Origin of the sequence: Blattabacterium cuenoti, assembly GCF_014252035.1 — a bacterium.
GTDB classification, from domain to species: Bacteria; Bacteroidota; Bacteroidia; order Flavobacteriales; family Blattabacteriaceae; genus Blattabacterium; species Blattabacterium cuenoti_Z.
Genome location: NZ_CP059207.1, coordinates 514,920 through 572,590 on the forward strand (window position 1 = coordinate 514,920; position 57,671 = coordinate 572,590).

51 protein-coding genes, 2 tRNA genes and 1 pseudogene (2 of these 54 cut by a window edge) are annotated in these 57,671 nt (G+C 23.9%); 25 read left to right on the top strand and 29 right to left on the bottom strand.

The window, feature by feature from the left end:
* Positions 1-165, bottom strand: partial view of a magnesium transporter gene (gene mgtE / locus H0H49_RS02505; RefSeq protein WP_185864383.1) — the 5' end (the start) only. The gene continues 1,167 nt to the left of window position 1, outside the view; 165 of the gene's 1,332 nt are visible here — the first part of the coding sequence; its start codon is at positions 163-165; the stop codon falls past the left edge of the window.
* 99 nt (positions 166-264) lie between these two features.
* On the opposite strand from mgtE, the gene H0H49_RS02510 reads away from it, so the two are divergent.
* The 6 genes from H0H49_RS02510 (at position 265) to rpoN (ending at position 8,852) form a co-directional block, all read left to right on the top strand.
* The gene (locus H0H49_RS02510; RefSeq protein ID WP_185864384.1) at positions 265-3,063 is read left to right on the top strand and encodes a class I tRNA ligase family protein; all 2,799 of its coding nucleotides are present in this window, start codon (positions 265-267) and stop codon (positions 3,061-3,063) included.
* Between the two features lie 93 nt (positions 3,064-3,156).
* On the top strand, positions 3,157-4,596 hold the full coding sequence (locus H0H49_RS02515) for a Glu/Leu/Phe/Val family dehydrogenase (protein ID WP_185864385.1): 1,440 nt from the start codon (positions 3,157-3,159) through the stop codon (positions 4,594-4,596).
* 45 nt (positions 4,597-4,641) lie between these two features.
* Positions 4,642-5,361, top strand: coding sequence for a UMP kinase (gene pyrH / locus H0H49_RS02520; protein WP_185864386.1), 720 nt, complete (start codon positions 4,642-4,644; stop codon positions 5,359-5,361).
* Positions 5,362-5,364: 3 nt separating this feature from the next.
* On the top strand, positions 5,365-5,919 hold the full coding sequence (locus H0H49_RS02525) for a ribosome-recycling factor (protein WP_185864387.1): 555 nt from the start codon (positions 5,365-5,367) through the stop codon (positions 5,917-5,919).
* Between the two features lie 2 nt (positions 5,920-5,921).
* The gene (gene asnS, locus H0H49_RS02530) at positions 5,922-7,334 is read left to right on the top strand and encodes an asparagine--tRNA ligase (protein ID WP_185864764.1); all 1,413 of its coding nucleotides are present in this window, start codon (positions 5,922-5,924) and stop codon (positions 7,332-7,334) included.
* A 3-nt stretch (positions 7,335-7,337) separates the two neighbouring features.
* Positions 7,338-8,852: an RNA polymerase factor sigma-54 gene (gene rpoN / locus H0H49_RS02535; protein WP_185864388.1), complete on the top strand. Its 1,515-nt coding sequence runs from the start codon at positions 7,338-7,340 to the stop codon at positions 8,850-8,852.
* Here rpoN and H0H49_RS02540 read toward each other — a convergent pair.
* The 6 genes from H0H49_RS02540 to H0H49_RS02565 are packed head-to-tail and all read right to left on the bottom strand — an operon-like array spanning position 8,847 to position 15,651.
* Complete coding sequence (locus tag H0H49_RS02540) at positions 8,847-10,211, bottom strand: aldehyde dehydrogenase family protein (RefSeq protein WP_185864389.1); 1,365 nt, start codon at positions 10,209-10,211, stop codon at positions 8,847-8,849. The genes rpoN and H0H49_RS02540 overlap by 6 nt on opposite strands.
* A 2-nt stretch (positions 10,212-10,213) precedes the next feature.
* The gene (locus H0H49_RS02545; RefSeq protein WP_185864390.1) at positions 10,214-10,678 is read right to left on the bottom strand and encodes a SufE family protein; all 465 of its coding nucleotides are present in this window, start codon (positions 10,676-10,678) and stop codon (positions 10,214-10,216) included.
* Between the two features lie 41 nt (positions 10,679-10,719).
* The gene (metE, locus tag H0H49_RS02550; protein ID WP_185864391.1) at positions 10,720-13,023 is read right to left on the bottom strand and encodes a 5-methyltetrahydropteroyltriglutamate--homocysteine S-methyltransferase; all 2,304 of its coding nucleotides are present in this window, start codon (positions 13,021-13,023) and stop codon (positions 10,720-10,722) included.
* A 21-nt stretch (positions 13,024-13,044) separates the two neighbouring features.
* Positions 13,045-14,262 carry a putative sugar nucleotidyl transferase gene (locus tag H0H49_RS02555; protein WP_185864392.1) on the bottom strand — a complete coding sequence of 406 codons (1,218 nt, stop codon included), beginning with the start codon at positions 14,260-14,262 and terminating at the stop codon, positions 13,045-13,047.
* Between the two features lie 5 nt (positions 14,263-14,267).
* Entirely contained in the window at positions 14,268-14,525 is a 258-nt protein-coding gene (locus H0H49_RS02560) for a type B 50S ribosomal protein L31 (RefSeq protein ID WP_185864393.1), read from the bottom strand.
* 31 nt (positions 14,526-14,556) lie between these two features.
* Positions 14,557-15,651: a 3-oxoacyl-ACP synthase III family protein gene (locus H0H49_RS02565; RefSeq protein ID WP_185864394.1), complete on the bottom strand. Its 1,095-nt coding sequence runs from the start codon at positions 15,649-15,651 to the stop codon at positions 14,557-14,559.
* 68 nt (positions 15,652-15,719) lie between these two features.
* Here H0H49_RS02565 and ubiE point away from each other — a divergent pair, with 68 nt between their 5' ends.
* The 5 genes from ubiE (at position 15,720) to H0H49_RS02590 (ending at position 21,414) form a co-directional block, all read left to right on the top strand.
* Positions 15,720-16,460: a bifunctional demethylmenaquinone methyltransferase/2-methoxy-6-polyprenyl-1,4-benzoquinol methylase UbiE gene (gene ubiE / locus H0H49_RS02570; protein ID WP_238784942.1), complete on the top strand. Its 741-nt coding sequence runs from the start codon at positions 15,720-15,722 to the stop codon at positions 16,458-16,460.
* A 20-nt stretch (positions 16,461-16,480) separates the two neighbouring features.
* Positions 16,481-17,992: a GH3 auxin-responsive promoter family protein gene (locus tag H0H49_RS02575; RefSeq protein ID WP_185864395.1), complete on the top strand. Its 1,512-nt coding sequence runs from the start codon at positions 16,481-16,483 to the stop codon at positions 17,990-17,992.
* Between the two features lie 67 nt (positions 17,993-18,059).
* Positions 18,060-18,329 carry a 30S ribosomal protein S15 gene (gene rpsO, locus H0H49_RS02580; RefSeq protein WP_185864396.1) on the top strand — a complete coding sequence of 90 codons (270 nt, stop codon included), beginning with the start codon at positions 18,060-18,062 and terminating at the stop codon, positions 18,327-18,329.
* 47 nt (positions 18,330-18,376) lie between these two features.
* Positions 18,377-20,539: a polyribonucleotide nucleotidyltransferase gene (locus tag H0H49_RS02585; RefSeq protein WP_185864397.1), complete on the top strand. Its 2,163-nt coding sequence runs from the start codon at positions 18,377-18,379 to the stop codon at positions 20,537-20,539.
* Positions 20,540-20,550: 11 nt separating this feature from the next.
* Positions 20,551-21,414 carry a sigma-70 family RNA polymerase sigma factor gene (locus H0H49_RS02590; RefSeq protein ID WP_185864398.1) on the top strand — a complete coding sequence of 288 codons (864 nt, stop codon included), beginning with the start codon at positions 20,551-20,553 and terminating at the stop codon, positions 21,412-21,414.
* Between the two features lie 14 nt (positions 21,415-21,428).
* Here the strand turns inward: H0H49_RS02590 and H0H49_RS02595 are convergent.
* The 3 genes from H0H49_RS02595 to H0H49_RS02605 all read right to left on the bottom strand — a co-directional run bounded on the left by H0H49_RS02595 (position 21,429) and on the right by H0H49_RS02605 (position 22,799).
* Positions 21,429-21,502, bottom strand: a tRNA-Arg gene (locus H0H49_RS02595).
* A 23-nt stretch (positions 21,503-21,525) separates the two neighbouring features.
* Positions 21,526-22,284: a triose-phosphate isomerase gene (tpiA, locus tag H0H49_RS02600; RefSeq protein ID WP_185864399.1), complete on the bottom strand. Its 759-nt coding sequence runs from the start codon at positions 22,282-22,284 to the stop codon at positions 21,526-21,528.
* 26 nt (positions 22,285-22,310) lie between these two features.
* Entirely contained in the window at positions 22,311-22,799 is a 489-nt protein-coding gene (locus tag H0H49_RS02605) for a nucleotide modification associated domain-containing protein (protein ID WP_185864400.1), read from the bottom strand.
* A gap of 80 nt (positions 22,800-22,879) precedes the next feature.
* On the opposite strand from H0H49_RS02605, the pseudogene folP reads away from it, so the two are divergent.
* The 5 genes and pseudogenes from folP (at position 22,880) to H0H49_RS02630 (ending at position 28,151) form a co-directional block, all read left to right on the top strand.
* Positions 22,880-23,711 (top strand): annotated as a pseudogene (folP, locus tag H0H49_RS02610) (dihydropteroate synthase).
* Positions 23,712-23,732: 21 nt separating this feature from the next.
* A complete protein-coding gene (locus H0H49_RS02615) occupies positions 23,733-24,533 on the top strand; it encodes a diadenylate cyclase (protein ID WP_185864401.1) in 801 nt (266 codons plus the stop codon).
* A gap of 5 nt (positions 24,534-24,538) precedes the next feature.
* A complete protein-coding gene (locus H0H49_RS02620; RefSeq protein WP_185864402.1) occupies positions 24,539-25,855 on the top strand; it encodes a UDP-N-acetylmuramoyl-tripeptide--D-alanyl-D-alanine ligase in 1,317 nt (438 codons plus the stop codon).
* Between the two features lie 90 nt (positions 25,856-25,945).
* On the top strand, positions 25,946-26,929 hold the full coding sequence (pdhA, locus tag H0H49_RS02625; RefSeq protein WP_185864403.1) for a pyruvate dehydrogenase (acetyl-transferring) E1 component subunit alpha: 984 nt from the start codon (positions 25,946-25,948) through the stop codon (positions 26,927-26,929).
* A 58-nt stretch (positions 26,930-26,987) separates the two neighbouring features.
* Positions 26,988-28,151 carry a dihydrolipoamide acetyltransferase family protein gene (locus H0H49_RS02630; RefSeq protein WP_185864404.1) on the top strand — a complete coding sequence of 388 codons (1,164 nt, stop codon included), beginning with the start codon at positions 26,988-26,990 and terminating at the stop codon, positions 28,149-28,151.
* Here the strand turns inward: H0H49_RS02630 and H0H49_RS02635 are convergent.
* Positions 28,138-28,866, bottom strand: coding sequence for a DUF475 domain-containing protein (locus tag H0H49_RS02635; RefSeq protein WP_185864405.1), 729 nt, complete (start codon positions 28,864-28,866; stop codon positions 28,138-28,140). The two genes, H0H49_RS02630 and H0H49_RS02635, sit on opposite strands and share 14 nt — an antisense overlap.
* Before the next feature lie 5 nt (positions 28,867-28,871).
* Complete coding sequence (locus tag H0H49_RS02640) at positions 28,872-30,710, bottom strand: ABC transporter ATP-binding protein (protein WP_185864406.1); 1,839 nt, start codon at positions 30,708-30,710, stop codon at positions 28,872-28,874.
* Positions 30,711-30,953: 243 nt separating this feature from the next.
* Here H0H49_RS02640 and H0H49_RS02645 point away from each other — a divergent pair, with 243 nt between their 5' ends.
* Positions 30,954-31,193, top strand: a complete 240-nt coding sequence (locus tag H0H49_RS02645; RefSeq protein ID WP_185864407.1) for a Sec-independent protein translocase subunit TatA/TatB — start codon at positions 30,954-30,956, stop codon at positions 31,191-31,193.
* A 1-nt stretch (position 31,194) separates the two neighbouring features.
* Here H0H49_RS02645 and H0H49_RS02650 read toward each other — a convergent pair whose 3' ends face one another.
* The 3 genes from H0H49_RS02650 to H0H49_RS02660 are packed head-to-tail and all read right to left on the bottom strand — an operon-like array spanning position 31,195 to position 34,964.
* Positions 31,195-33,342 (bottom strand): peptidylprolyl isomerase, encoded by a 2,148-nt coding sequence (locus H0H49_RS02650; RefSeq protein ID WP_185864408.1) that lies wholly within the window; start codon positions 33,340-33,342, stop codon positions 31,195-31,197.
* On the bottom strand, positions 33,339-34,613 hold the full coding sequence (locus H0H49_RS02655) for a hemolysin family protein (protein ID WP_394798471.1): 1,275 nt from the start codon (positions 34,611-34,613) through the stop codon (positions 33,339-33,341). Before H0H49_RS02655 ends, H0H49_RS02650 begins: the two co-directional genes overlap by 4 nt.
* A 6-nt stretch (positions 34,614-34,619) precedes the next feature.
* Positions 34,620-34,964 carry an LptA/OstA family protein gene (locus H0H49_RS02660; RefSeq protein WP_238784943.1) on the bottom strand — a complete coding sequence of 115 codons (345 nt, stop codon included), beginning with the start codon at positions 34,962-34,964 and terminating at the stop codon, positions 34,620-34,622.
* A 216-nt stretch (positions 34,965-35,180) separates the two neighbouring features.
* Here H0H49_RS02660 and H0H49_RS02665 point away from each other — a divergent pair.
* Positions 35,181-35,253 (top strand) — tRNA-Phe (locus H0H49_RS02665).
* A gap of 8 nt (positions 35,254-35,261) precedes the next feature.
* Here the strand turns inward: H0H49_RS02665 and H0H49_RS02670 are convergent.
* From H0H49_RS02670 to H0H49_RS02680, 3 genes are read right to left on the bottom strand one after another with little or no spacing between them, the layout of a single operon-like run.
* Positions 35,262-37,865, bottom strand: a complete 2,604-nt coding sequence (locus H0H49_RS02670; RefSeq protein ID WP_185864409.1) for a BamA/OMP85 family outer membrane protein — start codon at positions 37,863-37,865, stop codon at positions 35,262-35,264.
* A 13-nt stretch (positions 37,866-37,878) separates the two neighbouring features.
* Positions 37,879-38,622: an undecaprenyl pyrophosphate synthase gene (gene uppS, locus H0H49_RS02675; protein WP_185864410.1), complete on the bottom strand. Its 744-nt coding sequence runs from the start codon at positions 38,620-38,622 to the stop codon at positions 37,879-37,881.
* 30 nt (positions 38,623-38,652) lie between these two features.
* Positions 38,653-39,540, bottom strand: coding sequence for an NAD kinase (locus H0H49_RS02680; protein WP_185864411.1), 888 nt, complete (start codon positions 39,538-39,540; stop codon positions 38,653-38,655).
* A 120-nt stretch (positions 39,541-39,660) separates the two neighbouring features.
* Here H0H49_RS02680 and H0H49_RS02685 point away from each other — a divergent pair, with 120 nt between their 5' ends.
* From H0H49_RS02685 to aroQ, 3 genes are read left to right on the top strand one after another with little or no spacing between them, the layout of a single operon-like run.
* Positions 39,661-40,587, top strand: a complete 927-nt coding sequence (locus tag H0H49_RS02685) for a mevalonate kinase family protein (protein WP_185864412.1) — start codon at positions 39,661-39,663, stop codon at positions 40,585-40,587.
* Between the two features lie 17 nt (positions 40,588-40,604).
* Entirely contained in the window at positions 40,605-41,354 is a 750-nt protein-coding gene (locus H0H49_RS02690; protein ID WP_185864413.1) for a pseudouridine synthase, read from the top strand.
* Positions 41,329-41,757, top strand: coding sequence for a type II 3-dehydroquinate dehydratase (gene aroQ / locus H0H49_RS02695; protein ID WP_185864414.1), 429 nt, complete (start codon positions 41,329-41,331; stop codon positions 41,755-41,757). Before H0H49_RS02690 ends, aroQ begins: the two co-directional genes overlap by 26 nt.
* Here the strand turns inward: aroQ and yihA are convergent.
* The 5 genes from yihA to H0H49_RS02720 are packed head-to-tail and all read right to left on the bottom strand — an operon-like array spanning position 41,724 to position 45,403.
* Positions 41,724-42,344, bottom strand: coding sequence for a ribosome biogenesis GTP-binding protein YihA/YsxC (yihA, locus tag H0H49_RS02700; protein ID WP_185864415.1), 621 nt, complete (start codon positions 42,342-42,344; stop codon positions 41,724-41,726). The two genes, aroQ and yihA, sit on opposite strands and share 34 nt — an antisense overlap.
* Complete coding sequence (locus H0H49_RS02705) at positions 42,319-43,110, bottom strand: alpha/beta fold hydrolase (protein ID WP_185864416.1); 792 nt, start codon at positions 43,108-43,110, stop codon at positions 42,319-42,321. The genes yihA and H0H49_RS02705 overlap by 26 nt, the downstream gene beginning before the upstream one ends.
* A 22-nt stretch (positions 43,111-43,132) precedes the next feature.
* Positions 43,133-43,867 carry a ribonuclease III family protein gene (locus H0H49_RS02710; protein WP_185864417.1) on the bottom strand — a complete coding sequence of 245 codons (735 nt, stop codon included), beginning with the start codon at positions 43,865-43,867 and terminating at the stop codon, positions 43,133-43,135.
* Positions 43,857-45,116 carry a beta-ketoacyl-ACP synthase II gene (fabF, locus tag H0H49_RS02715; protein WP_185864418.1) on the bottom strand — a complete coding sequence of 420 codons (1,260 nt, stop codon included), beginning with the start codon at positions 45,114-45,116 and terminating at the stop codon, positions 43,857-43,859. Before fabF ends, H0H49_RS02710 begins: the two co-directional genes overlap by 11 nt.
* 23 nt (positions 45,117-45,139) lie before the next feature.
* Positions 45,140-45,403 carry an acyl carrier protein gene (locus H0H49_RS02720; RefSeq protein ID WP_185864419.1) on the bottom strand — a complete coding sequence of 88 codons (264 nt, stop codon included), beginning with the start codon at positions 45,401-45,403 and terminating at the stop codon, positions 45,140-45,142.
* A 92-nt stretch (positions 45,404-45,495) separates the two neighbouring features.
* Here H0H49_RS02720 and H0H49_RS02725 point away from each other — a divergent pair, with 92 nt between their 5' ends.
* Together H0H49_RS02725 and pdxA are read left to right on the top strand one after the other, a co-directional pair.
* The gene (locus tag H0H49_RS02725; protein WP_185864768.1) at positions 45,496-47,106 is read left to right on the top strand and encodes a phosphoenolpyruvate carboxykinase (ATP); all 1,611 of its coding nucleotides are present in this window, start codon (positions 45,496-45,498) and stop codon (positions 47,104-47,106) included.
* Positions 47,107-47,371: 265 nt separating this feature from the next.
* On the top strand, positions 47,372-48,394 hold the full coding sequence (pdxA, locus tag H0H49_RS02730; RefSeq protein WP_185864420.1) for a 4-hydroxythreonine-4-phosphate dehydrogenase PdxA: 1,023 nt from the start codon (positions 47,372-47,374) through the stop codon (positions 48,392-48,394).
* On the opposite strand, the gene H0H49_RS02735 is transcribed toward pdxA, so the two are convergent.
* Both H0H49_RS02735 and atpD read right to left on the bottom strand, forming a co-directional pair.
* The gene (locus tag H0H49_RS02735; RefSeq protein ID WP_185864421.1) at positions 48,389-48,628 is read right to left on the bottom strand and encodes a FoF1 ATP synthase subunit delta/epsilon; all 240 of its coding nucleotides are present in this window, start codon (positions 48,626-48,628) and stop codon (positions 48,389-48,391) included. The two genes, pdxA and H0H49_RS02735, sit on opposite strands and share 6 nt — an antisense overlap.
* A gap of 8 nt (positions 48,629-48,636) precedes the next feature.
* The gene (gene atpD, locus H0H49_RS02740; protein WP_185864422.1) at positions 48,637-50,163 is read right to left on the bottom strand and encodes a F0F1 ATP synthase subunit beta; all 1,527 of its coding nucleotides are present in this window, start codon (positions 50,161-50,163) and stop codon (positions 48,637-48,639) included.
* A 60-nt stretch (positions 50,164-50,223) separates the two neighbouring features.
* Here atpD and H0H49_RS02745 point away from each other — a divergent pair, with 60 nt between their 5' ends.
* Complete coding sequence (locus H0H49_RS02745; RefSeq protein WP_317168696.1) at positions 50,224-51,222, top strand: bifunctional riboflavin kinase/FAD synthetase; 999 nt, start codon at positions 50,224-50,226, stop codon at positions 51,220-51,222.
* Complete coding sequence (locus tag H0H49_RS02750) at positions 51,206-53,944, top strand: PD-(D/E)XK nuclease family protein (protein ID WP_185864423.1); 2,739 nt, start codon at positions 51,206-51,208, stop codon at positions 53,942-53,944. Before H0H49_RS02745 ends, H0H49_RS02750 begins: the two co-directional genes overlap by 17 nt.
* Here the strand turns inward: H0H49_RS02750 and leuB are convergent.
* The 4 genes in view from leuB to H0H49_RS02770 are tightly spaced (at most 14 nt apart) and all read right to left on the bottom strand, a layout consistent with a single transcriptional unit that may run on beyond the window.
* On the bottom strand, positions 53,938-55,002 hold the full coding sequence (leuB, locus tag H0H49_RS02755) for a 3-isopropylmalate dehydrogenase (protein WP_185864424.1): 1,065 nt from the start codon (positions 55,000-55,002) through the stop codon (positions 53,938-53,940). The two genes, H0H49_RS02750 and leuB, sit on opposite strands and share 7 nt — an antisense overlap.
* The gene (gene leuD / locus H0H49_RS02760) at positions 54,999-55,595 is read right to left on the bottom strand and encodes a 3-isopropylmalate dehydratase small subunit (RefSeq protein ID WP_185864425.1); all 597 of its coding nucleotides are present in this window, start codon (positions 55,593-55,595) and stop codon (positions 54,999-55,001) included. Before leuD ends, leuB begins: the two co-directional genes overlap by 4 nt.
* Entirely contained in the window at positions 55,570-56,976 is a 1,407-nt protein-coding gene (gene leuC / locus H0H49_RS02765) for a 3-isopropylmalate dehydratase large subunit (protein WP_185864426.1), read from the bottom strand. The genes leuD and leuC overlap by 26 nt, the downstream gene beginning before the upstream one ends.
* 14 nt (positions 56,977-56,990) lie before the next feature.
* On the bottom strand, positions 56,991-57,671 hold the 3' portion of the coding sequence (locus H0H49_RS02770) for a 2-isopropylmalate synthase (RefSeq protein ID WP_185864427.1). It continues 519 nt past the right edge of the window; the window shows 681 of its 1,200 coding nt (coding positions 520-1,200); its start codon lies off the right edge, out of view; the stop codon is at positions 56,991-56,993.

Here is a 57,671-nt window from a genome sequence, read left to right on the forward strand (position 1 = left end):
GTCTAAAAAATTAAAAATAGAAACAACCTTATTTATTTTTAGCAGATTCAATATTGTAATAATATCATTTGGATGACTTTGTATTATTTTTATTAATACACTAGTAGTTTGATTATTTAAAAATTCCTTATTATTTATCAAATAATCTTGATGATCATTAAACATTTTATCTTGTTTTTAGAAAAACTTTTTATTTTTTTGCATTACTATGTAGTTATTAAAATTACATAATGTAATTTTCTTATAAAATTTATGAAAATATAAATGGAATATAATTATCAAGAAATAGAAAAACGTTGGCAAATATATTGGAAAAAAAACAATATTTTTAGAACTAAAGAGAAAAAAAAATTAAAATATTATATTTTAAATATGTTTCCATATCCATCTGGAGCAGGTTTACATATAGGACATTGTTTAGGATACATTACATCAGATATTTATGCAAGATATAAAAGATCTCAAGGATATAACGTCCTAAATCCTATAGGATTTGATTCGTTTGGATTACCTGCAGAACAATATGCTATACAAACAAATAAACATCCTTTTGAAACTACTTCTCAAAATATAAAAAAATACAAAAATCAAATAAATAATCTTGGGATATCGTTTGATTGGAGTAGAAAAATATGCACTAGTGATCCAAATTATTATCATTGGACTCAATGGATGTTTATTCAAATTTATAATTCTTGGTATGATAAAGATAGTGAAAAAGCAAAATCTATTAATCTATTAATTAAAGAATTCCAAAAGAATGGAAATTTTTATGTAAATGCAAGTACTTCATTTGAAAAAAAATTCAGTTCTAATATATGGAATCAATTAAGTGTTTTAGAAAAAGAATCCATTTTATTAAAGTATAGATTAGCTTACTTAAGTAAATCTGTAGTTAATTGGTGCCCAGATTTAGGTACTGTGTTAGCTAACGATGAAATAGAAAATGGAAGAAGTCAAAGAGGTGGGTTCCCAGTACAAAGAAAAAAAATGAAACAATGGCATTTAAGAATTTCTGCTTATGCAAACAGACTTTTAAAAGGTTTAAAATATATTGAATGCTCAGACTCTTTAAAAAATTTGCAATCTAATTGGATAGGAGAGTTAACAGGAGCTTTTGTTGTATTTGATATAGTTTATCCTATTTATTCAAAAAATAATAAGATAATAAAAAAAATTAAGTCATTTATACATCATCCAGAATATATTTTTGGAATGTCTTTTGTCGTTTTATCTTCAGAACACCCACTTTCAAAGGAAATAGCTATTCCTTCTGATCAAAAAAAAGTTTTAAACTTTATTCAAAAAACAAAAAATAAAAATATTTCTGGTATTTTTACAGGAAATTATGTTTTTCATCCTTTTATTACAGATCAAAAAATTCCTATTTTCATTAGTGATTATTTTTCCTTTGATAATCAAATTGAATCTATAATAGGAATCCCCTGTAATGATAAAAAAAGTGAAAAATTTGCTAATGAGTTTGGAATAAACTTTATTCAAGTTAATTTTTGTAAAAAAAGTCAAAAAATATTTTTCAATTCAGGATTCTTGAATGGATTAAATAGTAATAAAGAAGCAAAAAAAAAAGTAATTGCAAAATTAATTGAAAAAAAAATAGGAAATAAAATTACAACCTATAAAATACGTGATGCTATTTTTTCTAGACAAAGATATTGGGGGGAACCGATCCCTATTTACTTTAAAAATAAAATTCCTTATGCAATACCAATTGAAAAATTACCCATTATTCTTCCTAAAATAGAAAATTTTCATCCATCGGATGGTAAATCTCCATTAATTAGAGCAAAAAAATGGGCATGGGACGAAAAAAATATGAAAATAGTATCAAGCATTAATATTGATGATAAAAAAAACATATTTCCAATAGAAACTGATACTATGCCTAGCTGGGCAGGATCTAGTTGGTATTATCTTAGATACATGGATCCTCATAATACAAAGTTTTTTTTGTCTAAAGAAAAAGAAAATTTTTGGAAAAAAGTTGATTTATATATTGGTGGATATGAACATGGTACAGGACATTTAATTTATTCAAGATTTTGGCACAAATTCTTGAAAGATAGAGGATGGATAAATACAGAAGAACCTTTCAAGAAAGTATTAAATCAAGGAATGATATTAAATTATTCATATAAAATATTAAAAGTTATAGATAAAAATATTTTCATATCCTATGGATTAAAAAATAAAGAAATATTTCGATCTTATTCATACCAAGAAATATATGTTAAAACAAATTTAATAAATAAAAAAAATGAATTAGATATTAATCTATTTAAAAAGACTTATCCCTCATTTTATGATTCTTATTTTTATCTAGAAAATGGAGTATTTATTTGTAAAAATAAATTAGAAAAAATGTCAAAATCTAAATATAACGTTGTCAATCCAGATCATATTTCAAAGAAATATGGAGTAGATATATTTAGATTATATGAAATTTTTTTAGGACCCGTTACACAATCTAAATGTTGGGATGATAAAAAAATTAATGGAATTAAAAATTTTATAAATAAATTTTGGAATTTATTTCATAAAAATGGAGTTTTTCAAGTTAGTGAAATATATCCTTCATCAAAAGAATATTATATATTACATCATACTATAAATAGTATTCACGAAAAAATGAAATATTTTTCTTTGAATACAATTATTAGTTCCTTTATGATTATTGTTAATCAACTAACAATAATGAAATGTAACAAAAGAAAAATATTAGAACCTTTGGTAAAATTAATAGCACCATTTGCTCCTCATATAACAGAAGAAATATGGAATAAATTAGGTAAAAAAAAATCTATTATATACTCAAAAATTCCAATGTCAAATATAAAATATCTTAATAAAAAAGATAAGGTAAAATATCCAATTATGTTTAATAATAAATTAAAATTTGTAGAATCATTTGATAAAAATATTTCCATTAAAGAAATAAAAAATTATATTTTTAATCATTACAAAACAAAACTTTTTTTGAAAAAAAAAACTATAAAAAAGTTTATTATAATACCAAATAAAATAATAAATATTCTATTTTAAAAAGAATAAAATATATCACTTTTTACACATAAAATGTTGTAAATTTGTATTTAATAAAAATATTAGCTTATTTTTTGAGTAAATGCTCTTTATATGTTAAAAAAACACCAAAAAAAAACTGGTACATCATCATATAGTAGTTTTTTCAATTGTATAGAAAAAAATTTTGATAAAGCAACTAAATTTATTTCTATAGAAAAAGGATTATTAGAACAAATAAAAGCCTGTAACGCTGTGTATAGGGTTCATTTTCCTATAAAATTAGGGAAAGAAATCAAGGTTATTGAATCTTATAGAGTTCAGCATTCCCATCATAAATTACCTTGTAAGGGTGGAATACGATATAGTACAAAAGTGAATCAAGATGAGATTATGACATTAGCAGCTCTGATGACTTATAAATGTGCAATAGTAGATGTTCCTTTTGGAGGAGCTAAAGGTGGAATAAAAATAGATCCCCAAACTATTTCTATAGAAGAAATAGAAAAAATAACTCGTCGTTATACTTCAGAGTTAATCAAAAAAAATTTTATTGGACCAGGAATAGATGTTCCAGCTCCAGATTATGGAACTGGAGAAAGAGAAATGAGTTGGATTCTTGATACTTTTTTATCTATTAAACCTGAAGATGTGGATGCTTTAGCGTGTGTTACTGGAAAACCTATATCTCAAGGAGGAGTAAGAGGTAGAAAAGAAGCAACTGGATTAGGAGTATTTTATGGAATTAGAGAATTATGTAAAATGAAGAAAGATATGTCTTCTATAGGGTTGAACGTAGGATTAGTAGGAAAAAAAATTATAATACAAGGACTAGGAAATGTAGGATATTATGCCGCCAGTTTTTTTTATCAAGCAGGAGCTATTATTGTTGCTTTAGCTGAAAGGGAAGGTGCAATTTATAATGAAAAAGGTTTAGATGTATCAGAAGTAATTTTACATTTAAAAAATACTGGATCTATATTAAATTTTCCAAAAGCAAAAAATATCGAAAATACTGAAAAAGCTTTAGAATTAGAATGTGATATATTAATACCCGCAGCACTAGAAAATGTAATCAATAAAAATAACGCAGATAAAATTAAAGCAAAAATTATTGGAGAAGCTGCTAATGGACCTATAACACCTGAAGCAGATGAAATTTTAGAAAAAAAAGGGGTTATTATAATTCCAGATATTTATTTAAATGCAGGAGGAGTAACAGTATCTTACTTTGAATGGTTAAAAAATTTGAGCCATGTTCGTCATGGTAGAATGGAAAAACGATTTAATGAAAATATGAATTCAGAATTATTACAAGTTATGGAAACTACTTGCAAAAAAAAAATATCACCAGATGATAAAAAAATTATTCTAAGAGGACCAAGAGAAATTGATTTAGTTCGTAGTGGGTTAGAAGATACCATGATTAGTGGATTTCATACAATTCGTGATTTAAAAATATCATTAAAAATACAAAATATGCGAACTGCAGCATTTGTTCTTGCTATTAATAAAATTGTAGATTCATATGAAAAACTAGGTATTTTCCCATAGTATTTATGTTAGAAAAAAATTTATTTTTGAACAAATATCTTTTTCATGAAGTATAAAAGATCATTATTGAAATTGAGTGGTGAGGCTCTTATGGGAAGTAATGGGTTTGGACTTCATTCTACTCGTCTTCAACAGTATGCAGAAGAAGTAAAAAAAGTAGTAGATATGGGAGGACAAGTTGCTATAGTTATTGGGGGAGGAAATATATTCAGAGGGTTCTCTAAAATAGGAGTAGATAAAATAAATAGAATAGAAGGAGATTATATGGGAATGTTAGCCACTGTAATAAATGGTATAGCTTTCCAATCATATCTGGAAAATGTAGGGATATGTACATATATTCAAACTGCTATCAGAATGGATCAAATAGCAGAACCTTTTGTTAAAGATAGAGCAATACGTCATCTAGAAAAAGGAAGAGTCGTAATATTCGTTGCTGGATTAGGAAATCCATATTTTACTACAGATACTGCCGCTGTTTTACGTGCTATAGAAATAAAGGCTGATGTTTTGTTAAAAGGTACTAGAGTAGATGGAATTTATACCAATGATCCCGAAAAGGATAAAGATGCCAAAAAATTAAAAAATATATCTTTTGATATGGCATATAAAATGGGAATAAAAGTTATGGATCAAACAGCATTTATTTTAGGAAATGAAAATAACCTTCCAATTATTATTTTTGATATAAATAGAAAAGGTAATTTTAAAAAAGTAATTTCAGGAGAAAAAATAGGAACATTAGTATTTAAAAAAAATAAATAAATAATGGAAGAATTAAAAAATATTTTCTCTTCCTGTAAGGAAAAGATGGAAAAAACTTTAAAAAAACTAAAAAAAGAAATTCATCATTTACGATTAGGCGGAAAATATATAGCTGATTTTCTTAGTAAAATGAATGTAAAATGTTATGGATCAACTATATCTATGATGGAAGTCGCTAATATTACAGTAATAGATAATATGAATATAAATATCCAACCATGGGATCATTCTATTATTCCACAAATAGATAAAACCATCATAGATGCAAATCTAGGTTTTATGCCTACTAATAAGGGAGATTACATTCATATCCGTATTCCTATTATCACAGAGGAAGAAAGGAAAAACTTAATGAAAAAAATTAAAGTGGAAACAGAACATGCAAAAGTACTTATAAGGAATATAAGAAAAAAAAGCAATCAAAATATAAAAAAATTAACAGTATCTGAGGATTTATCAAAATCTGGAGAAAATTACATACAAAAAATAACAAGTGAATATATCAAGAAAATAGATGATTTTTTCATCATTAAAGAAAAAGAAATATTGAAAATATAATGATGATAAAAAAACATTCAATTAAAGAATTACTAGATAAATGGGGTTTTTTTTTGAATAAAAAAGTTTTAGTTGAAGGATGGGTTCGTTCTTTTCGTTATTCTATTTTCATTACTTTAAATGATGGATCCACAATTAAAGATTTACAAATTGTTTTATCAAAGAAAATAGATATAAAAATTATAAAGAAAATAACTATTGGTACTTCAATTAGAGTGATAGGAAAGATCGAAAAAAGTATTGGTGATCAACAAATTATAGAACTAAAATCTTCAAATATTATTATATATGGATTTGCAAATCCAGAGAACATTCAAAAATCTATTTTACAGCCTAAAAAACATAGTTTAGAAAAACTAAGGGAACAATATCATTTGCGTTTTAGAACTAGAATTTTCAGTTGTATCATGCGAATTCGTAATCACATAGCTTTTTCTATTCATAAATATTTTCAAAAAAATGAATTTTTCTATTTGCACACTCCAATTATTACTACTTCAAACTGTGAAGGTAGTGGAAAAATGTTTCAAATTTCTACTTTAGAAAAAACAATACATACAGATAAAGATTATCTAAAAGATTTTTTTAAATGTAAAACTTATCTAAGTGTTTCAGGACAATTAGAAGCAGAAACAGCATGTATAGGGTTGGGAAAAGTTTATACTTTTGGACCTGTTTTTCGTGCAGAAAATTCAAATACTTCACGTCATTTATCTGAATTTTGGATGATAGAACCAGAAATAGCTTTTTATAGGTTAAAAGAAAATATGAATCTAGCTGAAGATTTATTAAAATATATAATAGAATATATTCTTAAACATAGTATAGAAGATTTATCATTTTTAAACGAATATTCAAAAAAATATAACAAAAAATCAAAAATATATCTTTTAGATAAACTAGAAAATATACTAAAATCTGAATTTAAAAGAATAAGTTATACCGAAGTCATAACTATTCTTAATAATGAAGAAAATAAGAAAAATATCAAATTTTCTTATCCAATTATTTGGGGAATGGATTTACAATCAGAACATGAACAATATTTAGTAAATGATTATTTCAAAATTCCAATAATAGTATTTGATTATCCATCTTCCATTAAAGCTTTTTATATGCGAATAAATGAAGATAAAAAAACGGTGAGAGCAATGGATGTTTTATTTCCTGGAATAGGAGAAATTATTGGTGGATCTGAAAGGGAAGAACGATATGAAATACTATTAAAAAGAATGAAAGAAACAAAAACAGATAAAAAAAGATTATGGTGGTATATAGAAACACGTATTTTTGGTTCTGTTCCTCATAGTGGATTTGGTTTAGGTTTTGATCGGTTAGTGCAATTTATTACAGGAATGAATAATATTCGTGATGTAATTCCTTATCCAAGAACTCCAAGTAATGCAGAATTTTAAAATATGTTAAAACAACAGTTATTACAAAAAGTACAGCATAAACTTTCTCCTCAACAAATTAAACTATTGAAATTAATTCAATTATCCACTTTAGATTTTGAACAAAAAGTTAAACAAGAATTAGAAGAAAATCCAGCTTTGGAAGAAACAGAATCAGAAAATTTTTTATCAGAAGAATCTTTGAAACAAGAAAATGATATTGATATCATAGAAAATGATAAAAATAACTCATCTATTTCTGAAATAGATGAGTATGAGTATTCAAATGATAATAAAATTACAGATATCAATAATTATTATAATAATCGGCAAAATGATATTGTTATTAATAATAGTAGTAACAATAATTGTTATGCTAGTAAAAACGTATATATTCCGACAATTATTTCTGGAACATCTTTTCAAGATTATTTAAAAAGTCAATTATATACATTTCGATTTTTAAAAAAAGAAGATTTATTAATTTCAGACTTCATATTAGGAAGCATAGATGATGATGGATATATAAGAAGAAAAGTTACATCTATATCAGATGATATTCATTTAATACTTGGAATTTCAGTAAATGAAAAAAAAATAGAAGACATTATCATAAATTATATACAAAAGTTAGATCCAACTGGAGTTGGAGCTAGAAATTTACAGGAATGTTTACTTATTCAATTAGAAAGAAAAAAATCAAGCAAAGAAATTTTAATTGCAAAAAAAATTATCAAAAATTATTTTGATAATTTTTTGAAAAAACATTACCAAAAATTGCAAAACAAATTACAATTAACAAAAAAAAATTTACGTAATGTTATTTCTAAAATAGAAAAACTAAATCCAAAACCAGGAAAAATTTATTCTGGAAACACCAACAATACTAATAATTTTAATGAAATTATACCAGATTTTACTATTTCTATAATAAATGGACAATTAGAGTTATCTTTAAATCAAATAAACACACCAGAACTTAAAATATCACCTTATTATTTAAAAATGTTAGATTTTCATAAAAATATAAAAAAATATGAAAAAAATGATATTATATTTATAAAACAGAAAATTGATTCTGCTAAATGGTTTGTAGAGGCTATAAAACAACGTAAAAATACATTAATAATAACAATGAATGCTATCATGAATTATCAAAAGGAATATTTTTTAACTGGAGATCCATATAAAATAAAACCTATGATTTTAAAAAATATTTCTGAAAAAATTGGCGTTGGAATATCTACAGTTTCACGTGTTGCAAATAGTAAATATGTAAACACTCCATATGGTACTTTTCTAGTTAAAAGTTTTTTTTCTGAAAAAATGATTAACAAAGAAGGAGAAGAAATTTCTTCTATAGAAATAAAAAAACTTTTAGGAGAATCAATAGCTAAAGAAAATAAAAAAAAACCATTAACTGACGAAAAATTATCTAAAATTTTACAAAAAAAAGGTTATATGGTTGCTAGAAGAACAGTTTCTAAATATAGAGATCAAATGCATATACCAATTGCCAGAATGAGAAAAACTTTATAAGTTATTCATTATAATTGTTTTACAGTTTGTAAATTCTGTTATGGATAGAATAGATAACTCTCTTCCATATCCAGATTTTTTTATTCCTCCAAAAGGAAAACGTGGATCAGAACTAACTAATTCATTGATAAATACCATTCCCGTTTTTATTTTTTTGGATAATATTTCTGCTTTATCCAAATCTTTTGTCCAAATAGAACTACCTAAACCATATAATGTATTATTAACAATATCAGGAATTTGTTCTTCTTTAGAAAAAGAAATAACTAAACCTATTGGACCAAATATTTCTTCTTCTCTTAAAAAAGAGGTATTATTCTGTTTTATTTTTAATAAAGATGGAGAAAAAAAATTATCATCTCTTTCAAGATTTAAGCATATTTCTCCTCCATTTGAGATAATATTTAAATATTGTTGATTTAATTTATCTGATAAATCACTTCTAGAAATATAACCTATTTTTGTAGAATCTTTATATAAATCTCCTCTACAATATTTTTTCATTTCTTCAATTACTATGTGTATAAAATCATCCATAATAGATTCGTCCACAATAAATCTTTTTGCTGATATACATGCTTGTCCCGTATTATTTAATCTAGATTTTGTAGCTAATTTTGCAACTTTTTTTATGTTATCTATATCTTTCATTACAATAAAAGCATCATTTCCTCCCAATTCTAAAATTGATTTTTTAATATATTTCCCTGATAAACTTCCTATTATACTTCCAGCATAACAACTACCTGTAAAAGTAACTCCTTGTATAACATCATTTTTAATAACATGCTCTATTTTATTATTATCTATCAATAAAATTTGAAAAACTCCTTTAGGGAAACCAGATTCTAAAAACATTTTTTCTAAAAAAAGAGAACATTCAGTAGTATTTATGGCTGGTTTAATAAGAATAACATTTCCTATTAACAAATTAGGAACAGCAGATCTAATAGGTTGCCATATAGGATAATTCCAAGGAGTAATTCCTAGTATAGATCCTATAGGTTCATACATAACATATGATTTCTTATATGAACTAGATATTTCTTTAAAAAGAATAGATTTATCTATGTTATTAGAGTAATATTTACATAAACTAATACTCTTATTGATTTCTAAACGAGATTGATTGATAGGTTTACCCATTTCTTTTGTTATAAAACAAGATATGATATCTCTTGCATTATATAAACAATTGGATAAATGCAATAAACATTGAATTCTTTCTGAAAAAGAAATATTTTTCCATTTTTTGAATGCTATATCAGCTATAGATAACTTTTTTTCTATTTCTTTATCAGACAAATAATAATATGTTTTTATAACATTATTATTTACAGGATTAAAAGTTCTATACATTATTAGTATGTATTTTTTTTAATTTTATCATTATTTAAACCAACAGAAATTTTTGCATTGAAAGCAATAGCATAAAATTTTATTTTTTTTATAAAAAGTAATATACCATTAGCTCTAATAGGTGATAAAAAAGTTTGAAATCCTATTTGAGAAATCAAATTTGTATTTGAATAAATAATTTCAAAAGGAAAAAGTTCTGAATATAAACGGATAATAATAGCCACCATACCTCTAGGTAATAAAGCATCACTATCTGCATCAAAAGAAATGCGAAAATCATTTTTTAACTTAGCTTCCAACCAAACTTTAGATTGACATCCATTAATTAGTTTATCATCAGTTCTAAATTCTTTTGGTTTTTTTGGTAATTTTCTTCCTAAATCAATTAAATATTCATATTTCTCTTCCCAATTATTTAGGACTTCAAATTCTTTTTTTATTATTTCTTCTCTTTTTTGTAAAGTCATTTATTTTTTTGCAAAAATATAATTAATTATACAAAAATTATTTAATGTGATTGATTCGCTAACTTTATTCTAGCTATTCTTGCAGCTTCTGTCATATTTTTAAGTGATTGTAATACTTCTTCCCATTTTCTAGTTTTTAATCCACAATCTGGGTTGATCCAAATATTCCTGATTGGTAGTTTTTTAGATGCTTTTTCTATCAAATTGAATATTTCTTTTACAGTAGGAATCCTCGGAGAATGAATGTCATATACTCCAGGTCCTATTTCATTTGGATAACAAAAGTCTGAAAAAGCTTTCAATAATTCCATTTTAGATCTAGAAGTTTCCATTGTAATAACATCAGCGTCCATATCTGCAATATGTTCAAATATATCATTAAATTCGCTATAACACATATGTGTATGTATTTGAGTTTCATCTTTAACTCCACTAGAAGAAATACGAAATGCTTTAATAGCCCAATTAAAATAATATTTCCAATTCTTTTTTTTCAAAGGTAATCCTTCTCTTATAGCAGGTTCATCTATCTGAATAATATTAATACCATTTTTTTCTAGTGACAAAACTTCTTCTCTAATAGCCAATGCAATTTGATACGCTGTATCATGAATAGGTTGATCATCTCTAACAAAAGACCATTGTAATATAGTAACAGGACCAGTTAACATTCCTTTTATTGGTTTAACAGTTTGTGATTGAGCAAAACATATCCAATCAACAGTCATATCATTTTTTCTACTAACATCTCCATAAATAATAGGTGGTTTAACACATCTACTTCCATAACTTTGAACCCATCCATTTTTTGTAGATAATATTCCTTGAAGTTTTTCTGAAAAATATTCTACCATATCTGTTCTTTCAAATTCTCCATGTACTAAAACATCAAGATTAATTTCTTCTTGTTTTTTAATAACATTTATAATGAATTCTTTAATCTTATTTCTATACTCTTCTTTATTTATTATTTTTTTACGGAATTTGTTACGAATAACTCTGACCTCTTTTGTTTGAGGAAATGAACCTATAGTTGTAGTTGGAAAATAAGGAAGATTTAGTTTATCTTTCTGTTTTTTCTGTCTTATATGGAAGATATTTTTTCTATTAAAATTTTGACCACTTATTTGTGCAACTCTTTTTTTTACTACTTCATTATTCAGAATAGATGAATTTTTATACTCTTCTATTATATTTTTATTTTCTAATAAAATTTTTTCTTCTCCTTTTATAATATTTGCTAAATCAACTAATTCATAAATTTTTTGTTTTGCAAAAGACATTATATTTTTTATATCATGATCAATAGAATTTTCCAATTTTATATCTATTGGAACATGAATTAAAGAACAATTAGGTGCAATCATTACACGATTTTCTCCTAAATAGTCTATAGATTTTTTTATAATTTTAATTGAATGATTATAGTTATTTTTCCATATATTTCTACCATCAACAATACCTAAAGAAAGAGTGGTAGTAATATTTAATTTATTTAAAAAATGAATTATTTTACTAAGTTGATTTGGATCTTCTATTAAATCAATATGTAAAGCTTTTATAGAAATATCCTTTATTAAGGATATATTTTCTATTATTCCATCAAAATAGGATGTTAACAATATATCGGAAGATATTTTACTTATTTTTTTGTAAGCATATTGGAAAGCTTCTTTTTCTCTATCAGAAAGATCTAATCCTAAAATAGGTTCGTCTAACTGTATCCAAGAAATACCTAACTTTTGAAGTTCATGAATGATTTGTATATAAATAGGAACTAATTTGTCAATTAAATCCATTTTATGGAAATATTTCTCTTTTTCTTTTCCTAAAAAAAGAAAAGAAATAGGACCTATTAATACAGGTTTAATTTTTTCCGTGGATTTTAACAAAACTTTCATTTCATTTACTTCTTCAAAAATTTTTTTTGAAAATATAAAGAATTGTTGATTTTTATTAAACTCCGGAACTATATAATGGTAGTTCGTATTGAACCATTTAGTCATTTCCATTGCTTTGATATCCCATCCATGCTTTTGAAAACCTCTAGCCATGGAAAAATATAAATTCATATTATCATTATTATTAGGAATAGACATATATTCTTCGGGAATAACCCCTAATAATAAAGTCATATCTAAAACATGATCGTAAAAACTAAAATCATTACATGGTATTAAATCTAAACCTGCTTTATTTTGAACTTCCCAATTTTTTTTTCTTATTTTTCTACCAACTTCAAATAAGTTATTTAAATCATTTTTATTATTCCAATAATCCTCGCAAGCATTTTTTAATTCTCTATATATCCCTATGCGTGGATAACCCAAATTATGTTTCAGCATATAAAAATTTTTTATCTAAAATTATAAATTTTCACAAAATCTATTATTATACAAATACTTTAAAATATTTTTTTCTAAAATAGAAAAATGAACGTTTCTCCTATTCATAACGATAGAAGCTGTTTCACATATTCTATGAAAATGCATTTTATTGCTATTATTCTGTATTGCTCCCAAAGAAAAAGAAGGAATATATCTAGGAGCGAATCCAAATCCAAATATATTAGCACCAACACCTACTACAGTAGCTGTATTAAACTGAGTGTTTATTGCTGATTTAGAATGGTCTCCCATTATTATTCCAAAAAATTGGATATCAGTAGATATAAACTTTTTTTTCTCATAACTCCAAACTGTTACTTTTGAGTAATCATTTCTTAGATTTGATACATTCGTACCAGCTCCTAAATTACACCATTCTCCTAAAACCGAATTTCCTAAAAAACCATCATGAGTTTTATTAGAATAAGAAAAAATAACAGTATCTACTATTTCTCCACTGATTTTACAATAAGGCCCAATGGTTGTCCCACCATATATTTTGCATCCTATATTTAATGTAGACATTTTTCCTATACAAGATGGGCCTCTTATCACAGAACCTTCCATAATATCTACTCCACTATCAATATAAATAGGTCCATATTTAGCATTTAAAACAATATTATTAGTTTTTAATTCCTCTTCTAGAAATATTTTTTCTTTATAAAGAAGAATATTATTACTTCCTAATAAGGAGAAAGATTTTCTATTTTTTGTATAAAATAAAAAATCTTTCTCCAATATAATTTTATTGTATATAAATATATCCCATGTATTTTTTATGTGGATAATTTTTTTTAATTCGTAATTTTTCTTATATGTTATTTTTTCTATTTTATTATAGATATCTTTTTCATTTTTATCATAAAAAAATACATTTTTTCTAACAGCTACTATTTTATCATTATAACAAATTGCTTCATCTATTTTTAGATAAAAAATTAAATCAACCAATTCTTCATTTGGAAGATATGAAGAATTAACTAATAATACATCTTTGAAATTATTTTTTGCATTTTTTGAATACTTATCTGATAAAAATGGTTTTGTTATGACATAATCAATATTTTTTTTTATATATTTTTCCCATCTTTCTTTCATTGTAAATAAACCTATCCGTATTTCAGATACAGGTCTAGTAAAAGTTAAAGGTAACAAACTACTCCATTCTAACCCATCATATAATATAAAATTCATATAAATTATTTGAATTTTTTAAATTTTTCATATTTTTTCTTAAATTTTTCCGCTGGACCTGTTTTTCCTAAAAATCTTTTTTCACCAGTGAAAAAAGGATGTGAATAGCTAGATATTTCCATTTTATATAATGGATAATTATGTCCATCTATTTTAATTGTATCTTTTGTTTTTACTGTTGACCTACAAATTAAAATTTTGTCGTTGTTAATATCTTTAAAAACAACAGGTCTATAATTTTCTGGATGAATTTTTTGTTTCATATCATGTATATATTTTATTTATTTATTTTTTTTATTTTGGAAAACGATAAATCATTCCATTTATATTCATTCCAGCACCTAAAGAAGCCATTAATATAGTGTCTCCAGGGTTTATTTCATGTGGTGGCATTTTGCCTTTAAGAATTAAATCCAGTAAAGTAGGTACTGTTGCTACAGAAGAATTACCAAATTTCTGAATAGTCATCGGCATAATTTTAGATAATAATTCTTTATTTAACGATGTTGTATAATCATACAATTTTAATAATCTATCCAAAATAGCATAATCCATTTTTGCATTAGCTTGATGTATGATGATTTTTTTTAAATCATTCAAATGAATTTCTGCTTTGTCAAGTATATTTTTGAGCATATTTGGAACTCTTGTTAATGCATACTCATAAATTCTTCTTCCATTCATTCTAATATTAATTAAAGATTTTTTATAACTAGGATTTAAAGAAGGACCATTAGTAAGATAATAAAATTCTTCGTTATTATCACATTGAGAGTCATAATAAATAATACCGCTATTTTTATCGTTATTTTTTTCAATTGCTGATAAAATAACTGCCCCTGCTCCATCTGAGAATATCATTGCATTTCTATCATGTGGATCTATAACTTTTGATAAAGTTTCTGAACTTGTAATCAATATATTTTTAGCATATTTAGATTGTAGTAACTGATCTGCTAAAATCATACCTTCTATCCACCCAGTACATCCAAAAATCATATCATATGGTTTACATTTTCTATTTTTTATTTTCAATTTATTTTTTACTCTAGCAGATATAGAAGGCATAAAATCAGATTGAAGAGATAAAGAATGTATATCTCCATAATTATGAGCAGATATTACATAATCTATTTTTTCTTTGTAAATTTTTGAATTTAATAAAGCCCTATTTGCAGCAATAGTCGCTATATCAGAATTTAATAAGCCTTTGTCTATATATCTTCTTTCTTCTATTTCTGTAATATCTTGAAATTTTCTAATAATTTCTTCATTAGACTTATTAATTTTTCCTTTTTTATCAAAAAATTCATGTTTCAAAAAATAATTGTTTCTTATAACTTTTTTTGGTAAATAATGCCCTGTTCCTGTAATGATTGATCGAATCATTCTTTTTTTCTAATGTTAGAAATTTTAAATTCAAAATAAATAAAACTTCAGTATTAAAAAATATCAAAATGATGAATAATAAAAAATTATTTTCAATTTCCTCAAAAAAAGAAAAAAAAATAATAAATATGTTTAATCATATATCCATAAGATATGACGTAATTAATCATATATTATCATTTGGAATGGATTTTTTTTGGAGAAAAAAAACGGTTTTTCTGTTAAAAAAATATACAAAAAAAAAAAATAATAACATACTAGATTTAGCAACAGGAACTGGCGATTTAGCAATATTATTAGCTAATAATTTTACTAACAGTACAATTATAGGATTAGATCCATCCGATAATATGTTAAGAATAGCTAGAAAGAAAATAATAAAAAAATTTTTGGTAAAAAGAATTAAAATAATTAAAGGTTATTCTCAAAAAATTCCATTTGAAAATGAAAAATTTGACATAGTAACTATTGGTTTTGGAATAAGAAATTTCCAATTTCTTATTCATTCTACCAAAGAAATAGATAGAATACTTAAACCATCAGGTATACTTGCAATTTTAGAATTTTCTATCCCCAATAATTTATTTTTGAGAAAAATATATAACATATATTCTCATTTTATTGTAAATAAAATTGGTAATTTTTTATCAAAAAATAAGTTCGCTTATGATTATTTAGAAAAATCAATAAAATGGTTTCATAATAATAATCAAATTAATACATTTTTAAAATATCATAGATTTAATGTTTTTAATATTCATAAACTAACTTTTGGTATTGCTACCATTTATTTATCAAGAAAAAAATAACATCAAATTTTTTCATACTAATGATAAAAAATTTATCATCTTATTTAATATCTTCTTTTATTAAGAAAAGAATTAATAATATAGAATTATTTATGCGTTATCCTATAGAAACACAAAACGTATTAATTAATCAATTAATTTTATATGCAAAAAATACAGAATTTGGCAAAAAATATGGATTTAATGATATTAAAAAATATCAACAATTCTCAGAAAGAGTTCCAATATGTAATTATTCTAATTTAAAATCCTTTATCAAAAGAATGCGAAGGGGTGAAAAAAATATATTATGGCCTGGAAAAGTTAAATGGTTTGCAAAATCTTCGGGAACTACAGACGCTAGAAGTAAATATATTCCTGTTACTGATTTATCTATGAATAGATGTCATTATAAAGCTGGTAAAGATATGTTATCAATTTATATTCATAATCATCCTAAAACAAATATTTTTCTAGGAAAAACTGTTCGTTTAGGAGGGAGTCATGAATTATGTAAAAAATATGATACTTTTTATGGTGATTTATCTTCTATTTTGATAGAGAATATGCCGTATTGGGCTAACAATATTTGTATACCTAAAAAAAAAACAGTTTTAATAGGTGAATGGGAAAATAAAATAGAAAGTATAGTTAAAGAAACTGTATCTAAAGATGTTAGAGTTGTATTTGGAGTTTGTTCTTGGTTATTGGTTTTTTTAAAAAAAATATTAAAATTTTTCAATAAAAAAAAAATTAATGAAATATGGCCAAATATAGAGGTTATATTTCATGGTGGAGTTAGTTACATGCCTTACATCTCTCAATATGAAGAAATATTTGATCATCAAATGAACTATTATGATGTATATAGCGCATCAGAAGGTTTTTTTGCTATTCAAGATCAAAAAAATAACAGAGATCTCCTACTTTTATTAAATCATGGAGTTTTTTATGAATTCCTTCCTGTGGAAGAAATTAGGAATGATAATCCAAAAATTATTTCTATTGAAAATGTAGAACTACATAAAAATTATGCACTAGTAATTTCGACTAATGCTGGATTATGGAGGTACATCATTGGAGATACTGTTAAATTTACTAGTTTATCTCCATACAGAATTTCCATTTCTGGTAGAACAAAACATTACATTAATTCTTTTGGAGAAGAATTAATTGTGGAAAATGTAGAAAGAGCTATAAATCAAACATGTTTAAAAACAAATTCAATTATTCATGAATATACTGTAGGACCTATATATATGAATGAAAATAAATCTGGAGCTCATGAGTGGATTATTGAATTCGAAAAACCTCCAAAAAATTTGGATAAATTTAAATATATCTTAGATGAAGAATTGAAATCCTTAAATTCAGATTATGAAATCAAACGTTATAAAGATATAATTTTACGTCCACCAATTTTAAAAGTAGTTAGGAATGGTTTATTTTATGATTGGCTAAAATATCAAAAAAAATTAGGAGGACAAAATAAAATTCCACGTTTATCAAACGACAGGAGATATATAGATTCTCTGAGTCTATTATTGAAATAAAAAATGAAATAAAAAAATAATAATTTAATAAAAAAAATATTTTTAACTTTATTTACTTTATTAATATATGATGATTACTGCAGAAAACAAAAAAGAAATATTTAAAACATATGGAGGTTCTATTGACAATACAGGATCTTCTACATCACAAGTGGCCTTACTTACTTATCGTATTAATTATTTAAGCAAACACTTAAAGAATAATAAAAAAGATTTTAATACTGAAAGAGCTTTAGTAAAATTAGTAGGTAAAAGAAAAAAAATATTAAAATATATTGAAAAACGTGATGTAAATATTTATAAAGATATCATTAAAAATCTAGGATTAAGAAAATAAATAATTTTATGATCAATTAATTATTAATCCAATTCAAGAAAAGCAATATGCCAGATATACTGAAAGAAACTATCTACCTTAATGATGGAAGAACTATTATTATAGAAACAGGAGAGATAGCAAAACAAGCAGATGGATCTGCTATAGTTAGATCAGGAGATACAATGTTATTAGCAACTGTAGTAGTTTCTAAAGATATAAAAAAAGATAAAAATTTTGATTTTTTACCATTAACAGTAGATTATAGAGAAAAATATTCTGCTGGAGGAAAAATACCTGGAGGTTTTATAAAAAGAGAAGGAAGACCATCTGATGAAGAAATTTTAACTATGAGATTAGTAGATAGAGTTTTAAGACCTACGTTTCCAGAATTTTTTAATAAAGAAATACAAATAATGATATCTTTATTATCATATGATAAAACTGTTTTACCAGATGGTTTAGCTGGTTTAGCTGCATCTACAGCTATAACTATAGCTGGAATACCATTTAATGGCCCAATATCAGAAATACGAATAGTTCGATTAGGAGATAAATTTATTATTAATCCAAGTTTAGAACAATTAAAAGAATCAGATATTGATTTAATAGTAGGAGGAAATAAAGATTCTATTCTGATGATAGAAGGAGAAATGAAAGAAGTAAAAGAAAATGAATTTTTGGAAACATTAATTGAAGCTCATAAAGCTATCAAACCTCAAATAGAAGCTCAATTACGATTAATCAAAAAACTATCTAATAATACAAAACATATTTTTTATAAAAATGATAAAAAATTATCAGACAATCATTTAAATGATGAATTTTTAAAAAAAGAAGTTTTTTCTTTTTTATATGATAAAATTTATAAATTATACAAAAGCTTTTTAGATAAAAAAAATAGATCTATTAAAGAAAAATTAATATTAAATGATTTAAAAAATTATATAATTAAGAATAATGATGATGGATTTATAGAAGAAAAAGAATTACTCATTGAGAAATATTATAATCAAGTAAAAAAAAATATTATAAGAAATTTAATATTAACAGAAGGATTACGATTAGATGGAAGAAATTATAAACAAATACGTCCAATTCATTCTAAAGTAGATTATCTTCCAGGTGTACATGGTTCTGCTTTATTTTCAAGAGGAGAAACTCAATCATTAAGTACGGTAACATTGGGTTCTTCCTTAGATGCTAATAGGATAGATAATGTTATTATGGAAAATCAAGAAAAATTTTATCTTCATTATAATTTTCCACCTTTTTCTACAGGAGAAATACGTCAAATAAGAGGTGTTTCTAGACGAGAAGTAGGTCATGGAAATTTAGCTCAACGTGCATTAAAAAATATCATACCTAAGAATCCATATACAATTCGTGTAGTTTCCGATATTTTAGAATCTAATGGATCTTCTTCTATGGCTACTGTTTGTGCTGCAAGTTTAGCCCTAATGGACGCTGGTATTCCTATAGATAATCCTGTATCTGGAATAGCAATGGGAATGTTTATAGAAAATAATAAAAAAGTTATTATATCCGATATAACGGGTGAAGAAGACTATTTTGGAGATATTGATTTTAAAATTACAGGAACAAAACACGGAATAACTGCGTGTCAAATGGATGTAAAAATAAAAGATATATTAACATATGATACACTAAATGATATTCTAACTCAATCTAAAGAAGGACGTATTTTTATTTTAAAAAAAATGTTAGATACTCTATCAAAGTATAGAGATAAAATGAAACCAAATGCTCCAAAAATATATACATTTAATATTCCTAAGGATTTTATAGGATCTGTTATAGGAACAGGAGGAAAAGTAATTCAAGAAATACAATCATATACAAATACAAATATTCTTATAGAAGAAAAAGGAGATTTTGGTTATATTGAAATTATAGGAAAAGATTATGAAAAAATAGAAGAAGCTGTTGATAGAATTAAACAAATTACTTTTGTTCCTGAATTAGGAAAAATTTATAAAGCTAAAGTAAAATCTATAAAGGATTTTGGAGTTTTTGTTGAAATTGCAAAAGGCGTAGAAGGGTTGCTCCATATTTCGGAAATAGGATGGAAAAGAATAAGTAATATAGAAAAAGAATTACATATAGGAGAAATTATTGATGTAAAGTTTATGGGAATAGATGAAAAAAACAAAAAAATGAAATTATCTAGAAAAGTTCTTTTGCCTCGTCCTACAAAAAAAAATGAATAAAAAATAAAAGCATGAGACAACTTAAAATTACTAAACAAGTAACAAATAGAGAATCTGAGTCATTAGATAAATATCTTCATGAAATAGGAAAAATTCCATTATTAACTCCAGAAGAAGAAGTAGAATATGCTAGAAAAGCAAGAGAAGGGGATGCATCTGCTATAGATAAATTGGTAAATGCAAATTTACGTTTCGTAGTTTCTGTTGCTAAACAATATCAAAATCAAGGATTAAGTTTATGTGATCTAATCAATGAAGGAAATTTAGGTTTGATAAAAGGAATATTACGTTTTGATGAAACAAGAGGATTTAAATGTATTTCTTATGTTGTATGGTGGATCAGACAAGCTATATTACAAGCAATAGCAGAACAATCTCGTTCTATTCGTCAACCTACAAATAAATTAGCTTTATTAAATAAAATATTAAAAACTCTTGCTCAATTAGAACAAGAATTGCAGAGAACACCATCTGCTAGAGAAATTGCTGAATATTTAAATATGAATGAAAAAGATGTAGAAGATTCTATAAAAAATTCAGGAAGACACGTTTCTATGGATGCCCCATTAATAGAAGGAGAAGATTCAAATTTATATGATTTGGTTAGATCAGATGAATCCCCTCGTCCAGATGAACATTTAGAGAAAGAATCACTTCGTAAAGATATAAGAAGAATATTAGCTACTCTTAGCGAGAGAGAACGACGTGTCATTATTCTGCATTTTGGATTAAATGGGGCTCCTCCTATGACTTTAGAAGAAGTAGGACAATCTTGTGATTTAACTAGAGAAAGGGTAAGACAAATTGAAAGTATAGCTTTAAAGAGATTAAAACATTCTTCGAGGAGTAAAATACTAAAACCTTATCTGGGATAAGAATTATTTCAAAAAGACCTCGAAGGGATTCGAACCCATAACCTTCTGATCCGTAGTCAGATGCTCTATCCAATTAAGCTACGAGGCCATGAAACAAATATAGAATAATTTTTAGGATTGAATAATATTTAAAAATTTATTCATATCTAGAGATGAATTTCCAATAAGTCCTCCATCTACATCTTCTTGATATAAAATATCCTTTGCATTAATATCATTAATACTACCTCCATATAAAATGGATATTTTATTGGATATTTCTTTTCCATATTTTTCTGAGAAAAGAGAACGAATAAATTGGTGCATATTTTGAGCATCTTTTGGAGATGCAGTAATTCCTGTACCAATAGCCCAAATAGGTTCATATGCTATAGAAAAATTAGCTATTTCATGTAATGAAAAATGAAATACAGTATTTTTTAGTTGATTTTCTATGACGGAGTAATGAACATTTTTATTTCTTTCAGAAATAGTTTCTCCTACACAAAATAGGATTTTTATATTATACTTTAAAGCTATTTTTATTTTTTGTAATAGAATATTATCATCTTCAAAAAAGTATATTCTACGTTCACTATGTCCTAATAATACTTTTTTAATTCCTATAGATTTTAGCATATTTGCTGATACTTCTCCTGTATATGCACCTTTATCTTTTTGATGAATATTTTGAGATGCTATACTTAAAGTAGTTCCCTGTAAAATTTGATTTGAAATGTGTAAAAAAGGAAAAGAAGGAGCTATAATTATTTTTTTATTGTGATTGATTTTGTTATCAAATAAAATTTTTAACAAATTTCTAATAAAAGAAGTAGTTTCATAAAAATCATAATTCATTTTCCAATTTGCTACCAAAATTTTTTCTCTCATCTTTTTTTAATTAGATTTTATTAATATCAAAAATTTTTTTCTAATAAAAAAAAAATTTTCATTACTATTTCTATACTAAATTCCTTTAGTTTATCTAAAGGAATTTCTTCCTCATTTTTTTTGAAAAAAATTTTTTTCAAAATGTCATCTGCAGTACAAACTGTATTTTTCAACATATTATTATTTTTTACAATATAATTATTTATCATTTCAATATTTTTATTATAAATAGATAGAACACTTTTATGTGAAATAGATTTAGATGCAATATCTAAATCTATTTTGATTAAAATAATAAAAAAATAATTGATAATGTCTATATAAGTATCTATAATTGTTTCTTCTTTTATTAATTGATTTTTATTTAATTGTATATTTTTTATCCGCATAATTTTAATAAAAATTTGATCTATTATGGAAAAATATCTTAATTTTTTCCATGAAAAATCATAGTCTATTAATTTTATTAAGAATAATTTCCTACATTTATCTATAATAATAGAAGTATGTTTCATATAACAACATAATTTTTATAAACAAAATATAATATATTTATTATATAGCTACTATCTTTCTTTAATTAAAAGCATCAAAAATGATAATTAATTTTTCAGGATCTTTATTTTCATTTAATGAACCAAAGATTATGGGAATAGTGAATTTAACACCAGACTCTTTTCATGATGGAGGAAAATTTACATCTGAATCACACATGATACAACATGTCGAAAAATTATTATATGAAGGAGCTGAATTTATTGATGTAGGTGGTTGTTCAACACGTCCAGGATCCAAGTTAATTACGGAAAAAGAAGAAATAAAAAGAGTAATGAAACCTATACGTCTCATCATAAAAAATTTTCCACATATTAAAATATCTATAGATACTTTTAGAAGCGAAGTAGCAAAAATAGCTATAGAAGAAGGAGCTGTTATGGTAAATGATATTTCAGGAGGAAATATGGATCAAAAGATGTTTCCTATAATAGGAAGACTAAAAATTCCATATATACTAAACCATATGAAAGGAATTCCAGAAAATATGCAAAATAATCCTAATTATTATAATATTTTGATGGAAATTAATTTTTTTTTTCTCTAAAAAAATTTCCATTTTAAAAAAATATGGAGTTATTGATATTATTTTAGATCCTGGATTTGGTTTTGGAAAAACAACAAAACACAATTTTCAATTATTAAAAAATCTATCTTTATTAGGATTTAAAGACAATTTAATTTTAATAGGAATTTCGAGAAAAAATATGTTAAATAGTCTTTTAAAAATATCTCATGAAGATTCATTAAATGCAACTTCTATAATTCACACTATAGCTCTTTTAAACGGTTCTAAATTATTACGAGTACATGATGTAAAAGAAGCTATGGAATGTATAAAATTAGTGCAATATTATAAGGATATTTTATAATTATTAACATTTATAATAGTTTTGCATGAATCATTTTTCTCGTTGTTATTAATAATATTGAGAATTTATTTCATTGATATTTTAGATATTTTATTAGTAACCATAATTTTATTTCAAGTATATCGACTTATTTATAATACAGCTGCTATAAATATATTTTATGGATTTATAGCTACTTTTATTTTCTGGAAAATAGTTGAAATATATGAAATGAAATTACTTAGTATATTGATAAGTACTTTTTTCAAAGGAGGGTTTCTAGCTCTCATTATTTTATTTCAACCAGAAATAAGAAAATTTCTACTTATAGTAGGAAGTAAATTTTTTTTAAAAAAATTTATTTCTTCTATTTTTAAAAATCCAATAGGTAGTTCTATTAAAACGGAAACTATAGATAACATAGTAAATGCTTGTGCTATTTTTTCAGGAGATAAAACTGGAGTATTAATAGTCATTCAACTTCATGAAGAACTAAAAGAATTTATTCAAAACGGTGATGATATGGATATAAGAATTAATGTACCTATTTTGGAAAGTATTTTTTATAAAAATAGCCCATTACATGATGGTGCTGTGATTATTATAGAAAATAAAATCGTAAAAACAAGAGCAATTCTACCTGTTTCTTATAATAAAGAAATACCTTCCCGTTTAGGATTACGTCATAGAGCTGCTATTGGATTATCAGAAAAAACAGATGCTATTTGTCTTGTTATTTCTGAAGAAACAGGATATATTTCTTATATAAAAAACCAAAAAAGAACTATAATTACTAATATTAATAATTTAAAAATAAAACTTGAAAAAGAGCTATTATTTTAAAAAAAATGAGGGAACTAATACATAGGATCTATCAATTATATATTACTTCTTCTGGAATAGAAATAAATAGTAAAAAAATAAAAAATAATTCCATATTTATAGCTTTAAAAGGAAGAAATTTTGATGGAAATCAATTTGTTCATGAAGCAATTATCAATGGAGCAAAACTTGCGATAATGGACAACAAAAAATTTTTTTTTTCTTGTAAAAAGATTATTATGGTAAATAATAGTTTACAAATTTTACAAAATTTAGCAAAATATCACAGAAATAAATTATATCATATTCCTATTATTGCTATTACTGGAAGTAATGGAAAAACTACTACAAAAGAACTAATTAAAAATATTTTACTAAAAAAATATAAAAAAGTTCATTATACTCGTGATAATTTAAATAATCATATTGGAATTCCATTAACTATACTATCTATGTCTAAAAATACTGAAATCTCTGTTATAGAGATAGGAGCAAATCATAAGAATGAAATAAAAAAAATGTGTTCTATCATTAATCCAAATTATGGATATATAACTAATTTTGGTAAATCTCATTTGGAAGGATTTAAAGATATAAAAGGAGTTATCAAAGGAAAATTAGAATTATACAAATTTCTGAAAGATACAAATAGAATGGTATTTGTTAATGGAGATGACCCTATTCAATTTTCTAATAGTATAGGAATACGGAGATATATTTTTTCAGAAAAAGGAATAAATAATTATGATATAAAAATCAGATTTTTTTGTAAAAAAGGAGAAATGAAATCAACTTTATATTATGAAAATATAAAAATAATATCTCATTTAATAGGAATTTATAATATGTATAATATAGCATCTGCTATTACTATTGGTATTTACTTTAAAGTTTCTTTATTTAAAATAAAGGAAGCTGTTGAAAAATATATTCCTAACAATAAACGTTCTCAAATTATAAAAAAAAAAAATTTAAAAATTATTGTAGATTGTTATAATGCTAATCCTAGCAGTATGATAGAAGCTCTAAATTTCTTAAATGAAAATATACAAGGAAGAAAAGCAGTAATATTAGGAGATATGTTAGAATTAGGATCATATTCTCACAATGAACATAAAAACATAATTTTATTTTTAGAGAATAGTAGCATAAACATTCCTTTACTAATTGGAGAAAATTTTTTTTATGTAGATTCAATAAATTTTAAAAAAATAAAAAAATTTAAGTATAAAGAAGATTTTATTACATGGATAATAAATAACCCTATTTATAATAAAATAGACTACTTACTTATAAAAGGATCTAGAAAAATGGCTCTTGAAAGTATCATTACTTTCATTTAAATTTAATAGGGTTATTATTTTTTGTAGATTTAATCTTTAAGATTAAATTTGTGTAATTAATAATGAATGTTATTTCATAAATTTTTTCTCATGAGAGAGATTACCACAAAAACTTACTTGAAGTGGTTTAGAGATATGTTTTTTTGGAGAAAATTTGAAGATAAATGCCGTTCTCTATACTTAAAAAAAAAAATTAGAGGTTTTTTACATTTATATAATGGACAAGAAGCTGTTGCCGCTGGTATAACTCATGCTATGGATATGTCTAAAGATAATATTATTACAGCATATCGATGTCATATACTACCCATTTCAATGGGGGTAGATCCAAAGAAAATAATGGCAGAACTTCTTGGAAAAAGAACAGGGACATCACATGGTATGGGAGGTTCTATGCATATTTTTAGTAAAAAATATAGATTTTATGGTGGACATGGTATTGTTGGTGGACAAATTCCATTAGGTGCTGGAATTGCTTTTGCAGATAAATATTTTAATAGAAATTCAGTAACAATTACCATTATGGGAGACGGAGCGGTTAGACAAGGATCTCTACATGAAACATTGAATATGGCTATGATATGGAAATTACCTGTAGTTTTTATTTGCGAAAATAATAAATATGCGATGGGCACTTCTGTAGAAAGAAGTAGTAATATACCTATTCATAAAATAGGTTTATCGTATGGGATGCCATCTTATTCTGTTGATGGTATGGATCCTAAGAAAATAGCACAAGCGACATATGTCGCTATAGAAAGAGCGAGAAGTGGACAAGGATCATCATTTTTAGATATTAAAACATATAGATTTAGGGGCCATTCTATGTCAGATTCGGAATCATATAGAAGTAAATATGAAGTTCTTTTATACAAGAAAAATGATCCAATATTGAAATTAAAAAATCTTATTTTAAAAAATAAGTGGGAAACAATAGAAAAATTAAATTTTATTGAAAATGAAGTGAAAAAAGATATAGAATCTTGTGTAGATTTTGCAGAAAAATCAGATTATCCTTCTTTAAACGAAATGTATAATGTTGTTTATAGTGAAACAAATTATCCCTTTCTATAGATAGAAAATAAAGATATAAAACAAATTAAAAATTTCAAATTAAAAATATTTTAAAATAATGGCAGAAATAATAACCATGCCCCAATTGAGTGATACTATGGAAGAGGGTACTGTAATAAGATGGAATAAAAAAATAGGAGATGAGGTTTTAGAAGGAGATATTTTAGCTGAAATAGAAACTGATAAAGCAACCCAAGATTTTGAAATAGATGTTAGTGGAATTTTATTATTTATAGGAGTACATGAAGGAGAAAAAACACGTGTTAATGAAATATTAGCAATTATAGGAAAAAAAGGAGAAGATATAAGCCATTTAATTCCGAAAAATAAAGAAAAAAAAAATCATCAAGAAATTAGGGATGATAAAATAATTAATGAGTATGAAAAAAAAGATAGAATTCTTATTTCTCCACTAGCAAAAAAAATGGCTAAAAAAATAGGTATTCCTATAAAGAATTTAAGAGGAAGTGGAGATAATGGTAGAATAATAAAAAGAGATATTCAACAATCTTATGATGCATATGATAATAGTTTATTAATAAAAAAAACTATATCTCATTCTTCTATGAGGAAAAAAATAGCATGTCATTTATCTATTTCTAAATTTTCATCACCTCATTATTATTTATTTAGTGAAATAAATGTTGATAAATTAATTGAATTTAGAAAAAATATAAATGATAAACTTTCTTTAGAAGAAAGAATTTCGTTTAATGATATTATTATTAAAGCTGTAGCTAAAGCTTTAAATATACATCCTGATATAAATACTTCTTGGAATAAAGATGAAATGATATATTACTCAGATATAAATATTGGAATAGCTGTTGCATTAGAAGATGGATTAATAGTACCAGTAATTAAAAATGCTGATAAAAAATCTTTATCACAAATTTCTAAAGAAATGAAAGATAAAGTTCTTCGTTCTAAATTGAGAAAAATACAACCAGAAGAAATAGAACATAGTACATTTACAGTTTCTAACTTAGGAATGTATGGAATAGAATCTTTCACTTCTATTATAAATCATCCTAATTCGTCTATACTATCTATAGGATCTATTATGAAAAAACCAATTATTAAGGATGCTAAAATAATAATAGGATCCGTAATGAAAATCACATTATCATGTGATCATAGAATTATTGATGGAGCTAATGGTAGTTCATATATTATTTCTCTTAGAAAATTTTTAGAGGATCCTATTACTATCTTGCTTTAGCTAATTTTTTTATCCAATAAAGATAAACTGGTGATAAAAATAAAAATAAAGTCAGCAATGGAAATATCTCTTCTAAAGAAAAATTATAAAATACGATAAAATTATCATTCTTGATAAAAGAAGATAATATAAGTTTTATACCAAGTATAATTATTATATAGAAAGATGAAGTTTCTAACTTCGGAAATTTTTCCATTAATTTGATGAAAAATTGGGAAACTAGTCTTATAGATAAAATTCCTATAAAAACACCAAAAAAAATTATAATAATATTTTCTGATAAAGCAACGGAAGCAAAAATATTATCTATAGAAAAAGCAAGGTCTATCATTTCTATGAGAATGATAATTCTCCAAAAATTATTTTCTTTTTTCAATTTTGATTTTTTAATTTTTTGAAAACCTTTTTGTCTAAAAAAATGGTTTAATCCAATAAAAATTAAATAACACCCACCTATAGGTTTTAACCACCATATTTTAATTAAAAAAGAAGCAAATATAAGGCATATACCTCTAAAAAAATAGGATCCAATAATTCCATATTTTATAGCTTTATTTCTATCTTCTTTTTTTAGCTGCATAATCATTGAAGCGATCATAGCTGCGTTGTCTATAGATAAAATACTTTCTATAATAAAAAGATTAACTACAATAGAAATGGATAAAGTAGGATGATCAATGATTTCTTTAATAGATCTAAAAATAAAATCATTCATTATTTTTAAAATTTTTGTAGATCCATAAAATTTTTATAAATACCTCTTTTTAACATTAGTTTTTTATGTTTACCTTGTTCTACAATTTTTCCTTTTTCTAAAACAATAATGTGATCTGCATTATGTATGATTGGAGAAGATAATCGATGTGATATAATGAGAAAAGTTCTATTTTTCATCATTTTATTCAATGCTTTTTGAACTTCTATTTCTGATTCTTTATCTAAAGAGGAAGTTATCTCATCTAAAATCATAATTGGAGAATCTTTTAATACTGCTCTAGCTATACTGATTTTTTGTTTTTGTCCTAAAGACAATTTATTACCATTATATCCAATAACAGTATTATATCCTTTTGGTAGCTTTTTTATAAAACAATGTGCATTTGCAATTTTAGCTGCTTCTATGACAGAATTTGTAGATATTTTTTTTTCTATTCCAAGTGTTATATTATTAAATATAGAATCATTAAAAAGAACAGGTTCCTGAGTTACTATTCCTAATAATTTTCTATAGTCTTGAATTTTTAAATATTTTATATTATTTCCATCAATAGTAATCTTTCCAGAGGATACATTATAAAAATTAGCTAATAAATTTACTATTGTTGATTTTCCACTTCCTGATCTACCTACTACAGCAATAGTCTTACCTTTTTTTATGGAAAAATTTAAATTTTGAACTAAAAAAACTTTATCATAAGTAAATGATACATTATGGAATAATATTTCATCATTAAAATGAATAATAGATTTTGATTTTCTTTTTTCGTTTAAATCACTTTTACTACTATTTAATATTTCTACAATTCTTCTTACAGAAGCTTTTGCTTTCTGTATATTTGATATAGAATTAACTAAATTTTTTGCTGGATTAATTATTTGAAAAAATAGACCTATAAAAGGAATAAGAATTTCAGTAGATATTTCTCTCTTTTCTAAAAATAAATTACCTCCATACCAAATGATTAAAATCATTATAATATATCCTAAAAATTCACTGATAGGAGAAGCTAATTCTTTTTTTCTATTAACACAAGAAGATAATTTTTTTTGACATTCAGATACTTTTTCAAATCTTTTTTGCACTATTTCCTCTGCGTTAAAAATACTTATAATTCTAATTGAATTTAAAGTTTCTTCCATTACAGAAAATAATAAACCCAATTTATTTTGAGATTTTATTGCATCTTTTTTAAGACTATTTCCTACAATAAAAATAAAAGCAACCATTAAAGGAAGTAACAATAGTGTAAATAATGTTAATTGATAATTCATAAAAAAAAGTGCTACTAAATGAAAAATAACCACAATAGGGGTACTCATTAAATGAGCTATAGAATTAACAATAGAAATTTCTATTTCATTTATATCGTTAGATAATCTAGACATTAGATCCCCATTTCTTTTATCAAAAAAAAATGCTGAAGGTGAGTATAATACTTTCTTATGAAAATCATTTCTAATGTCTCTAATAATAGAAGTTCGTATTCCTATAAGGAAATATATCGCAAAATAACGAAATATATTTCTTATTAAAAAAAGTATTACAATAAAAATACAAAATATGGCTAATGTATTTTTTTTACCATATTTAAAAGATAATATCTCTATATATTGATGAAAATTTTTAACAATACAATTAAAATAACTATTAAAAGAATAATTGAAAAATATTGTTTTATTTTTTTGTTCTGTATCATTATTAAGGATAATACTTAATACAGGAGAAATGGATATTATGGATATTACTGAAAATAAAGAATGTAAAAAATTACATAATATATTAATAAGATAAGAATATTTATAAGATTTTGAATAAGATAAAATTCTTCCAAGTGCCATTCATTTAATTCTCTTATTTTTTTATAAACAAAGGTAGTTAATAAATTTTACTTATTATTTTTATTAATGTTAATTTTGGTAAATTTCAAATTTTAAAAAAATCAGTACAGAAAAATTATTCAAAATATCAGTTAGTTATTTGATTCTAGTTGTTTAGTTTTTTTTTCATAATACATCATACTATATTCATTAATTATTAATTATTAGATATTATGTATTTTCTGTCAAAAAATAATAATTAATATGACAAATTTTTTTTTATTTATTAGTATTGAAGAAAGTTTCTTCATAATATTTATAGCTTTACTTATTTTTGGTCCAAAAAAAATACCTGATATAGCACGTGGATTAGGAGAAGGAATACGATATATGAAAATCTCAAAAGATAAAATAAAAAATGAGATAATAGAGAATACTCATAAAATTGTAAATAATAAAAATACAAGTATAAAAAAAAATAAAGATTATTCTGTTAAAAAATAGATCATTGTATATTTCTTCTAAAGTCTTTTATTTTCGATTTTTCTACTAAAACATTACTTAACTTTTCAATAAAATTATTTCTCAATTGATTATTCAATAATTCTATTTCATAAGAAAAATAATAACGGTCATATTTATCGGTATAATCAAATTGTTTTAGTTTTTTTACAAAAAAAATACCTTTTTCTCCAAAAAAAGGTTTAGAAATTTTATTTTTTAATGAAGAAGAAAAAATATTACCAACGACTTTAGGTTCTTTATAATCATCTATCATACAATCATCAAAATTTATTTTACAAGATTTTCTTATTTTTTTAGAAAAAAAAGATGATACATTTTCTAAATTCATTTTTTTATTCATGGAATTTACTATTTTAAACAAAAATTTTTTTATTTTTTCATCGAAAATAAATGGAATGAAATAACTATTTATTTTTTTTATAGAAATACCATTTTTTTGTATGTCAGATAAATATACTATGATATAATCTTTATTTGAGTTCGTAAAAATTATTTTATCTCCTTTATTTCTTTTCTTTTCAAAAGACCAATCTATTATTTTTCGATCTAATTCACTGTTTATACCGTTAATATTCCATTGATTTTTTTTCACTTCTTCTAGAAAGATAGTGTCATATTTTCTTTTTCTTGCATTATTAAGAAACAAATTCAAATTTGAATATTTATTTTCTTTCATAAAATGCATAACATTTTTATAAATTAAATTTTCTGTTTTTTTTGATGGAATAAGTTTTTTTACAATCATACCAAATTGGTAAGCTAATTCAGGATTTTTTTGATCATCTATTCTAACAATGTGGTATCCAAATTTAGTTTCTATAAATCCTATGGTTCCTTTTTTATTTTTATGATAAAAAATATCAAATCCTTGTATAGGGATATGATCTTCATATCTTATCCATCCTAAACTTCCCTTATTTTTTTTCATATTAATAAAATCATCGGATCTTTTTAATCCGATTGTATTAAATTTATATGGATTTTTTTTAATTTCTTGGTACAATTCTGTAGCAATTTTTTTTGCTTCTTCTTTCGTCCTTTCATTAGAAGAACGCATTGCATCTTTATGCGATATCAATATATGACTAGATAAAATATAGTCATATACCATTTTTTTACCCATTAGTTTAGCTATAATATAAATATTATCTTCATTTTTTATAGGACCAAACATAGTTCCTATTTTAGGATCTTTTTTTACAAAATATTGTAAAAAAATGGGAAGATGTCTTTTCATGTAGAAATTTGAATCAAAAGGTTTCTCAGATTCTATAGAAATAATGTTTTTTTCTTGGTTAGAAAATTTAAGTTTATCAAATAATTTTTGAACTTTTTTTTCCATATTTTTTTTATCGTTCAATGATGGATAAGATCGACAAATTACAAAACTAAGATATCTTAAATCTTCTCTTTTACATTTTTTATATAATTTATTTCTTGTTAGAAAATTATGAATTTCCGATTTTTTTATTGGATATACATTGTATTTTTTATCTATTTCTGAATAAGGAAGGAAAACATAATCAATAATTGAAAAATTATTTTTATTACTATGATTTAATTTTGCTTCTATAGTAGTAGAATTTAATCCATACATTAACATGTCTATATACTTTTTAGCAATAATTCTTTTTGGAAGGCTTTTTTTCTCATACAACCATATATTTTTCTCTTCTTTCAATTGAGGATCATTAGAATTTTTTTCTATATTTTTTACATATGATTGAAATTTCTTCATATCCATATTACCTTTATCATCATGTAAATCTACCAATTTACTGTATATTGATTGTTTTTCTACTGCTTTCCAAAATTCTTTTTCTGTACTTTCTATTCCTAATTTTACAGCTTGTTGATTTAACAATTTTTCATGAATTAATAATTTCCAAGCTTCATCTTGTAGATTTGAATCTGTTGTATCACCTTCTCTAAACCTTTTTAAAAAATGAAAACAATCAACATATTCTTTTAGATAGATATTATTTCCATTTACTTTTCCTACAATATTAGGATTTGTAGAAAAAATATTTAATAATACATTAGGATCTAACATAAAAGACATTAAACATATTCCTATGAATAATAAAATTAACCATGTTTTTTTTCTTAGTTCTTCTAAAAAACTCATACTGAAATTTTTTTTCTAAGTAAAACTTCTTCTATTTTATTTTTAGATACTTTTTTTATTGAAAGAAAAAAATTATTATTGATGACAATATTTTCTCCTTTTCTTGGGATATTACCTGTATAAGTAACTATTAAACCTCCTAAAGTTTCATATTTTTCAGATTTTGGTAAATCTAAATTATATTTTGCATTAATAAAATTTATTTCTAAACGCGCCGAAAATAAAAACTCATTATCATTTAGTTTCTTATCTAATAAAATAATGTCATCATGTTCATCTTTTATATCTCCAAGAAATTCTTCTAATATATCTTCAATAGTTATCATACCAGCTGTACCTCCATATTCATCTAAAACTATAGCTATACTTCTTTTTTTTTTTATTAAAAGATCCATTATTTCCCTTACAGGAGTGGTAACATATGCTAATTCTACAGTTCTAATTATGGATTCTACATTTTTCGGATTTTTTAAAAGTTCTAAATAATGTATATATCCTATAATATTATCTATATTATTTTTATAAATGACAATTTTTGATAATCCGCTTTCCGTAAAAAGATTTCTGATATTATCAATAGATGATGAAATATTAGAAGATACTATTTCTTTTCTAGGTACCATACATTCTCTTGCTTTTTTTTCAGAGAAATTCAAAGCTCTGTGAAAAATTTCAATTTCTGATTCTACAAAACCCTTTTCTTTTACTTCACTTTCTACATTTTCTGATACAAAATAAATCAAATCTTCTTTATCAAAAATTCTTTCTTGATTATTTTCTTTATCTCCTAGAAATTTTAGAAATACATTAGATATCCAAATAATACAACTTGTAATTGGATATAAAATTTTGTATATAATATATATGGGAATAATAAATAAACTTATCAATTCATTTGAATATATACTAAATATTATTTTAGGAATAAATTCCCCAAAAATTAAAATTATTGTAGCAGAAAATACTGTTTCTAACAATAATATCCATAAATAAGAATTATCTAATAGTTCTTTTGGAAAAAGAAAAAAAAATATTTTTTCCATATAAATACCATATATCACAAGAGATATAGTATTTCCAATTAACATAGTTGTTATAAATTTCTTAGACTCATGAATGCTTTTAGAAATAAGTTTAGACCTAAAAGATCCTTTTTCTTTTTCTAATTCTATTTGAAATAAGCTAGAGGAAGTTAAAGCCATTTCTATTCCAGAAAAAAAAGCAGATACTATTATAGTAATAAATATCACTATGATATAAGAAGAAATCATATTATTTTATCTAATAGATATAGTTCCACTAATATTTTTTAGTTTAATGTTACTTAAATTATCAGAAGACTCTATTCCATTTTTTGCACGGAATACCATTCCATTTGTAGTGGATATGATGGTGTATTTTTCATTATATATTTTTTTGTTTTTCAAATTGAAAAATATTTCTTCTGTTTTTAATATGTATCCTATAGAATTTACAATTCTAATATCTCCTTTGAAATGATAAAAAATTTTTTTTATTGATTTAACCCATTTAGCACTAATATAAATAGATTCATTGTTTTTTTTTTTATAAATGAATAATTTTAAACCATTTGGAAATATGGTATAAAAAGAATAATCCATTATTATAGGAGAATAAATAAATAATTTTAACAGTCCACTTTTTTTAAACGAAATAGTTGTTTCAATAAAAATTTTTTCAGGAATATATTTTTTTTCAAAAAAAGAAAAAAAAGCATTTTCTTTTTCATCGCAAGAAAAAAAGAAAAATAAGATTGTAATGAAAATTTTTCGTCTAATTACTTATTATTTATTTTATTGTATTTTTGTTTTGTTTTTGGTATCTTAGCTCAGTCGGTAGAGCAAAGGACTGAAAATCCTTGTGTCCCCGGTTCGATTCCGGGAGATACCACAAAAAATTTATAAATCTTTACCTATAAAGAATCTTGTTTTCCATTTTGATAAAAATGGTTTTTTATCAATTAAGTCTATAGGATAAATAACATCTATACCTAAAAATCCTATTGGAGAAATAAAAGAACGAATTCCAAATCCAAAAGATTTATTCATCAAAAAAGGATTAAATTTTCGATAAGAACTACTAATACTTCCTCCTTCTACAAAAGAATTAGTCCAAATTTTAATATTATTTGGAACATTTGGAATAATATTATTGATATTGATTAAATAACGTAATTCTAAAATAATTTTGTCATAAATTATACCTCCAGTTTTTAACATTGGATATTTTGAATTATTCATTTCTGTGTTATAACCTCTTAATGTAATAACATCAATATCTTCTAATCCAAAAAATTTACTAGGAATTTCTCCCATATAAAATTTTTGAAATGGATATAATTTACTTTTTTGATTTGTAGCTAAACATCCAAATTCTCCTCCAATTCTTATTACCATATCTTTCATAATCTTTTTGTACCAAGAAGAATTCATTCTAAATTTAGAATATTCCATCCATTCTATTTTTTTATTTATATCTCCATTATTATTATTATCACTTTTAAAAATAAAAGAATATGGTGGAGTAAATTCAATGTTAAACTGCATTTTTGATCCTTCTAATGGAAAAATAAAATCAGGTTTTGTTGAAATTCTTTGAAATGAAACTAAAGAACTTAGATTACCAAATATATGTTCATAATAAGAATTAGATAGCATTTCTCTTTTATATGAAGAAAAATCATAATCTATTAAAAATGAGGCACTCAAATAAGGATCTAAAAATTTTAAAAATTTATCTACTTGAATAGATGCTCCTTTTCTTTCTAATATTTGTGTTTTGATATCTGCAATTTTATTATTTTCATTAATTTGAGATATAAGGAAATCATCATCGTTGTCTTTTATTCTTTTCAAAGAATATTTACCATGTAGTGTTATAGATGTGGGATTTATTTTACTACCAAGCCAAGGTTCTGTAAAATAAAATCCATAAGATAAAAAATCTTTTCCTAATTTGCTAAAAAGTGATAATTTTTGATTATCCCCCTGAGGAATAGGGTTCCATAAACTCCAGTTAAAAAAATTTTTTAAAGAAAAATTATTAAAATTTAATCTAAAATCTCCAATAAATTTTTTGATACTTTTACCATCAAATCCTCCATAAAATTGGATTTCATTAGTATTTTGCTCTACAACACACCATTCTATATCAACAGAATTTTCATTTATTGGATAAACATTAGGATAAACATTCTTAAATAATTTTAAGCTTTCTAAGTTTAATAAACTCTCTTTTACTTTTTTAGCAGAAAAAAGGTCACCTTTATGAGTAGTTATTTCTCTTATAATAACATAATCATTAGTAATTGAATTTCCAGATATTTTAATATCATTTATATATACAGGTTGATTTTCTTCTATTTGTATCGTTAAATGTATTTTATTATTTCCTATTATTTTCTCTATAGGATTTATTTTAACAAATAAAAATCCTAAATTTAAATAAGTATTTAAAATGCTCGTATTTTTTGGATCGAATATTTTATGACTAATATTGATTCTATCATAAATATCATTTTTTTTGTATGTAAAAATATCTTTTAGTGTACTTGTACTTATATTTTTATTTCCAAAAAATTCAACATCATTTTCTAAATAATATTTATCTCCTTCAATAATTTTTATTTTTATAATATAATCTCCAAAACTTTTTTTCCATACTGAATCTAAAAATATTTTAACATCTATAAACCCCATGGATTGATATTTATCAATAATACTTTTTATATCCTCTTGTATATTTTTTTCGACGAAAACATAATTTGAACTATCTATTATTGGAATATAAAAACTTTTTTTAGTTTTTTTCATGTATTTAAGTAACTGTTCACTACTTAATTCTTTATTACCCTCGAATAATATTTCTTTTATTCCAATTTTTCGTCCTTGATTTACATCAATATGTAAAATATTTTTTTCATTATCATTATCTTTTTTTAAGATGCTACATTTTACACTAATTTCATCATATCCTTTATCCTTATAATATTCAATGATTTCATTCTTAATATTTTGAATAAAATCAACTGAAATTCTATATCCAGGTTTAATATTTTTCAGTATAGGAAATTCATCAATTTGTATTCCATCTGCTATGATTTCATCTATCTCTATTAAATCTTTTAATTCAAAAAACAAATCAATTTCATTTTTTGAAATTTGTTTTTTATAAACAGAAATATCTTGAAATAAATTATTTTTCCACAATACATTTATTATTTCATTTATTTTATTTTCAGATAGATCAATAAAATCACCGGAATAAATATTAGATAATTTAGAAATAAAATTATGATCATACTTTGTTTGTCCAAAAACATGAATTTTTCTTATTCGAAAAAGATTATTTTCATTTCGAATAGATAAATCATCTATATGACGAATAATATATTTATGATGTTCATATTCATTAGAAATATTAGAAAAAGAATAACTTTTCTGTTGTAGTATTTGCATCATTATTAAAAAACCAAAAATGGTAATAACAATATTTTTTTTCATACAGTAATTTAAGTTATTTTATGCGTCCAAAACGACGTTTTCTTCTTTGATAATTTATTATAGCCTTATAAAAATCTTTTTTTCTAAAATCAGGCCATAAAACATCTGTAAAATACAATTCAGCATAAGCAGATTGCCAAAGTAAAAAATTACTTATCCTATGTTCTCCACTTGTTCTTATCATTAAATCTACATCTGGTAAATTTTTAGTATATAAATGATTTTTAAAATATAACTCATCTACATCTTTTAATGAAAAATCTCCATTACATATTTTTTTTGCTATACTTTTTGTAGCTCTTAAAATTTCTTCTCTAGATCCATAACTCAATGCTAATATTAAAGTACCAGATGTGTTATGTTCTGTTTTTTTTGTAAAAAATAATAACTCTTCTTGAATAATATTGGAAAATTTTTCGATTTCTCCTATGATAATAACTTTTACATTTTTTTCATGAATATCTTCTAAATTTGTTCTTAAATTAGTGTGAAATAGTTTCATTAAACTATCTACTTCTTTTTTTGGCCTATTCCAATTTTCTGATGAAAAAACATATAAAGTAACATATGGAATACTTAATTCTCTAGAAACATTTATAGTTTCCTTTACAGATTCTATTGCCTTTTTATGTCCAAATGTTCTAAATTTTCCTCTTTTTTCAGCCCATCTACCATTTCCATCCATAATAATAGCTACATGACTTGGTATGTTATTGCAATCTATTTTATTTAATAAATTTTTTTCCAACTCTATCATAATAATAAATATAATAATAAAAATCAATACTCAATTTCTCTGATCCATTCCCCATAAAAGTTTTTCCCGCAAAGTTTTATAATATATATTCCTTTCTTCTTGAAGGAGGTATATATAAAAAGGGGCTTTTCTAATAAAAAGTTCATTGTCTTGGTTCATACATGTTAATCTAGTGTCCATTGATAAAGAATAATACTTTACACGACTATGTATTTTTAAATGAACTATTTTCTGATCTGATATAATTAATGGACGAGAAAATAAATTATGTGGAGATATAGGAGTAAGAACAAAATTTTTATTGTCGGGGCTTATTATAGGGCCCCCACAACTTAAAGAATACCCCGTAGAACCTGTAGGAGTTGAAACTATTAACCCATCTGCCCAATAAGATGTTAAAAACTCATTATCAATATAAGCATCTATAGTAATCATGGAGACTGTTTCTTTGCGAAGAATAACTATTTCATTTAATGCAAAATTGAAAAAATCTTCTTTTTTTTTTATCCTTGAAGTTTCTAACCATAATAAACTTCTTTTCATCAAATGCAATTTTTTGTTAAAAATTTGATCTATTTTTTTTATGAAAACATCTTTATTGAAAGTAGCTAAAAAACCTAAATTACCTGTATTAACACCAACAATAGGAATACCGGAATCTCTAATCAAAGTTATAGCAGATAATATAGTTCCATCCCCTCCAAAAGTAAACATTAGGCTAAAATCTTTAGTTAGTTCTTTATAATGAGAAAAAACAGGAAAATTTAGATTTTTTAATTCTTCAAAAGAATTTAAAATGTCTAAAAAAGATTTTTCAATATATATATCTATTGAGTGATTAAATGCATAACCTATGAACTGATTTAAGTAAGGAATATTTTTTTTACCAAATTTTTGTCCATATAAGGCTATTTTCATCTTCATTTATTTTGTAAAGTTGCAAGAAAAATATTAATTTTTTGTAGAAATATATGAAAAAAAGATTAATTTGGTTTTCACTAATTGATCTTTTTAAAAGACCTTACCTAAGGAAAAAAAATGAGAAAACAATTTTTTCCTGCAAAAATACTTTTATTTGGAGAATATGGAGTTATGGAAAATTCGGTAGGTATTTCCATTCCTCATAATTCTTATACAGGATCTTTAGAATTTCATACAAAATTCAATACAAAAATTTTATATTCTAATTACGAAATAAAAAAATATTATAATTTTTTATCAATTTTAGAAAAAAAAAGAAGAAACTTAATAAAATTGAATTTAAGAAAATTACATGAAGATTTACAAAAAGGAATTTTTTTTCATTCAAATATTCCTCAAGGATATGGAATAGGAAGTTCTGGAGCATTAGTAGCTGCAATATATGACAGATATGCAAAAAAAAAATTAGAAAAATGTTTAAAACATGCAATAATACTAAAAGAAATATTTAGCAAAATGGAATCTTTTTTTCATGGAAAAAGTTCTGGTATTGACCCTCTAACTTGTTATTTAAATATTCCTCTACTTATTCATTCAAAAACAGATATAACAGAAATAAAATTTGCAAAAAATAATAATAAAAATAAGGGAACTATTTTTTTGCTAAATTCAGGATTTCCAGGAAAAACTTCTTCCATGGCAAGATTTTTTATTGAAAAATTGAAAAATCCTAAATTTAGGAAAATATTAAAGAATGAATTCATAATATATAATGAGAAATGCGTGGAATCTTTTTTAAAAAAAGATTTTGAATTTTTATTAAAGAATGTAAAAATTCTTTCCACTTGGATTTTCAATAATCTACGCCCTATGATTCCAAAAAAACTTTGGAAAATATGGGAAGAAGGTATTTTAAACAACAGATATTATTTAAAATTATGTGGATCTGGAGGGGGAGGTTTTATATTAGGATTTACTAAAAATTATGAAATATCAAAAAATAAATTAAAAAAATATACAACAAAAGTTGTATTTCATTTTTAATGAAAAAAATATATAATATGTACCAAAAAATCAGATTAAATCATTATTTATCTAATGCTGGTATTTGTTCAAGAAGAAAAGCAGATAAATTAATTCAATCAGGATCTATAGAAATTAATGGAGTTACTGTTCTAAAACTAGGAAGTTTAGTTGGTATAGATGATATAGTAAAATACAACGGTAAAACTGTTAAAAATAATAATGATAAAATATATGTACTACTAAATAAACCTAAAAATTTTATTTGTTCTACAAAAGATCAATTTCATAGAAAAACAGTAATCGATTTATTTCCAAAACTTTATGAATATAAAAGAATTTATCCTGTAGGGAGATTAGACTATTCTACTACAGGAATATTACTTCTTACAAATGATGGATTTCTTTCCGAAAGATTAACTCATCCCAAATTCCATGTAAAAAAAATATATCACGTATATTTAAACAAAGAAATTTGTAACAAGGATTTAGATAAAATAAGAGAAGGAAAAATTTATTTAAAAGAAGGAAGAGTTAAAGTTCTTTTTGTAGAAAAGAGTTTTCAAAAAAATCAAGTAAAAATAGGTTTATCCATTGGATGGAACAGAATTATTAAAAGAATTTTCAAAAGATTAAACTATAGAGTTGATCATCTAGATAGAATAAATTTTGCTGGATTCCATAAAAAAAACATTAAAATAGGAAAATACCGTTTTTTAAATCAAGAAATAATAAAAAAAACAATTGAAAATAATTTTATTTATGAAAAAAAATATAAGTATAATTAATGGACCAAATTTAAATTTATTAGGAAAAAGAGAAACAAAAATTTATGGATCCACAAATTTTACAGATTTTTTGGAAAGTTTAAAAAAAAAAGAATTATTTTCCAATATAGAAATTAATTATTATCAAAATAATAGTGAGGGAAAAATTATAGACATATTACATAATATAGGTTTTTCTTGTAATGGAATTATATTAAATGCAGGAGCTTATACTCACACTTCTATAGGAATAGCTGATGCTATAAAATCAATAATTTCTCCTGTTATTGAAATTCATATTTCCAATATTCATTCAAGAGAAAATTTTAGAAAAAGTTCATATTTATCACCTGTTTGTAAAGGAACTATATTTGGTTTTGGATTAAAATCCTATGAATTAGGAATAATTAGTTTTTGTTTATAAATAGACAATTGTTCTTCCATATACCTAATGATATTCTTTCTTCCATATTTTTTTTTTACAGAGACCTTAAACCAAGTAGGAATTGATAATTTGTTATTCTTAATTACATTTATGTAACGACATATATTTTTATCAATAGTTAAATTACTCATTTTATCTATTTTTGTAAATACAATACAAAAATTGATTTTATTATCATTTAATTTTTTTATTAAATTAAAATCACTTTCTTGAATAAACATTCTAGAATCTATTAATAAAAATAAAGATATTATCTTATTGTTTTTAACAAAAAGATAATTATTTACTAACTTTTGGATATCATTTTTTTTTCTTAATGAATATCCATATCCTGGTAAATCGATTAAATACCATTTTCTATTTATTAAAAAATAATTAATGTATCGTGTACTTCCTAAATGAGAAGAAACATTAGCTATTTTTTTATTCACTATATAATTGATTAAACTAGATTTTCCAACATTAGAACGTCCAGCAAAAGCATATTCTGGAAATATGTATCTATGATTACTGTATTGATTAATATCAACTACACTTTTTTTAAATTTTACAGAAAAAATTTTCATGATCAAAATCAAATTTTGATAACCATTTTTCTAATATGTCTAGAAATATTTTAGGACGTTCCATCATAGGAACATGTCCACACTTATCTATCCAATATAATTCCGAATGTGGAAGTAATCTATGAAATTCCTTTGCTACTTCTGGAGGAGTAACATGATCTTGTTTTCCCCAAATAAGACAAATAGGTTGATGAATTACAGATAAATCTTTAGACATATTATATTTCATTGCACTTTTTGCAAGGTATAAAGTTTTCATTCCTTTTTTTTTATCATTCACAATGTGAAAAACTTCATCAACTAATTCTTTAGTTGCTATTTTTGGATCAAAAAATACTTCTTGTGATTTTTTTCTGATATATTCGTAATTTTCCCTTTTAGGGAAACCGTCTCCAAAAGACTTTTCAAATAAACCAGAGCTTCCTGTTAAAACTAAAGAATGTACTAGATCTATTCTTTTTTTAGCTATAATTAAAGCTATATGTCCTCCCAGAGAGTTGCCTATTAAAGTAGCCTTTTCAATTCCTATCTCTATTAAAAATTGAATAACATATTTAGATAAGTTAGAAATATTTGTTAAAAATAGTGGCATATTATAAATAGGTAATGAAGGAATAATAACTTTGTAACCTTTTTTTGGAAAAAAATCTAATAAAGCTTTAAAATTACTTAACCCACCCATCAATCCATGAAGTAATATTAAAGGATGACCTTCTCCTTTTTTTATATAAGGGAACTTTTTCTCTTTTTTAAAAAGATTAAACATGAAGTTTTAATTTTACAATTTTTCATTTTTTTATATTTAACATATTATTATTAACACGAATATAAGCTGCTTTTGCAGCCATTTCTTCAGATTTTTTTTTTGACCCACCTGTTCCTTCTGTTATTAATTGATATTCTGTAATTATAAGTTTTGATAAATAAATAATTTGATTTTTATCCTTATCTTCTTTTTCTATAGAAGTTTGAAAATTGATAAGAATTTTATTTTTCTGAGCCCATTCGATCATCAAAACCTTATAACTAGAAATTTCATTTTGTAATTTTTCTATACTTATGTGAGTTTTTATTATTTTATCTACAAAATGTTTACAATTATTATACCCCATATTTATATATATAAATCCTATTAAAACTTCAAGTGTATTACCCAAAATGTTATCTGATATAATATTTATTTCTAATAAAATATCTGTAAGAATTAATTTCTTATATAATTCATTCAAATTTTTTCTGCATACAATCTTAGATCGTATTTTAGTTAATTCTCCTTCTTTTTTTTCAGGTAGTTTTTCATATAAAAAATGTGATATTATAGTATTTAATACAGCATCTCCTAAGAATTCTAGCCTTTGAAAATGAATAAAATTCATTTTGTTATTATTAACAACTACTTTTGTAGAAAAACTATAAATGAGAATCTCTTTTAAAAAATTTGTTTCTTTTAGTTGAAATCCTAATATTTTACTTAATTTTTTTACCAAAATAGATAATTTTTCACTATTACTATTAGATAACATCGATTTTTTTAAATAAAATACAAACATTATGTCCTCCGAATCCAAAAGTATTAGATATACTTATATTTACCTCTCTATTTATGGCTTTATTTCGAATAAAATTAATTTTTGAATCTATATTTTTATCTATATGAAATAAATTGATCGTAGGTGGTATTTTTTTTTTTGTTAAAGTAAGTATGGTAGCTATTGCTTCTATTGCTCCGGCAGCACCTAATAAATGACCAGTCATCGATTTTGTAGAATTAATGAATATATTATAAATATTTTTATTAAATACTTTTTTAATAGCTTTGATTTCTGCAATATCTCCCAATTTTGTAGAAGTACCATGAGTATTAATATGATCAACATCTTCAGATCTAATTCCAGCATCTCTTATTGCTTCTTTCATTGCTAAAATAATACCTTTCCCTTCAGGATGTGGAGCAGTTACATGGTAAGCATCACCTGACATCCCTACTCCACCTATTTCTCCATATATTTTAGCTCCTCTTTTTATAGCATGGTTATATTCCTCAAGAACAAGACAACCGGCACCTTCCCCTAAAACAAAACCATCTCTATCTTCATCAAAGGGACGAGATGCTGTTTTATAATCTTTATTTCTAGTAGATAAAGCATGTAAAGCATTAAAACCACCTACACCACTTTCTGTAATAGCGGCCTCTGAACCTCCCGTTACAATGATATCCGCCTTACCTAAACATATTAGATGATAAGCATCTACAATTGCATTGGAAGAAGAAGCACATGCAGAAACAGTAGCATAATTTGGACCATGAATTCCATAATTCATTGAAATGAACCCTGCAGTAATATCTATAAGCATTTTGGGGATAAAAAATGGACTAAATCTAGGATTTCTTCCCCTAGAAATATAATCTGAAATAGAATCTTCTAAGTTTAACAACCCACCTATTCCAGACCCCCATATTACTCCAATTCTTTCTTTTTTTTCTTTCGAAAAATTAATTCCACTATTTTTAATAGCCTCTTCTGATGATATTATTCCATATTGCGCGCAAGGATCTAATTTATTGATTTCTTTTCTATTAAAAAAAGTAATGGGATCATAGTTTTTTAATTCACAAGCAAATTTAGTTTTATATTTGCTAGTATCGAAATAAGTAATAGGAGCAGTCCCATTGATGCCATTAATAAGAGATGTCCAATATTCTTCTATATTATTTCCTATCGGAGTGATAGTACCAAGCCCAGTAACTACTACTCTTTTTAATTTATTCATAGATCCATACAATCAGTCAATAATTAAGATTTTTTATCTACATCTTTTTTCATGGATAAAATATCTTCGATAGCTTGTACCGCCTCTCCTACTGTTGTAATTTTTTCTGCTTTTTCATCAGAAATACTAATGTTAAACTCTTTTTCAAATTCCATTATAAGTTCCACTATATCTAGTGAATCCGCACCTAAATCATTGGTAAAACTAGCAGTGGGAGTGACATCGTTTTCTTCCACACTTAATTTTTCTACGATAATAGCATTAACTCTAGATTTTATATCAGACATAGGTTATATTTTTTTTATCATACAAAATTAGTAAACTTTTATAAATCATACATACATTTGTCTATTGTAGTAGAATAATAGAATATTATATGATGATCTCTCCTTCTTTTTCTTTAGAAAATTATGGAATTTTTAATTCTTTCAATAATTACCAACTAAATCCTTATGAATTGCAAAAAATTATCATCAATAAAAAAATGGGAGTAAAAACAAAATCCGGGGCATTGGCTATTAATTCTGGAATTTTTACCGGAAGGTCTCCAGATGATAGATTTATTGTAAAAGATCATATTACAAAAAATAAAATTTGGTGGGATAAAAAATTTAATATTCCATTTGATACAACTAACTTTGATAAATTATATCAAAATATAGTGAAATTCCTTTCAGGAAAAACTCTTTATAGTAGAGATTCATATCTATGTTCTGATCAACGTTTTCAATTAAACATTCGTTCTATTAGTGAATATCCATGGTCTGATCTTTTTATATATAATTTATTTTTAAGATTTAAAAAATTCAACGACAATTATTTACAAGATTGGTTATTATTATGTTCTCCTGGTTTTGAATCAGATCCTAATAAACATGGAACACGAAAAAAAAATTTTTCTATATTGAATTTTTCCAAAAAAATAATATTAATTGGAGGTTCAGGTTATACAGGTGAAATAAAAAAATCTGTTTTTTCTGTTTTAAATTTCATATTACCATACAAAAATGTATTCCCTATGCATTGCGCTGCAAATGTCGGAAAATATGAAAAAGATACAGCTTTATTTTTTGGATTATCTGGAACTGGAAAAACTACTATATCTAATGATGTTAATAGAAATTTAATAGGAGATGATGAGCATGGATGGACTGATGATGATATCATTTTTAATTTTGAAGGTGGATGTTATGCAAAAATATTCGGAATTTCGAAAAAAAAAGAACCTATGATTTATAACGCAATAAGAAAAGGAGCAATGTTAGAAAATGTTATCTTGAAGAAAGATAGTAAAGAAATTGATTTTTATGATGATACTATTACTCAAAATATAAGAGTAAGTTATCCGATATATTTTATCAAAAATATTGAAAAAAAACTATCATCATCTAATATCAAAAATATTTTTTTCCTTACTTATGATGCATTTGGAATATTACCGCCTATAGCTAAATTAAATAAAGAACAATCATCCTACTATTTTTTATTAGGATATACTTCTAAAGTTGCTGGTACAGAATTAAATATAAAAAATCCAATAGCTACATTTTCTTCTTGTTTTGGTGCTCCATTTATGCCTCTACACCCCGTTCAATATACAAAAATGTTAATGAAAAAATTGAATAGTCATAATAATATATCAGTATGGATGGTAAATACAGGATTAATACCAGAGAATAATAATATAAATGGTAATATATCTTTTTCACGTGTCAAATTATATGATACTAGACGTATTATTCAAAATGTTTTGAATGATTCTTTATTCAAAGTTCCATATGAAATGGATCCTATTTTCAAGTTTCAAATACCAAAATACTGCCCAGGAGTTTCTAAAAAAATTTTAAATCCAAGTAAAATATGGAAATGCCAAAAAACGTATAAAAATAAGGTAAATATACTAATTAATAGATTCAATGATCATTTATCTATATACAAAAAATATATCACTACAGATATTTTATATGGATCACCAAATATAGATATATAAAAAAATATCTAAAGGTATTTTTTTTCATTTATAGTTTTTTCAAATTGATAATCAATTTATTTATATTTATTACTATTTTTATTTGATTAATTTATTAGTAAAACATATCAATATGTTGTACATATAATATTTAATTAATAATTTTTTAATAATAATCATTAAACTTTTTTATCAATTTTATCAAATTATTATTAATAGTTTACATAAAAATTCCATAATTACAGTAATATAATACAAAGAATACTAAACAAATTTTTCTTATTTTATGAAGAATTGTAAAAAAAAAATTAAAGTAGGAATTACTACTGGTGACATCAATGGAATTGGAATGGAAATTTTCTTGAAAGTTTGTAGAAAAAAAAATATTTTAGATTTTTTTACACCAGTATTGTTCGGATCTACTGAATTATGCTATTATTATCAAAAAATATTGAATATAAAAATCAGTAATATAAAGGAAGTTAAAAATTTTAAGGATATTACTGATTATAAAATTAATATTTTTAATGTATGGGAAGAAAATATAAAATTTGAATCAATAAAAATAAATCCTGAATCTGGAAAATATTCTTTATTATCTTTAGAAAAAGCTGTAAATACTTTAAAAGAAGGAAAAATAGATGTTCTTGTTACATCTCCTGTAAATAAAAAATTTATGAACTTTCAATCCCCCTACTTTTTCGGACATACGGAATATTTACAAAATATTCTGGGAGGAGAATCATTAATGATAATGATTCATGATTTATTAAAAATAGCTCTAGTAACTAATCATATTCCATTAAATAAAGTCAATTCAGAATTGACTATAAATAAAATAATAAAATCAATTAAAATTTTATATGAATCTCTCATCATTGATTTTTCTATAAATAAACCTAAAATTGCCGTTTTAAATTTAAATCCTCATTCTGGAGATAATGGATTAATAGGAAATGAAGAAAAAAAAAAAATAAAACCAGCTATAGAAAATTTGTTTCAAAAAAAAGGATGGTTAATATTTGGACCTTATTCTTCAGACGGATTTTTTGGAAATCAAAATTATCGTAATTTTGATGCTATTTTATCAATGTATCATGATCAAGGTTTAATTCCTTTTAAAACATTAACATTTAATGAAGGAGTTAATTTCACTGCAGGTTTACCTAACATACGAACTTCTCCAGATCATGGTGTAGCATATGATATTGCAAAAAAAGGAATAGCTAACGAAAAATCATTTGAGAAAGCTATTTTCAGTGCCATAAAAATATTCAATAATAGAAAAGAACATATAAAACTTTTATAAAATAACAATAACCTTATTTTTTTTTACTTGTAATAATCCTTCTTCTTTTATCTTTATTTTTTTATTCTCATTCATATTATTTATTAATAGTTTTAAAAATCCATTTTTTAATATGGAAATGAAAGGAGCATGGTTTTTTAATATTTGAAAATAACCATTAAATCCAGGTGCTATGAGTGAATAAATATATCCTTGATATAAAACTCTTTTATTATTTATAACTTTCACTTCCATAACAATAATTATTTATTATTTAACATATATTTTCCATAACTTATCACTTCTTCTATAGTACCTTTTAAATTAAAAGCAGTTTCTGGAATATGATCTAATTCTCCATTTATGATCATATTAAATCCTTTAATAGTATCTTCGATATTTACAAATTTCCCTTCAATTCCTGTAAATTGTTTTGCTACATGAAATGGCTGAGATAAAAATCGTTGAACACGTCTTGCTCTATAAACAGTCAATTTATCTTCTTCATTTAATTCTTCAATTCCTAAAATTGCTATAATATCCTGCAAAGAGTTATACTTTTGTAAAATTCTTTTCACACGTTGTGCACATTCATAATGACTTTTATCTATTATATCTGGAGATAAAATTCTGGAAGTAGAATCTAATGGATCGATTGCAGGGTAAATCCCCAAAGATGCAATTTTTCTTGAAAGAACAGTCGTAGCATCTAAATGAGAAAATGTAACTGCGGGAGCAGGATCTGTTAAATCATCTGCAGGTACATAAACTGCTTGTACTGAAGTAATAGAGCCGTTTTTTGTTGATGTAATCCTTTCTTGCATAGCACCCATTTCAGATGATAAAGTAGGTTGATATCCTACTGAAGACGGAATTCTTCCTAATAAAGCAGACATTTCAGATCCAGCTTGAGTAAAACGGAAAATATTATCTATAAAAAATAGAACATCTTGTCCTTTTTTACCATCTATATATTGATCCCTATAATATTCCGCTAATGTTAAACCAGACAAAGCAACTCTAGCTCTAGCTCCAGGAGATTCATTCATTTGTCCAAATACAAAAGCAGCTTTAGATTTTTTCAAAGATTCTTTATCTACTTTATTAATATCCCAGTTCCCCATTCTCATAGATTTTAGAAAATCTTCTCCATATTGAATAATTCCAGATTCTAACATTTCTCGTAATAAATCATTCCCTTCTCTAGATCGTTCTCCTACACCTGCGAATACAGATTTACCTCCATGACATTTTGCTACATTATTAATTAATTCTTGGATCAATACTGTTTTTCCAACTCCTGCTCCTCCAAATAATCCAATTTTACCACCCTTTGGATAAGGCTCTATTAAATCTATTACCTTAATACCTGTATAAAGAATTTCTGTTTCTGTAGATAAATTTTCAAAAGTTGGTGGATTATTATGAATAGATCTAGTTACAGACTTATCTATATTCCCTAGTCCATCTATACAATCCCCTAATACATTAAATACTCTTCCATTAATCGATTCTCCTATGGGAATACTTATCGGATGATTCAATGCATATACTTCCTGTCCTCTTTTTAAACCATCTGTTTCTTCCATAGAAATACAACGAACTTTTTTATCTCCAATATGTTGTTGAACTTCTAAAATGATTTTTTTATTATCGTTCTCAAAATTTACTTCCAATGCATCATAAATATTAGGAAGACCGTTACTAACACTAGAATCTTTAAAAGATACGTCAATTACAGGACCTATAATTTTATTTATGATACCTTTTAATTTATTTTTTTTTTTCATGACGTCAATCATTTAGAAAATGTTCACTTTTAACATTTATTTTAAGTAAAGTAAGTATTGATGATTCATAATAATTATAAGTATCTTTACTATCATAAATGTATAGAGAATAAATATAAAATTTTGAAAATTTATTCATCAATTGATGAATTTTCCTCTTTTTCTCCTTGTGTTTTTACACTTGGAGTTTTTGATGGAGTTCATATTGGACATAAAAAAATAATTAAACATTTACTTCATAGATCTTATAAAAAATATACTCCTGTTTTATTAACCTTTGATCCTCATCCAAGAAAAATATTAAATCCTAAAAAAAATTTATTGTATTTGAATACTTTATCTGAAAAAATAAAAAACTTAAGAAAAATAGGAATAAAACATTTAATTATTCAACCTTTTACATTAAAATTTTCAAAATTAAGTACTAAAGATTTTTTCAATATTTTGCAATTTAAAATTAAAGAAATAATTATTGGATATGATTCTCATATTGGTAGAAATAGATATGGTTCATATAATAAATTAAAAAAACTTTCTTATGTTTATGGATTTAATATATATAAGATATATCCTTGTAAATTAAAAACTAAAATAATAAGTTCTACTAATATACGAAAATCTCTATTACTAGGAAATATAAAATATGCCAATAAAGCTTTAGGTTATTTTTATACTATATCTGGATATGTTGTAAAGGGGAAAGGAATAGGAAAATCTATAATCAAATTTCCAACAGCTAATATTAAGATAGACTCACCAGAAAAACTGATCCCAAAAAATGGAGTATATGCAGTAAAAATAAATTACTTAAATAATATTTACAAAGGAATGTTAAATATAGGATTTAATCCTACTATAAATAAAAAAAATAAAAAAATAAAAATAGAAGTGCATATTTTCAATTTTTCTAAAAATATTTATGGAAATAAAATAGATATATTTATTATCAATATTATACGAAATGAAAAAAAATTTTCATCTATTCAAGAATTGAAAAAACAAATTCAAAAGGATGAAATAAATATTAAAAATTTTTTTTCTTATGAAGAGAAAAATTGATCAAATAATAAGAAATTTATTATTTAACAAAAAAATAAATAACAATACAAAAAGAAAAAAATTGATATTAACATCTATTAATAATCCAATTATAGAATATATTAAAAATAAATATCAATCTACAATAGATAATACTTATGTTTCATTTCTTAGAATAGAAAAATTTTTAGAAATTGTTTCAGGTCTACATATTGTAGATAATAACTATTTGCTTCTTTATTTATTTTATTCACTTAATAATAAAGTAGAAAATAAATTCAGTTCTTATTTAAGATGGGGCCCTAAGATTTTAAATGATTTTAAAATTATAGATTATGAAATAATGGATAAAGAAAAATTTTTTTCTTCAATGATTTCTACAGAAAAAATAAAAAAATGGAATCCAAATATTCCATTTTTAAAGGAAAAAAATAATTTTCTTTATTGGGAAAAAATTTATGAATATTATAATATTTTACAATCTGAACTCTTAAAAAGAGGATTTGCTTATAAAGAAATGATATTTAAATTATTGATAATAAATAATCAATATTTAGATCATTTTTTTTATAAAAATGCTGATACAATTATTGTTTTATTTTTTATTGAAAATCTTATATATAAAAAATATACTATAAAACATTTATTAAATAAAATAACTCAATTTAATCAGGGACTCATATATGATATATCTGCTGTAGATAATAATAAATTCATAGAAAAAAATTATTTTCTAATATTAAAAAAAGAAAAGAATAAATTAGATAATTTAGAAGTAATTAGTGTTTCAAAGGAAATAGAACAAGTAAAAATTATAGAAGATATAATAGAAAGTAAAAAAATATACAAAAATAAAATTCTTATAGTTCTTGGAGATAAATATTTATTCACTCCTCTATTCTATTCTATCAATAGAAAATATTCAAATATTTCTATTAATATAGATTATCCATTAAAAATGATTTCTATTCATTATACTATTTATTCAATATTTCAATTATTATTAAAAAAAAACAAGTATCAAGAGTTTAATAAAAAAGATGTGATAAGATTATTATCAGATGTATATATAAAAAAGTTCTTTTTTCAGAAAGATTACTTGTTAAAAATTTTGAATAAAGAAGAAAATAAATCAAATTTTATTTCAAAAAATGATATAATTAACAAATATCTATCAAATAATGATTTACGTTTTATATTCGAAATTCAGGATAATGATAGTAAAAAAATATTTACTAATATTCTTTTTTTCATTAGAAAAATGAAAAACTTTTTGAAAGAAAAAATAACATATATTGTAGAATATCAATTTCTATCTAATTTAGAAAATTATATACAAAAAATAAAAATAATATTTAGAAGAAAAAAAAATTTGTTTTTCGGAATAAAAGATATTTTTACTTATTATGAACAATTTATAAATACAGAAAAAATACGTTATCAATATGTAAAAAACGGTAAAAAAAATAATGAATTATGTAGTATAACAATAACAGGTTTTATGGATATTTTTTTTGATAATTTTGATACAACAATTGTCACTTCTTTTAATGAAGGTATAATTCCAAGTTATAATAGAAAAAATAATTATTCTTTTATTCCATTTGATATTCGTAAAAAATTAGGTATTGATCATAATAATGAAAATTACTATTTTTATTATTTTATAAATATTTTACGTTCTTCTAAAAAAATATTTTTGACATACAAAAATCAATCTGATGAATTAAATTCAGGAGAAAAAAGTCGTTTTATTCACCAGATAGAAAGAATTTCTAATATTTCAATAAAACAAAAAAATTTTCCTTTTATTCCAAAAAATAATTTTCATGCGAAACCTATCATAATTAAAAAAACAAAATCTATAATTAAAATATTAGATAGATTATCTTATCAAGGATTTTCTCCTTCTTCAATTTACTTATACAATTATAATCCTATATTATTTTATTACAAAAAAATACTAGGAGTGAATTATTTAGAAAAAACTTCTATAAAACAAAAAATAGGAAAAATAATTCATCAAGCATTAGAAATGCTTTATCTTCCATTGAAGGGAAAATTAATGACATTAGATTTAATACAATCGGAAATTAGAAATAAATCTGAATGTATCATAAAAAAAATTTTCTATCAAAAGGATAACAATTATCCTCTTACAGAGAGTGAAATTCTTTTATATTACCGCATAATTAAAAATTATGTAGATAATTTTGTTTCTTTGGATGAAAAAAATGTTAAAAATGGACATAGAATATTTATTAAAGAAATTGAATGCAATATTTCCACAATACTAAATATTAGACTAAAGAAAGTAAAATTACATGGAATTATAGATCGTATAGATGAGTATAATGGGGAAATTCGTATAATTGACTATAAAATAGGATTTTCTAAAAAAAAAGAAATGAACATTTTATTATCTGATATAGAAAATATTTTTAGTAATACTTATTATTCTAATGTGATGCAACTACTGATATATTTATATATTTATTTTAAATCTTATGATATCAATAGTCCTACTACAACAACAATAGGAATTGTATCTCCAGATAAAAATGAATATAATTCTGTTACATATGTTCCTATTAATTTTTTTTATGATCATGATAAAGAAATAAAAAAAAATATAACATATAATGATTACATAAAAAATTTCCTTCCATTTCTTATAAATAGAATATCAGAAATTATAAACCCAGAAATACCAATTATAGAGAATTTGCAAAAAAATTATTGATTCAATATATACTTTTCTATGTAACTCCCTACTTCATCAGTAGTTGATGGTGTTATATGTCCTTCAATAATATCCTGTGTACATACATTTTTTTCGATAGAATCACTGACAGCTTTTTCTATAATTTTTTTTTCTTCATATAAACCAAAATATTCCAACATCATTGCAGATGAAAGTATTGATCCTAAAGGATTAGCTATATTTTTTCCTTTTGCTTCTGGATAAGATCCATGTATAGGTTCAAAAATAGGAGTTTTATTTCCTATAGAAGCGGAAGGTAGTAGACCTAAAGATCCTGCGATAACACTTGATTCATCAGAAAGAATATCACCAAACATATTATCTGTTAAAATAACATCAAATTTTTTAGGATTGAAAATAATTTGCATAGCTGCATTATCTATGTATAAAAATTCTAAAATAACATCAGGATAATCAAATGATATTTCATGAATTACTTCACGCCATAATCTAGAAGTTTCTAGTACATTAGCTTTGTCAACTACCGTTAATTTTTTATTTCTACTATTAGCCGCTTGCAAAGCTAATTTTCCTATTCTTCTTATTTCTTTTTTTGAATATAAACAATGATCATAGGCAGATTCTCCATTTTTAGAACGACCTTTTTTACCAAAATAAATTCCTCCTGTTAATTCTCTATATATTATAAAATTAACTTTATCTAATAAATTATTTTTTATGGGTGATTTATTAATTACTTTTGGGTAAGATATTATAGGTCGAATATTGCAATATAATCCCATTTCTTTTCTAATTTTTAATAAACCATCTTCAGGACGCATTCCAGTTAAATATTTATCTCCATCAGGATCTCCAATACAACCAAATAAAATTGCATTTGATTTTAAACAACTATCTATTGTTTTTTTTGGCATTGGATCTCCAAATTTTTTCATAGCTATAAATCCAGCCATAGCCATTTCATAAAAAAATTCATGATGATATTTTTTTTCTATAGCGTTTAAAATTTTAATTGTTTGTTTCATAATTTCAGGACCAATTCCATCTCCTTCTATCACAGTAATATTTTTTTTCATTGTTGAAAACAAATTTTTTTTTCAAAAATTTCTATTTCTTTTTTAATAGAAACTAGAAAGTCTATATCATCATAACCGTTTATAAAACATTTTTTTCTATATGGATGAATATAAAATTCTTCAAATTCTTCTGTACTTTGTATGAAAATTTTTTGATTAAGTAAATCTACTTTTATTTTTGTTTTTGGTTTTTTTTCAATGAGAAAAAATAATTTTTGAAGAAAATTATTAGATACTTCTACAGTAAGTAGTCCATTATTTAGTGCATTTTCTTTAAAGATATCAGCAAAATAACTAGATATTACAACTTTAAATCCATAATCTAATATACTCCAAACAGCATGTTCCCTACTTGAACCACAACCAAAATTTCTTCCAGTTAAAAGAATTTTTCCAGAAAAATTTCGGTTATTTAATATAAAATATTTATTTAATGATCCATCATTATTGTAACGCCAATCTTTAAAAAGATTTTTTCCTAATTCTTCTCGTTTTACTTCCTTTAAAAATCTAGATGGAATAATCTGATCTGTATCTATATCTTCAACGTGTAATGGTATTACACAACTAATCAATGTTGTAAATTTTTTCATAAATATATTGATTTATATCAACAATTTTTCCTTCAATAGCAATAATTGATGCTGTTAAAGGACTTGCAAGCAAAGTTCGAGAACCAGGACCCTGTCTACCTTCAAAATTTCTATTAGATGTAGAAACACAATATTTACCAGTAGGTATTTTATCTTCATTCATAGCTAAACAAGCAGAACATCCTGGTTGTCTAAATTCAAATCCTGCTTCTTTAAATATTTTATCTAAACCTTCTTCTTTAGCTTTTTTTAATACTTGATTAGAACCTGGTACTACCATAGCTCTTTTTATATTGCTAGACTTTTTCTTTCCTTTTATAGCAATAGCAGCCAATCTCAAATCTTCTATTCTAGAATTAGTACAACTTCCTATAAAAATGTAATCAATCATTTTTCCTATTAATGATTCTCCTTTACGGAATCCCATGTAATCTAAAGATTTATTATCTACATTTTCAAATGGAATAGATTCTGTTATTTTAATAGCAGTCCCAGGATTTGTCCCATAGGTAATCATAGGTTCTATATCCTCAGCTATTAATGAATATTCTTTATCAAAAATTTTTTCTTCATCTGTTTTCAAATATTTCCAATACTTTATCAATTTTGATTGACTTTTTAAATCATGATTTAAAAAATTTTTACTGTTTTTAACATAGTTAAAAGTGACTTCGTCTGGAGCAATCAACCCCCCCTTTGCTCCCATTTCAATACTCATATTACAAATAGTCATTCTTCCTTCCATAGTCATTTTTTCTATAGTAGAACCAGAATATTCTATAAAATATCCAATACCTGCATCCACTCCAAGTTTCGATATTATATATAAAATAACATCTTTTGGAGATACTCCTTTTCTTAAATCTCCATTTATTTTAATTCTCATCTGTTTCGGTTTTGAAAGTAATAAACATTGACTAGCCATTACCATACTAACTTGACTAGTTCCAATTCCAAACGCGATACATCCAAAAGCTCCGTGAGTGGAAGTATGACTATCGCCACAAACTATTGTCATACCTGGTATGGTATGGCCCAATTCTGGTCCAATGACATGAACAATTCCATTGTATGGATTTCCTAATTCATATAATTTGATACCAAAATTTTTACAATTTTTTGTTAATGTATTTATTTGTTTTCTAGATAAAAAATCTGATATAGGTAAATGTTGATTGATAGTAGGAACATTATGATCTACTGTTCCTATTATTTTTTTAGGTCTGAAAATAGTAAGATTTCTTTTTTTTAATTCTAAAAAAGCTTGTGGACTTGTTACTTCATGTATATAATGTCTATCAATATAAAGTACGTCTATTTTATTTTCTAATTTTTTTACTGTATGATAGTCCCATATTTTATCAAACAATGACCTTGACATATTTTTATTTTTTTTTACACAACATTTATTATTCTTCTACTAGAATGTAATAGTTTACTATTTAAATTAGCTTTATTTAATATAATTTTTAGTTCTTGATCAGTAATTTCCTTTTTTTTATCTGCATGATTAAGAAATATAGAATAAACTAAGTCTAAAGATCTTTTATTCAAAGAATATCCTAGTTTTTTATAACGATATGCTAAAGCAGCTCTTCCACTTCTAGCTGTTAGAATAATTGAAGATTCATTTATTCCAACATCTTCAGGATTAATAATCTCATAAGTTTCTCTGTTTTTTATAACACCATCTTGATGAATACCAGATGAATGAGAAAATGCATTTACTCCTACAATAGCTTTATTGGCCTGCACTTTCATTCCTGTACAATCGGATACTAAACAACTAATAGAAGAAATTAATTTTGTATTAATATTAGTAAATAAATTTAAATGTGGATTTTGTTTAATTATCATTACAATTTCTTCTAAAGAAGTATTTCCAGCTCTTTCTCCTATACCATTAATAGTACATTCAACTTGTTGAGCTCCATTGATTATACCAAATAGAGAATTAGCTGTAGCTAATCCTAAATCATTATGACAGTGAGTAGATAATGTAATTTTATGAATATTTTTGACATTTTCTTTTAAAAAACGTATTTTTTCTCCGTATTCTTGTGGTAAACAATAACC

Excerpts from the sequence above, each read along its gene's own strand:
- H0H49_RS02745 (WP_317168696.1), top strand. The coding sequence starts at position 50,224 with ATGATTCATAATAATTATAAGTATCTTTACTATCATAAATGTATAGAG.
- H0H49_RS02525 (WP_185864387.1), top strand. The coding sequence starts at position 5,365 with ATGGAAGAATTAAAAAATATTTTCTCTTCCTGTAAGGAAAAGATGGAA.
- H0H49_RS02750 (WP_185864423.1), top strand. The coding sequence starts at position 51,206 with ATGAAGAGAAAAATTGATCAAATAATAAGAAATTTATTATTTAACAAA.
- pdxA (WP_185864420.1), top strand. The coding sequence starts at position 47,372 with ATGAAGAATTGTAAAAAAAAAATTAAAGTAGGAATTACTACTGGTGAC.
- H0H49_RS02540 (WP_185864389.1), bottom strand. The coding sequence starts at position 10,211 with ATGTATAGAACTTTTAATCCTGTAAATAATAATGTTATAAAAACATAT.
- H0H49_RS02640 (WP_185864406.1), bottom strand. The coding sequence starts at position 30,710 with ATGGCACTTGGAAGAATTTTATCTTATTCAAAATCTTATAAATATTCT.
- H0H49_RS02645 (WP_185864407.1), top strand. The coding sequence starts at position 30,954 with ATGACAAATTTTTTTTTATTTATTAGTATTGAAGAAAGTTTCTTCATA.
- H0H49_RS02670 (WP_185864409.1), bottom strand. The coding sequence starts at position 37,865 with ATGAAAAAAAATATTGTTATTACCATTTTTGGTTTTTTAATAATGATG.
- yihA (WP_185864415.1), bottom strand. The coding sequence starts at position 42,344 with ATGAAAATTTTTTCTGTAAAATTTAAAAAAAGTGTAGTTGATATTAAT.
- H0H49_RS02620 (WP_185864402.1), top strand. The coding sequence starts at position 24,539 with ATGAGGGAACTAATACATAGGATCTATCAATTATATATTACTTCTTCT.
- H0H49_RS02655 (WP_394798471.1), bottom strand. The coding sequence starts at position 34,613 with ATGATTTCTTCTTATATCATAGTGATATTTATTACTATAATAGTATCT.
- atpD (WP_185864422.1), bottom strand. The coding sequence starts at position 50,163 with ATGAAAAAAAAAAATAAATTAAAAGGTATCATAAATAAAATTATAGGT.
- tpiA (WP_185864399.1), bottom strand. The coding sequence starts at position 22,284 with ATGAGAGAAAAAATTTTGGTAGCAAATTGGAAAATGAATTATGATTTT.
- pdhA (WP_185864403.1), top strand. The coding sequence starts at position 25,946 with ATGAGAGAGATTACCACAAAAACTTACTTGAAGTGGTTTAGAGATATG.
- H0H49_RS02630 (WP_185864404.1), top strand. The coding sequence starts at position 26,988 with ATGGCAGAAATAATAACCATGCCCCAATTGAGTGATACTATGGAAGAG.
- H0H49_RS02560 (WP_185864393.1), bottom strand. The coding sequence starts at position 14,525 with ATGAAACAAAAAATTCATCCAGAAAATTATAGACCTGTTGTTTTTAAA.
- H0H49_RS02575 (WP_185864395.1), top strand. The coding sequence starts at position 16,481 with ATGATAAAAAATTTATCATCTTATTTAATATCTTCTTTTATTAAGAAA.
- H0H49_RS02515 (WP_185864385.1), top strand. The coding sequence starts at position 3,157 with ATGTTAAAAAAACACCAAAAAAAAACTGGTACATCATCATATAGTAGT.
- H0H49_RS02605 (WP_185864400.1), bottom strand. The coding sequence starts at position 22,799 with ATGAAACATACTTCTATTATTATAGATAAATGTAGGAAATTATTCTTA.
- asnS (WP_185864764.1), top strand. The coding sequence starts at position 5,922 with ATGATAAAAAAACATTCAATTAAAGAATTACTAGATAAATGGGGTTTT.
- H0H49_RS02680 (WP_185864411.1), bottom strand. The coding sequence starts at position 39,540 with ATGAAAATAGCCTTATATGGACAAAAATTTGGTAAAAAAAATATTCCT.
- H0H49_RS02565 (WP_185864394.1), bottom strand. The coding sequence starts at position 15,651 with ATGATTCGATCAATCATTACAGGAACAGGGCATTATTTACCAAAAAAA.
- fabF (WP_185864418.1), bottom strand. The coding sequence starts at position 45,116 with ATGAATAAATTAAAAAGAGTAGTAGTTACTGGGCTTGGTACTATCACT.
- leuD (WP_185864425.1), bottom strand. The coding sequence starts at position 55,595 with ATGAAAAAATTTACAACATTGATTAGTTGTGTAATACCATTACACGTT.
- leuB (WP_185864424.1), bottom strand. The coding sequence starts at position 55,002 with ATGAAAAAAAATATTACTGTGATAGAAGGAGATGGAATTGGTCCTGAA.
- metE (WP_185864391.1), bottom strand. The coding sequence starts at position 13,023 with ATGCTGAAACATAATTTGGGTTATCCACGCATAGGGATATATAGAGAA.
- rpsO (WP_185864396.1), top strand. The coding sequence starts at position 18,060 with ATGATGATTACTGCAGAAAACAAAAAAGAAATATTTAAAACATATGGA.
- uppS (WP_185864410.1), bottom strand. The coding sequence starts at position 38,622 with ATGATAGAGTTGGAAAAAAATTTATTAAATAAAATAGATTGCAATAAC.
- H0H49_RS02735 (WP_185864421.1), bottom strand. The coding sequence starts at position 48,628 with ATGGAAGTGAAAGTTATAAATAATAAAAGAGTTTTATATCAAGGATAT.
- H0H49_RS02685 (WP_185864412.1), top strand. The coding sequence starts at position 39,661 with ATGAGAAAACAATTTTTTCCTGCAAAAATACTTTTATTTGGAGAATAT.
- H0H49_RS02710 (WP_185864417.1), bottom strand. The coding sequence starts at position 43,867 with ATGTTATCTAATAGTAATAGTGAAAAATTATCTATTTTGGTAAAAAAA.
- H0H49_RS02590 (WP_185864398.1), top strand. The coding sequence starts at position 20,551 with ATGAGACAACTTAAAATTACTAAACAAGTAACAAATAGAGAATCTGAG.
- ubiE (WP_238784942.1), top strand. The coding sequence starts at position 15,720 with ATGATGAATAATAAAAAATTATTTTCAATTTCCTCAAAAAAAGAAAAA.
- H0H49_RS02725 (WP_185864768.1), top strand. The coding sequence starts at position 45,496 with ATGATCTCTCCTTCTTTTTCTTTAGAAAATTATGGAATTTTTAATTCT.
- leuC (WP_185864426.1), bottom strand. The coding sequence starts at position 56,976 with ATGTCAAGGTCATTGTTTGATAAAATATGGGACTATCATACAGTAAAA.
- pyrH (WP_185864386.1), top strand. The coding sequence starts at position 4,642 with ATGAAGTATAAAAGATCATTATTGAAATTGAGTGGTGAGGCTCTTATG.
- H0H49_RS02545 (WP_185864390.1), bottom strand. The coding sequence starts at position 10,678 with ATGACTTTACAAAAAAGAGAAGAAATAATAAAAAAAGAATTTGAAGTC.
- H0H49_RS02690 (WP_185864413.1), top strand. The coding sequence starts at position 40,605 with ATGTACCAAAAAATCAGATTAAATCATTATTTATCTAATGCTGGTATT.
- H0H49_RS02660 (WP_238784943.1), bottom strand. The coding sequence starts at position 34,964 with ATGGATTATTCTTTTTATACCATATTTCCAAATGGTTTAAAATTATTC.
- rpoN (WP_185864388.1), top strand. The coding sequence starts at position 7,338 with ATGTTAAAACAACAGTTATTACAAAAAGTACAGCATAAACTTTCTCCT.
- H0H49_RS02585 (WP_185864397.1), top strand. The coding sequence starts at position 18,377 with ATGCCAGATATACTGAAAGAAACTATCTACCTTAATGATGGAAGAACT.
- H0H49_RS02720 (WP_185864419.1), bottom strand. The coding sequence starts at position 45,403 with ATGTCTGATATAAAATCTAGAGTTAATGCTATTATCGTAGAAAAATTA.
- H0H49_RS02555 (WP_185864392.1), bottom strand. The coding sequence starts at position 14,262 with ATGAATTTTATATTATATGATGGGTTAGAATGGAGTAGTTTGTTACCT.
- H0H49_RS02510 (WP_185864384.1), top strand. The coding sequence starts at position 265 with ATGGAATATAATTATCAAGAAATAGAAAAACGTTGGCAAATATATTGG.
- H0H49_RS02705 (WP_185864416.1), bottom strand. The coding sequence starts at position 43,110 with ATGTTTAATCTTTTTAAAAAAGAGAAAAAGTTCCCTTATATAAAAAAA.
- H0H49_RS02650 (WP_185864408.1), bottom strand. The coding sequence starts at position 33,342 with ATGAGTTTTTTAGAAGAACTAAGAAAAAAAACATGGTTAATTTTATTA.
- aroQ (WP_185864414.1), top strand. The coding sequence starts at position 41,329 with ATGAAAAAAAATATAAGTATAATTAATGGACCAAATTTAAATTTATTA.
- H0H49_RS02635 (WP_185864405.1), bottom strand. The coding sequence starts at position 28,866 with ATGAATGATTTTATTTTTAGATCTATTAAAGAAATCATTGATCATCCT.